Below are 57671 nucleotides of genomic sequence, written 5' to 3'. Positions count from 1 at the left end.
ATGAACTGTTAAAGTATGCGCCATACTTCGAACAGTTTCATAAATATCGTGCCAGTCTGGCTTAAAACCAGCAGAGCAGATTTTTTCTAACTGCTCAGATAAGCCAAAGTCACTGAATGTTTTCACAATTCTTTCAATAATGACTTCAACACTTCTAACTCCAGACAATTCCTCACGAACAGTACTTTTAAATTGTTCCTGCAATTCATTAAGCTGCTTTTCTCTTACTACGTTCTTAATGGCTCTGCGACTAAAATTTGCTACACCCGGCTCCCAGAACATCCCCTTAAAGCCATCAAGGATAGACAGAATAACGAAAAAAAAGCCAACTACTTCACCTTCAACCTCATGGTCAGATAAAGCCGTCGTATGGTTACCCGCAGTTGAAGTACCGTTTGAAATCAGCCCTCTATCTGTTGTTAGATCCGTTACTGTGGAAGGAGTGGTCATCATACCTTCAGCAGTTTGTGAAGTACCTGCTCCAGGGGTTGCTGGTTTAACGGTAGATTTTCCAACCACTGGGTTTACTGGTTTATAGGGGTCAGCCATAGAAAACAGAGCGGTAAATACTGTAACCACATACCTGAAAGCCAGATACCCCTTAAAAGACTGTAACTCCTTTTTTACTTTGGAAGACTCACAACGATCAATATCAATAAACATTTTAATCGTCATCATTAGAGAGGCAGAAATAGAAGACAAAACTGCAACACGATTAACCTCTTTATTCATATCACCAGAAGCAATTAGCAGATTGCTAAAGGTTGATCTCAAAGTGTGCATTAAAAAACCTGAACCGCCATGATATCTTAAATATTTCTCACATATATCTGAACAAAAATAGGGAAACCCAATACCAAGGACAGCAATGGTCAACCCTGGAAGCACAACAAGGGGGGAAAGACGCTTAAGTTTGCTGGTATCAAATTGAACACCATTTGTCTCTTTAGCCCTGTATACAAGTAAAAGAGGAAAAATAGTGCTACAAAGCAGGTTAGCTGATTGTAACAAGGGGATCGGTGTCGTCAATCCAGAAAGAGCAAGAACGCTACCACCAAGAGATGTTGCATCTTTAAGTGTATTAAATATTATACGTAACTATTCAGCACCCTTCATATAAATCTGGAATTTTCTGATTTTTCGACCATCATCTTATACTCAATTTTTCTAACAAATCTCCAGTATGGAACCAGACTTCCCAGCTACTCCGTTTACCGAAGCTCTCCTTAAAGAGAATGAAGAGCTTCGGACCGAGAATGCGCTTTTACGGGAACGTTGCAGCGAACTGGAAGAAAGGGTTAATAAAAACAGTCAAAACAGTAGTAAGCCACCATCGTCAGATGGTTATCAAAAGCCCAGTAAAAAAGGGAGTGATAAAGGTGATACATCTTCCAAAGAAGCCCCCTGCTCCTCACAGGAAACACCGAACCCCAAAAGCCTTAGACCATCTTCAGGCAATAAACCAGGTGGCCAGAAAGGTCATCAAGGCTCTTGTTTGAGACGTGTCGCCTTACCCGATTATGTCAGGCATCTGAAGGTTGAAAAATGTTGCTGTTGCCAGTCTTCGCTTATCGATATTAAACCCACCAAATACATTGAGCGACAGGTTTTTGATCCAGGTAGACCCGGAGAATTTGAAGTTACCGCGTACTGGGCAGACGTTAAAGTATGTCCTTGTGGTAAACGGAACACCGCTGAGTTTCCCCAAGGAGTGAAAGCCGCTGCTCAATACGGAGAAGTGACTCAGGCAATGGCTGTTCATTTAAACCAGTATCACTTCATCCCATATCACCGGGTGTCTGAGTATTTCAATACTATTTATTGCATGAGTGTCAGCGCAGGCTCTGTTGCCAATTTTGTTGCCTATACCCATGAGAACCTGGCCTCTACTGAGCAGAGTATCCGCGATGCTTTACAAGAAAGTCCGGTTGCAGGAGCGGATGAAACTGGCATGCGGGTTGACGGTTCACTGTGGTGGTTACACATTATGCGAGATGACCAATGGACGCTTTACTACCTCTCAGAAAGGCGAGGTTGTGAAGCAATGGATGCAATGGGCATCCTGCTGACTTTTGCAGGCATTCTGGTTCACGATCATTGGAAGTCCTACTTTGCCTATGCGGCAGTGCATGTGCTTTGTAATGCCCATCATCTGAGAGAGCTTCAGGGAGTTGTCGATAGGGATGCGAATAAGCTGGCTCTGCGGCTGATGAAATTGCTTACGCTCTCCTGGCACTTCTGCAAGAAATACAAAGCAGCCGGTCTGACTCAAATGCCTGGTGCAATACAGCTTCGCATTGAGACGATATACGACCAAATCCTTCAAAGGGCTCTCACGAAGGAAACCGCTTATATGGAAAAACAACGACAGGTGCTTGGACGTAAGAAGGTCAGGAATACCAAGGCCTACAACCTGTTCAAAAGGCTTATTGAGTTTAAGGTTGAAACGTTGCGCTTCATGTCGGACTTTTCAATTCCCTTCGATAACAATGGCAGTGAACGTGATGCCAGGATGGCCAAACTTAAGCAGAAGATCTCAGGCTGCTTCAGAAGCGAAGACGGAGGTACCATGTTTACCCGAATCCGAAGCTATTTATCATCTGCTAAAAAGCAGGGGTTGAACATATTTCAGGCGCTTCTTAAAGCGGTTCGAAATTACAACAATACGCCTTTGCTGGGTGCTGAATAGTTACTATTATACTAAGCCACATCAAAGGTTTGGAACTTGTAGGGTCAGACTGTCCAGTACGAAATATCTCCACCGAGTTCTTCACGGACCCGTAAGGTATAGAAACTCCAAAATATACAGCCATCGTTATGGCAATGATAGATTGCAATTGAAAATTATCAGAAATATAACCAGAACTGATGGAGTGCACAATTGTAGCAACTACATAAAGCATAGCCACTACTATCTGTGCTGGCTTATCCAGAGCAGTATTTACAAATCGAGAACATTTTGTTCGCCAAACAGGGTTATCTTTTTTCATTTGACTGATTAGACGGGGATCAAAATCCCCGCATAAATCAACAGTTAGCTGCCCTATTGTAAGAAAGTAGATCAGAATAAGTTTTTCAATTTGATTAAACTCTTCTGTAGAAATACCAATATTGGTATTTCTCGAAGCTTGTCGAATATTACTTTGAATTACTGGATATAATAAATCCAACGTAACTATTCAGCACCCTTCATATAAATCTGGAATTTTCTGATTTTTCGACCATCATCTTATACTCAATTTTTCTAGGGTGCTCTCTCTGAATGATTGAAACAATAGTGCTCTATTTTCACAGCTACTATGGGAACACCACTCATAATAGTTAACTGTCATGCCCGCTTCTGTTATTTCCAGCTCTACCAAAAGCATCGTTTTGCAAATTGAAGTTTCTATAGATTCAGGCAACATGCTGAATCTTGAAGATAGTTTACAGCGTGCACTCAATGAAGCCGGGCAGCTTGGAACAAAAGAGTTATTGGGGCTATTTGAATCACCCAATAAAGAACCTATCGTCGTTAATCAGCAGAAGTGGAACTACAAAGGAAAGGTTCTTAAGCACTATGAAACCTTATACGGTCGTATACCTTTGGAGCGCTCCGTATATCAGGGTGTCAGAGGTGGCAGTACTCTGGCAGCACTTGATCTTCGTGCCGGTATTATTGGTTCAGCTACCCCCAAATTTGCCAAGTCTATCGCCTGGAAATACAGCCAGATGCCAGCGCCTGCGGTAAAAGAAGATTTTGAGACCAACCATCAAAGGACGCTTTCAAATTCTTATATCAAGCATTTATCGGACAGAGTAGGTGCATTAATTGAAGACCAGCAAGACACTCACTACCACCTTCCTCCACTAAAAGAGCCTGTTGAAACAATAGCCATTGGTCTGGATGGAACCTGCATGCTGCTTTGTGAAGAAGGCTGGAGGGAAGCCATGTGTGGGACATTGAGCCTATATTCTGCAGATGGAGACAGGCTCCACACGATATATACAGCCAGTTCGCCAGAGTATGGTAAACAAAGCTTTATGAGCAAGCTCGACGAGGAGATTGCAGATCTAAAACGACTCTACCCAAATGCCACATACATCGGGGTAGCTGACGGGGCTAGAGAAAACTGGAGTTATTTGAAACAACATACCTCTGGGCAGATACTCGATTTTTATCATGCATCTGAATATTTAGCTGGAGCAGCGGAAGCACTGTTTCCAACCAGTAAGGCGAAGCGACACCAGTGGCTTGAAGACAGGCTACATAGTTTGAAAAACAAGCGTGGAGCAGCCAAAAAAATCCTTCAGGAAATTGAATCAGCCGAGCTCCCGAAAAAGACAATCGCACTGACAGAGAAGCGCTACAAAGCTGTGAGCTATTTTACAAACAATCACCAGTTAATGAATTATCATCAGGCGCTTAAACGCCATTGGCCAATAGGTTCAGGAGTTACTGAAGCGGCTTGTAAGACTCTGGTAAAGCAACGATTATGTGGTTCTGGAATGAGGTGGAAAGCAACAGGAGCGGAAGTGCTTTTGACAACAAGAGCACTGATCCAGAGTAAGGGGCGCTGGGAACAACTTTGGTCTGAGTTCATGACTGGAAAGGTTGAAGCTAACCTATGAGTCAGTTATCAAATTGAGAGAGCACCCTTTTTCTAACAAATCTCCAGTATGGAACCAGACTTCCCAGCTACTCCGTTTACCGAAGCTCTCCTTAAAGAGAATGAAGAGCTTCGGACCGAGAATGCGCTTTTACGGGAACGTTGCAGCGAACTGGAAGAAAGGGTTAATAAAAACAGTCAAAACAGTAGTAAGCCACCATCGTCAGATGGTTATCAAAAGCCCAGTAAAAAAGGGAGTGATAAAGGTGATACATCTTCCAAAGAAGCCCCCTGCTCCTCACAGGAAACACCGAACCCCAAAAGCCTTAGACCATCTTCAGGCAATAAACCAGGTGGCCAGAAAGGTCATCAAGGCTCTTGTTTGAGACGTGTCGCCTTACCCGATTATGTCAGGCATCTGAAGGTTGAAAAATGTTGCTGTTGCCAGTCTTCGCTTATCGATATTAAACCCACCAAATACATTGAGCGACAGGTTTTTGATCCAGGTAGACCCGGAGAATTTGAAGTTACCGCGTACTGGGCAGACGTTAAAGTATGTCCTTGTGGTAAACGGAACACCGCTGAGTTTCCCCAAGGAGTGAAAGCCGCTGCTCAATACGGAGAAGTGACTCAGGCAATGGCTGTTCATTTAAACCAGTATCACTTCATCCCATATCACCGGGTGTCTGAGTATTTCAATACTATTTATTGCATGAGTGTCAGCGCAGGCTCTGTTGCCAATTTTGTTGCCTATACCCATGAGAACCTGGCCTCTACTGAGCAGAGTATCCGCGATGCTTTACAAGAAAGTCCGGTTGCAGGAGCGGATGAAACTGGCATGCGGGTTGACGGTTCACTGTGGTGGTTACACATTATGCGAGATGACCAATGGACGCTTTACTACCTCTCAGAAAGGCGAGGTTGTGAAGCAATGGATGCAATGGGCATCCTGCTGACTTTTGCAGGCATTCTGGTTCACGATCATTGGAAGTCCTACTTTGCCTATGCGGCAGTGCATGTGCTTTGTAATGCCCATCATCTGAGAGAGCTTCAGGGAGTTGTCGATAGGGATGCGAATAAGCTGGCTCTGCGGCTGATGAAATTGCTTACGCTCTCCTGGCACTTCTGCAAGAAATACAAAGCAGCCGGTCTGACTCAAATGCCTGGTGCAATACAGCTTCGCATTGAGACGATATACGACCAAATCCTTCAAAGGGCTCTCACGAAGGAAACCGCTTATATGGAAAAACAACGACAGGTGCTTGGACGTAAGAAGGTCAGGAATACCAAGGCCTACAACCTGTTCAAAAGGCTTATTGAGTTTAAGGTTGAAACGTTGCGCTTCATGTCGGACTTTTCAATTCCCTTCGATAACAATGGCAGTGAACGTGATGCCAGGATGGCCAAACTTAAGCAGAAGATCTCAGGCTGCTTCAGAAGCGAAGACGGAGGTACCATGTTTACCCGAATCCGAAGCTATTTATCATCTGCTAAAAAGCAGGGGTTGAACATATTTCAGGCGCTTCTTAAAGCGGTTCGAAATTACAACAATACGCCTTTGCTGGGTGCTGAATAGTTACAATCCAACAATCCATTTTTAATATTAATGTCATCACTTTCATTATAACTTTTATCCCAAGCAGTAACCACATGCAGAAATTTCAGATTTTTACTTTTACTAACCTTCTTTTCAAATTCACTAAAATCGCCCTTACACTTCAACAAGCTCACCAATTTAGAAATAGAATCAGGGGTGTTTTCTTCATCCATAAATTGCAAAAAACCACTCAACTCATCTGCAATCCTTATACGTAAGACGTCAATGGGTGATGCCTTAATACCTGACAATCTATTCTCTAATGAGTTGGTAATAAGCTCATATACAGTCCCCAATTCAGCTTGTTTTTCACACGGGTGATTGAACCCAGGAACCCCTCTCTGAACAAGGTCATTTATGATATGATTGAGTTTATTCCATAAAAGCATTCTTTGTGCCTGAGAGTCTATTTCAAGTAACTCATCAGGTGATGCTACAGACTCAATACTCTCGTCAACCTCACCAGTCTCATCAAGCAACCCAGACAAGTCTTGCTGACTTGTCTGGGTTAATGAACTAGCTAATAGCTTTTCAGGAAAAGGCAGCTGATAATCAACAGCTCTACCAACCAGACAAGTCACATCTTGCTGACCTGTCTGAGTAAATGAAGTTATTAGGGGTGCTCTCTCAATTTGATAACTGACTCATAGGTTAGCTTCAACCTTTCCAGTCATGAACTCAGACCAAAGTTGTTCCCAGCGCCCCTTACTCTGGATCAGTGCTCTTGTTGTCAAAAGCACTTCCGCTCCTGTTGCTTTCCACCTCATTCCAGAACCACATAATCGTTGCTTTACCAGAGTCTTACAAGCCGCTTCAGTAACTCCTGAACCTATTGGCCAATGGCGTTTAAGCGCCTGATGATAATTCATTAACTGGTGATTGTTTGTAAAATAGCTCACAGCTTTGTAGCGCTTCTCTGTCAGTGCGATTGTCTTTTTCGGGAGCTCGGCTGATTCAATTTCCTGAAGGATTTTTTTGGCTGCTCCACGCTTGTTTTTCAAACTATGTAGCCTGTCTTCAAGCCACTGGTGTCGCTTCGCCTTACTGGTTGGAAACAGTGCTTCCGCTGCTCCAGCTAAATATTCAGATGCATGATAAAAATCGAGTATCTGCCCAGAGGTATGTTGTTTCAAATAACTCCAGTTTTCTCTAGCCCCGTCAGCTACCCCGATGTATGTGGCATTTGGGTAGAGTCGTTTTAGATCTGCAATCTCCTCGTCGAGCTTGCTCATAAAGCTTTGTTTACCATACTCTGGCGAACTGGCTGTATATATCGTGTGGAGCCTGTCTCCATCTGCAGAATATAGGCTCAATGTCCCACACATGGCTTCCCTCCAGCCTTCTTCACAAAGCAGCATGCAGGTTCCATCCAGACCAATGGCTATTGTTTCAACAGGCTCTTTTAGTGGAGGAAGGTGGTAGTGAGTGTCTTGCTGGTCTTCAATTAATGCACCTACTCTGTCCGATAAATGCTTGATATAAGAATTTGAAAGCGTCCTTTGATGGTTGGTCTCAAAATCTTCTTTTACCGCAGGCGCTGGCATCTGGCTGTATTTCCAGGCGATAGACTTGGCAAATTTGGGGGTAGCTGAACCAATAATACCGGCACGAAGATCAAGTGCTGCCAGAGTACTGCCACCTCTGACACCCTGATATACGGAGCGCTCCAAAGGTATACGACCGTATAAGGTTTCATAGTGCTTAAGAACCTTTCCTTTGTAGTTCCACTTCTGCTGATTAACGACGATAGGTTCTTTATTGGGTGATTCAAATAGCCCCAATAACTCTTTTGTTCCAAGCTGCCCGGCTTCATTGAGTGCACGCTGTAAACTATCTTCAAGATTCAGCATGTTGCCTGAATCTATAGAAACTTCAATTTGCAAAACGATGCTTTTGGTAGAGCTGGAAATAACAGAAGCGGGCATGACAGTTAACTATTATGAGTGGTGTTCCCATAGTAGCTGTGAAAATAGAGCACTATTGTTTCAATCATTCAGAGAGAGCACCCGTTATTAGTTGTTTTTCAGGTAACAGAAGGTGACAGTCAACAGCTTTCTCCATTTCTTTTGGAGGCTGTTTTTCTTCAAAATATTCACCACAGAAAGATTCGTCATCATTAAAGTCATTCCAAAAATTTTCATTGAATAATTCTTGTTCATTAACCATTAGGTCTGCTGCCATTTCATCAAAAGCTACTACTCCTTCAGGCCCAGATAGTTTTTGAGACATATCATCTTTCAAGGTCGTACTTGATGAGGCATCATCTTTCACAGCAGCGGTACCAGAAACGCCATCAGAAACTTGCATCAGAGAAGCACGACCATCTGGCGCTATAGAAGTACGGCATTCATCATTATTAGACACAGAGACCTTGCTCGAAGTACCTGAAGTCGAATGCTCTGCTAGACTTTTTTTGGTATCACCGGAAGCATGATCTGGCACTTTCATATTTAGTTCAGGCTCTCGCGGACTAACCTCTCTGGCCCGCACAGAAGAAGGTTCATCTGCAGTAGCAATTCCAGCCCCACCCTTGAGGCTTAATTTAGGCTGATGAGTAAGACCTGAAAGCTGACTGCGTGTAGCAGTGTGAGGGGATAAATTAGGAAAAGAACGGCACCTCTCTGGTGTTGCGGAGCTGGGAGAGAGAGTCGAAACATCATATCGCCCCAAGCTTCGGGCAGACTCGCTTTTTGTAAGCTTCCTACGATGCCCTAAGTCATTATTAGGCAATTGTGGTACGGCATTTTGTGAAGAGGTAACCACTATTGATTGATGCATCATCAATCCTTCTTATATTATTACACTGTTTTTATAAATCTGGCAGGAACTCGCGATGCTTAGTCATAAAGCTCAAGAATTTTTAATGGTGAAAAATAGAACCAGAAGCATTTAAGCAAACGCCACCACCAATCGAAAAGCAAAATTTCGAAGCAACACATTTAAATAAGCCATGCGGATTAATAGTAGGCATTGTAAAGAATCAGTTTTTTTTAATATGCAAAGATAAAGTAAAAACAAGCAACATTATAAAATGAAAAGCACGTACCAATAATATCTCAAAGACTCTCCCACCTTAATCAACATAGAAAACCAGCCACAAAGAATATGCAGCTGGAATACAATCCACAAATTAAAAGCCGAATACTCACTAATCCCCCTCAAATTTACCAGCCATTCTTAAATCCAGCTTAATGGCGCAATTCTGTCCTCTATGACCTCTCCTGTTACTGCATTGACCACCATCTTATGCCTGATTCGGTTGTCATCCAGGAAAACAATTTCTCTAACTTTAATGTTGTCTTTCATGCTGCTCCGAGTTCTCAGCACCACCATTCCCCGGTATTTTTCCCGGGCATTTTTAATAATCTGCTCAAGGGATATCTGCTTTCCATCCGGCTTCATATCATAGGTCTCATCCTTGATCACACGACCAGTATAAGCATCCATGGTTAACTGACGGCGCTTTACCTTGAACTGCTTATCAGCCAGTTCGATAACATAGACCATGCCCCCATTCTGCCTTTCCAGCCAGGTTCTGATTCGATTCGATCCTGGATACTTGCTGTCGACCTTTGCGAGTATCTCTTCCATTGGCATAGGCGTCTGCATCGGTGCATGATCGACCTGCTTGCCACTAAAAGCGTCATAAACAACACGTTCCAGCTTGTTATTGGCATCAATAAAGTCGATAACAAACACCTTCTGCCGCTCCTCTTCCAGAAGACGCGCTGAGTGAACAACCACATCAGATGCTTTATTTCCAAACTTATTACGGGTTGTCACAATCAACTGGTCAAGAGGTACCATTGATCTCAATTTACCAGGCTGTTCAAGATGTGCTGGCGTTGCTGGAGCACTACTGCCAGCAGAAAAAGCTGTAGATGACGATAGCGCCACACCCGCCAATACCCCTAACACTATAGGAATACGAAAACAGAACACTTTCATTAGAAAACTCCTCTTCTTATGCAACAAGCGCTGAGGAAATAACGTTAACTACCACCGAACACGGGTATAAAAATCTTCAAAAGGACGTGGGGAAAGCGCAAAGATGGCAGGCGTCATTGATGGTAGTCTTTATGCTCGTTAATGCTGAGCTGATACAGTTAATCTAGAATTGATTTTCTATATTGCAAGCAGCATTACCCAATAGGAAAGCTGAAAGTTAAAGGTTGAAGAAGGTGTAGAATCTTTTTAACTTCTTCCCGGCAGTCTCAAAAAGTATAGGCTGGAAACGTACTAAGGTGCCTGGCATTGCCTGTGCCAGCTTATTTAAGTCCATCTGTGCAACACAGCCAATCTTTGGGTAACCACCCAGTGTCTGGTGATCACGCATAAGAATAATTGGCTGGCCATTTTCAGGTATCTGAACAGCCCCCAGGGCTATACCTTCAGAAATCACACCACTGAAGGGGGGAGTAATATCAGCCCCGTCTAATCGATACCCCATTCGGTCACTGTTTGATGATAGCGTAAAGTTTGACTCATAGAACCGTTTACGACTTTCTTCTGAGAATGCCGACGCCTGATATGACTCTATTAGATTCAGCCTGAGCTCCTGCTCATATTCCGGAATATAGCGAACTGGAATCATCCGGTTGATTTCTGGCTTGAAAACTTGATCAGTGATCGACTCAAGACAATCCCCCTGTCTTATCTGGCAGCCAGCTCTATTGTTTGCCCCAAACCCACCAATACCATCCCTGGCAACGGTCGCGACACTGCCAAAAACCGCTGGTGCAGAAAAACCGCCAGGAATAGCCAGATAAGCTCTTAGACCTTTCCGGGGAAACAGAAACGAAAGTATATCTCCCTTATTGAGGTGAATAGTTCTCCAACCACCTACAGGCTGGTTGTTGATTCTGGCGCCCAGGTCTGCCCCTGTTAAAACCAGCGTTACGGCTCGATGTGCTAGAAACTTGGCCTGTCCACCCGTTATCTCCAACTGGGGACAAGACATGCTGTTCTCCAGAAGGTAATTTGCCCAGCAATAGGCATGAAGATCCATCGGCCCTCCCTGGGCCAAGCCCTGATACCCCATTCCCTCTCGACCAGTGTCCTGAAGTTGCACCAGCATTCCAGGGTCAATCACTTCCAGTGCGACCACACAGTGCCTCCAAGCTCAAAAAACTCATCCCGTGATATGGGTTGGAATTTAACAGAAAGACCCACAGAAAAAGACGACATAGGCGTCTTATCAAAATCAACCAGAGAAATTGGGCAGTTACCAATAATCTGCCATCCCCCGGGTGTATTGGAAGGGTATACGGCTGTCTGCCGGTCAGCTATCCCCACACTCCCAGCAGGCAACATCTTTCTTGGTTCCGTTTTTCTTGGCATTGCAATGGAGGGATCAACAGCACCAAGGAAGGCAAAACCAGGACTGAAACCGATAGCACAGACAACATAGGTCGATTGACTGTGTATATGAACAACCTCATCAACTGTACAGTTATGAAATCGGGCTATTTCAGGCAAGTCTGGACCCGTTTCCAGGCTGTAATAGACGGGTAAGGTAATCACCTTACTTAACTTTTGACTGTGAACACCAGTCAGAGAAAAGGAATCACCCAACACCTGCAATCTTTTTTTTAACTCATAATAATCAGCTTTCAGAGGGTGGTACTGAATATAAATCGTCGTATAAGAAGGAATAACTTCAATCAGCTCTGACGAAAGACTATTTCTGATATAGTCAGCCAAGTCGCCTATTTTTACCGCAAGCCGGGTATCAATATGATCACCCAGCTTTATGATCAACGCCGTTTCTGAGACAGGCTGGATGTCCATCATGGAGTCGAGTCTGCCGATTTTAACATTTGTCGAATCTGTTGAATCAGTGCGATGGCGTCAAGATTATCACCATGAACACACAGACTGTCAGCTTTCAATTCCAGCCGGTTTCCACTGATGGTATTAACCTCTCCTGAGAGTAAGTCTTTAACCTGCTGAAGTATCGCGGCTGATTCCTGGTAAACAGCCCCCGGTACAGACCTTGATACCAACAAGCCATTATCATCATAAGCCCTGTCAGCATAGGCTTCATAAATCAATGATACCGCATACCTGTCCGCTATCTTTTTTTGTGATTCATTATCAGCCATGGCCTGAATCATGAGTGCTGGCTTGTAATCCATGTTTGAAGCCGCAATCACAATGGCCTCAAATACGTCTGGATTGTTCATCATCTCATGATAGAGCGCACCATGGGGCTTAATATACTTTACACGAACACCATGTTGCTGGCAGATAGCATCCAGCGCGCCAACCTGGTAAGCCACCAGATGCGTGACACTTTCAGGACTGTGAGGAATAAATCGACGACCAAACCCTGTCTTGTCGTTGTACCCGGGATGGGCCCCAATCGTGACCCCACAGTCTATCGCCTGTTTCACGGTGCCACTCATGATATCGGGGTCAGAAGCGTGAAAGCCGCAGGCAATATTGGCCATATCAATCCATGGCATCACCGCTTCATCATTTCCCATTTGCCAGGGGCCAAAACTCTCACCCATATCACAATTCAGCTTCACTGATTTACCTGTAAAGTTTGAGTACTTCTTCTGCCAGAATAGAAAGTCCCTTTTCAACATCCTGATGATCACGGGTATAGGTCAACCTGAGGCATTCATGCTTATGGGGCCAGTCATCGTCTATCCCCGGGAAGAAATAGTGTCCGGAAACCACCAGCACATTTCTTGCCTTCAGTCGTTCATAGAGCTCAAGACTGGAAACAGGCAAACCTTCAAACCATAACCAGAGGAACATTGCGCCTTCCGGTTTATGAACATGCCAGGGAATATCAGCCAGTTTTTCTTTGAGGCAATTTACCGCAAACTGAGCCTTCTCCTGATAATAAGGACGGATAACATTCTCACAAAGAGGATTAATGCTGTCATCCCGGATCATATCCAGAGCAAGTAAACTGCCCGTACTGTTGGGAGCAAGGTTCATAATGGCATTAATACCCGACAGAGCCCTGATAACCTGTTCATTGGCAATAACAATACCGGTTCTGACCGCAGGCAGTCCGAGCTTAGAGAGACTTAGACAGAGAATGGTGTGTTCATTCCAGCGTGGTGTCGCTTCCGTAAAAATCAACTTTGGAAATGGCGTACCGTAGGCACCATCAACAATCATGGGAATATCATGCTGTAGAGCCAGGTTATCCAGCCGCTCAATTTCATGATCCGTCAGAACATTACCTGTCGGGTTGGTAGGGCGCGACACACAAATTGCACCAATACTGTCATCAATCACCAGCTCCTGAAAATCAACCCGATATTTAAAAATATGCTGATCAAGATGCTCAATTTCCGGTTTATTGGCCGCAAAAAAGTTATCACTCAGCCCTGCATCGGCATAGCCAATATATTCTGGTGCCAGTGGTAACTGAATACGCTTGTGGCTGCCATCACCATAACTTCCGGCAAACATATTGAACAGCATAAAAAAGGCGGCCTGACTGCCATTGGACAAGGCTATATTTCTTTCAGTCAGCTTCCAGCCAAACTGTCGGTTAAGAAAAGCAGCCATCTCACGAACAAAGTCTTTTTCTCCCTGGGGTGGATCATAGGTACCCACCAGCCGGGTAAACTCCGCCTGACTCTCGATGATTTTACGCAGTCGCTGCCTGAACACTTCTTCTACTTCGGGGATATGGGCCGGATTACCACCGCCCATCATGATCATATCTTTACCATCGGCGAGGGCGTTGCCCAGATCATCCATTAATGAAAGGATGCCGGAATGGCTGGTGAATTTTTCGCCAAAGGCAGAAAGCTTCATGCTTACCCCTGATTATTCTGGTCGCAGGATAATAAAAGTGCTGTTATATAATGATGAAAAGAGGCTGTCTACCGCACAAGACATGATGAGCCAAATATAGAGGCAGGTTCACCAGCAGAAATGCATGCTCAGGAAATTCATTTTACTTATTGCTGTATATCGTGGATTGCCGGCAAACCACCTGCAGACGAAGCTTTATAGACGGCTCGATGAACGGCCTTTTCAACAGCTTCTGCCCCCAACACCCCTAATATATTAACATCAGCGTCAACCTCACCCGTTGCTGCACAAAAAAGGGTATCACCATCGTACATAGTATGGGCAGGCCGAATGGCTCGAGATACACCATCATGCCCCATTTGAGCGACCTTTAAGGCCTGAGCTTTTGTTAATTTTGCGTTGGTAACGACTACGCCAATCGTTGTATTTGCCCCGGGCAATGCTTGAACTGACTGTTCATCCATCAATAAGTCCATACCAGAAACAAACTGTTTACCATCTTCACTCCTTGTACCTGCAAGGAGCTTTTCACCAACCACAACATCTCCCCAGGCGTTGACAGCAACAACAGCTCCAACAATGACACCACATCTCAATCTCATCGCATAACAACCAATTCCGCTTTTTGTCGCGCGATCAAACCCTGCAACTTTACCGATTGACGCACCGGTACCGGCACCTACATTGCCTTCTTCAATGATTTGATGACAGGCTAACCTCGTGGCTTCATACCCCATCTGTTCACTGGGTCGGGCAGAGGCATCACCCACTGACTGATCAAAAAGTATCGCGCCGGTGACTATCGGGATCGTAACAAAGTCAGTTTGAAAGCCAATGCCATGCTCCTCCAGGCAACGGCTAACCCCATTCATACTTTCAAGGCCTAATGCACTTCCACCGGAAAGCACAATGGCGTGTACAGAGTTAACCAGGTTTTCTGGCCTTAGTAATTCCGTCTCCCTGGTTCCGGGAGCCGCACCGCGCACATCCACACCGGCAGTTACTCCCTGATCAAAGCGCAGTACAGTAACTCCGGTCAACCCCTCAGGGTCTGAAGCATGGCCTACAGCCAAGCCTCGAATTTCAGAAAGGTCACAACATTGATCACTCACATGCATTGCCTATGACACTGATATCAAATCAAGCAGAAGAACATAATCTATAGAGACAACAGCTTACTTTCAGGGTAACTATTCAGCACCCTTCATATAAATCTGGAATTTTCTGATTTTTCGACCATCATCTTATACTCAATTTTTCTAACAAATCTCCAGTATGGAACCAGACTTCCCAGCTACTCCGTTTACCGAAGCTCTCCTTAAAGAGAATGAAGAGCTTCGGACCGAGAATGCGCTTTTACGGGAACGTTGCAGCGAACTGGAAGAAAGGGTTAATAAAAACAGTCAAAACAGTAGTAAGCCACCATCGTCAGATGGTTATCAAAAGCCCAGTAAAAAAGGGAGTGATAAAGGTGATACATCTTCCAAAGAAGCCCCCTGCTCCTCACAGGAAACACCGAACCCCAAAAGCCTTAGACCATCTTCAGGCAATAAACCAGGTGGCCAGAAAGGTCATCAAGGCTCTTGTTTGAGACGTGTCGCCTTACCCGATTATGTCAGGCATCTGAAGGTTGAAAAATGTTGCTGTTGCCAGTCTTCGCTTATCGATATTAAACCCACCAAATACATTGAGCGACAGGTTTTTGATCCAGGTAGACCCGGAGAATTTGAAGTTACCGCGTACTGGGCAGACGTTAAAGTATGTCCTTGTGGTAAACGGAACACCGCTGAGTTTCCCCAAGGAGTGAAAGCCGCTGCTCAATACGGAGAAGTGACTCAGGCAATGGCTGTTCATTTAAACCAGTATCACTTCATCCCATATCACCGGGTGTCTGAGTATTTCAATACTATTTATTGCATGAGTGTCAGCGCAGGCTCTGTTGCCAATTTTGTTGCCTATACCCATGAGAACCTGGCCTCTACTGAGCAGAGTATCCGCGATGCTTTACAAGAAAGTCCGGTTGCAGGAGCGGATGAAACTGGCATGCGGGTTGACGGTTCACTGTGGTGGTTACACATTATGCGAGATGACCAATGGACGCTTTACTACCTCTCAGAAAGGCGAGGTTGTGAAGCAATGGATGCAATGGGCATCCTGCTGACTTTTGCAGGCATTCTGGTTCACGATCATTGGAAGTCCTACTTTGCCTATGCGGCAGTGAATGTGCTTTGTAATGCCCATCATCTGAGAGAGCTTCAGGGAGTTGTCGATAGGGATGCGAATAAGCTGGCTCTGCGGCTGATGAAATTGCTTACGCTCTCCTGGCACTTCTGCAAGAAATACAAAGCAGCCGGTCTGACTCAAATGCCTGGTGCAATACAGCTTCGCATTGAGACGATATACGACCAAATCCTTCAAAGGGCTCTCACGAAGGAAACCGCTTATATGGAAAAACAACGACAGGTGCTTGGACGTAAGAAGGTCAGGAATACCAAGGCCTACAACCTGTTCAAAAGGCTTATTGAGTTTAAGGTTGAAACGTTGCGCTTCATGTCGGACTTTTCAATTCCCTTCGATAACAATGGCAGTGAACGTGATGCCAGGATGGCCAAACTTAAGCAGAAGATCTCAGGCTGCTTCAGAAGCGAAGACGGAGGTACCATGTTTACCCGAATCCGAAGCTATTTATCATCTGCTAAAAAGCAGGGGTTGAACATATTTCAGGCGCTTCTTAAAGCGGTTCGAAATTACAACAATACGCCTTTGCTGGGTGCTGAATAGTTACAAAGAAAGAAAAGAATCCTAGTGGTTGAAGATAACACCATCAACCAGCTTGTAACCGAAGGCATGCTTGAACAACTCGGGCATGAAGTAAGCCTTGCAAACAACGGTCAGGACTGCATCACAGCATGCAACACTGAAAACTTTGACCTGATCCTGATGGATTGCAATATGCCAGTAATGGATGGTTACACGGCAACGAAACAGCTGAGAGCCATGACATCAACAAAAGAAACGCCCATCATCGCCCTAACGGCTAACACGCTTGAAGAGCACAAAAAAAGATGCATGGATGTGGGTATGAATAGCTATCTTGCAAAGCCATTTAATAAAAAAGAGCTGAACAAAGTAATTGAAGAATCTTTTGGCTAGTCGTCTCTTCCAAAGTGTCTTTGATCTTCACTAGAATTAGATGATGATAGAGTTCCTGCTACTTTTAAAGAGGCTAACGGCGGTACAATAGAAACAGCTGCATGACTACTTAAATGAGAACCAGACAGTCCATTCTCAGGAGCACTCTCAAAGCAGCCATCAAACGTACGAGTTTGAGCAGTTTCTTTCTTTTCCTGAATGAGAGATTGAAGCACCGGTAATCTTGGTGGGAGTATTTGCACAGGCAATAACGGTTTACGTTCTCCTCTCTGATTGCCGACCATCCCCCCCCCCAGGCAGTCAGGAACGCTCCTCAAAGAGTTAAACCCTCCACTCATTGTTTCTATCGGCTGTGATTCAGAAGAAAGCCTCATACCCACTTCTATTGGCTTCGACTGGTGTATTGCACTTGATAATCCATTTATAACTAAATGATTGGAAACGAAGCTTCTCTCAGGTTGTTCCCTTAAAACAGGAGCGCCATGAGTAACAGTAGCAACATTATTTTGGTACCACCTCATTCCCCTTAAGATTGGGACACAAGCCTTTCGATGAAGGGAAACTGAATCAAAAAAACGATCTAACTTATCTTTGCTCTTACTTTCTTTCAGTGTACATTTAAGCTTACTGTATTGATCACCGGTTAGTTCTGGCTTTAGAGATTTTAGAAGCCGCTTCGGAGACAGCCCCAATGTTCTTGCCAAGGCCCTCATCTCGTTAATTTCACACGACAAACCTAAATCAAAATTAATTCTAGTTTGTCTACCATGTTCCGCTTCCAGCACTTTTATTTTATTCGCTAGAGATCTATTTTCATCTATCGCCCGCATAGCAAGTGCCTTGTAGTCAACTTGCTGCCTTTCTAAAAGGCTAAATCGTTTCTTCTCATTCTCAAGAGCCAGATACAGCTTGTCTATTTTTGTCGAGCACAAAGAATGGCCAAAAGTTAAAGGAGGGTGCCTGCTCGTTAAAGAGGGTAAGAAATTATTTCTATTGCCTGTTGGAACATTAGCTGGACGATCCAATATAGAGACTTCCATATAGCCACTCCAAAAACAAAAACTTTTAAAAAATATAAAGTACTTCAGCCCATCCAAATAAACATCAATAAAAACAGAAAAAACAATAGACTAACCAAACATCATAGATCAATTAAAAAACCATTAATTAACAAACATTTTTTTACACACCTCTACTATCGCCAAAAAAATTCAACCACTTTCCAATATTCATAACAAAAACCTCATTCACCAATAGCAATCAATAATAAGATCAATAATATGGTGGCCAATATATGGCCACCATATTATATAAAACAGATAAAGTAGGCTGAACGATACCTCTTAGCAGGGAGCCTTATCAGCGATCTTTAAATTTCATAGCAACCGAGTTAATGCAATATCGAAGCCCAGTAGGCTCTGGACCATCCGGAAACACATGCCCCAGGTGAGCACCACAATTAGAACAAAGTACCTCAGTACGCTCCATCCCCAGACTATTATCTTCCTGCATGGTTATCGCATCACTGTCGATGGCTTGATAGAAACTAGGCCAGCCACAGCCCGCATCAAATTTTACTGATGAATCAAACAGCTTTTGCTTACAGCAGACACAGTGAAAGACACCATCTTTCTCAAAGAAGTTATATTCGCCGGTAAACGGTCGCTCAGTTCCCTTTTCACGGCACACATAGTATTGTTCATCAGTCAGCTCTTCCCGCCACTGTTCATCTGACTTTTTTTCTTTCATTTCGTACAGCCCTCTTATTTCACTTTCATCAGTAAACAGAGACTTTCTGGAATGGTCTCGCGGCAATCAGGATAACCGCCCGAATAAAAACTATCTACACTAGTGCAACTCTTGGCAGATCAATTCATAATGCCATGCTGCAAGTCTCACAGAACCTGAAACCATCGGTAAGCCATCCATGAAGGATATTGAAAAATCCACCAAACTCGACAATGTCTGTTACGACATTCGCGGCCCCGTTCTTCGAGAAGCCAAGCGGCTGGAAGAAGAAGGACATCGTGTCATTAAATTGAACACGGGCAATCCCGCGGCGTTTGGCTTTGATGCGCCCGATGAGATCACCCAGGACGTCATCCGCAATTTGCCACTGTCTCAGGGCTACTGTGATTCTAAAGGCCTGTTTTCAGCCCGCAAGGCCATCATGCAGTATTGCCAGCAGAAGAGCTTTCCCCCCATTACCGTTGAAGACATCATTATCGGTAACGGCGTCAGTGAGCTGGTGGTAATGACCATGCAGGCACTGCTCAACAATGGCGATGAGATGCTAATCCCTGCTCCGGACTATCCTCTGTGGACTGCAGCGGTTCATCTATCAGGTGGCCGTGCTGTTCACTACCGCAAGGATGAACAGTCGGACTGGTGTCCGGATATTGAAGATATCCGCAGCAAAATCACCGCCAAAACCCGGGGTATTGTGGTTATCAACCCAAATAACCCAACCGGTGCGGTTTATCCAGACGAAATTCTGAAAGAGATCGTTCAGCTGGCAAGAGAGCATGACCTGATCATATTTGCTGACGAAATATACGATAAAATACTCTACGACGGGGTTGAGCACACGGCCCTGGCCTCTCTGGCAGATGACGTGCTTTGTATCAGTTTTAACGGCCTGTCAAAATCCTATCGTGTTGCCGGGTTCCGGGCTGGCTGGCTGGTGGTTTCCGGTCCAAAGCACAATGCCAGAAGCTATCTGGAAGGTCTGGAAATGCTGGCCTCGATGAGGCTCTGTGCAAATGTACCCTCTCAACACGCCATCCAGACAGCATTAGGCGGTTACCAGAGCATTAATGATCTGGTACTGCCTGGCGGCAGACTGCTTGAGCAGCGTAACCGGGCATGGGAAATGCTGGATCAGATACCGGGGGTCAGCTGTACAAAACCCAAAGGCGCTCTCTATCTGTTCCCCAAACTCGACCCTAAACATCATAAGATCCATGATGATGAGAGGCTGGTACTGGACTTCCTCCTTCAGGAAAAAGTACTGCTTGTCCAGGGCACTGCATTTAACTGGCCTGAGCCAGACCACCTTCGAATCATTACCCTCCCCTGGATAGAAGACCTGGAAACCGTGATGACCAAACTTGAGCGATTCCTCAGCCGATATAAACAATAAATGGGATACTTGGAGGGAGGTTTAGCCTTCCTCCTCTATTCTTTACGGAAGAACAGCTATGGACAACCTATGGCCGACATACACATTGATGAATTTTATCAGGACTGCCTGAAAATACTGACCCAGCTCTACAACACATTCCCTCGCCTGACGACACTCTACATTGACGACCTGATCACCAATGCCGGCACCGATGAATTTGGTATACCTAACAGACGTCATAAGGCCTGCTTTGATGCCATGCTCTGGCTCGCCTCAGAAGGTTATATACGATACCAGGACAACATTCGACATGATGCCCTGGATCAGGTTGTACTCACCGAAAAAAGCTTTCTTCGCTTAAGTATTCCTACTATTAATGTTGATGACCAGAGCGATCTTCCACCATCCGTTGCCCGTAAACAGGCAACAATGGCCTGGCATTGCAGACAGGCACTTAAAAATAAAGGGAGTGAAGCAATTGCGCAGGCTGCCCTGCAGTTTTTCTCCCAGAGCTGACCAGTAAAAGGTCAGCTTCTCCCCTGCTTCCAACCGCTTTTCTGTCAGCGCCGTGTAAAAATAAAGCTCATTTTTTAGACTCTCTTGAAAGAATAAGTATCCGCCTTTATATAGCTCCTTAATAATATTGATGACGATGAGGTCACCTTTACTAATGAAGAGAATCCTGTTGTTTCTGGCCACGAACATGGCAGTCCTTTTGCTGGCCAGTATCACACTGAATATTCTCGGCGTCGGCAGTTACCTGAGCCACCAGGGACTGAACATGGGTTCCCTGCTGGCTTTCTGTGCAGTCTTCGGTTTTGTCGGCTCTTTTGTTTCTCTGCTGCTCTCCAAAACCATGGCCAAGATGAGCACAGGAACGCAGATTATTGAACAACCACAGACAGCCCAGGAACAATGGCTGGTAGAGACAGTTAGAGAGCTCTCTGAAAAAGCAGGCATTGGAATGCCCGAAGTGGGCATTTTTCATTCTCCAGAAGCCAATGCATTTGCCACCGGATGGAACAAAAATGCCGCGCTGGTTGCCGTCAGTCAGGGACTGCTGGATCGATTTAGCCCTAACGAGGCCCGTGCAGTTATTGGTCACGAAATTGGCCACGTAGCCAACGGCGATATGGTCACCCTGAGCTTGATCCAGGGTGTGGTGAACACCTTTGTGATGTTCTTTGCCCGGATTATCGGTTATGCCGTCGACTCCTTCCTGCGTCGTGATGACGAAGGCGAAGGTGGTGTTGGTATTGGCTTTTACGTAACCAGCTTTATTGCTGAAATTATTCTTGGTTTTCTGGCCAGTGCCATCGTTATGTGGTTCTCCCGTCAGCGCGAATTCAGGGCCGACGAAGCCGGTGCTGAACTGGCAGGCCGCAGGGATATGATTGCAGCACTGGAACGCCTGCGTTCCGAATATGAAGCTCCCAGCGCGATGCCAGCCACCATGACGGCCTTTGGTATCCGCAGCGGTGTTCGCAGTGGACTGGCAGCCCTGTTTACCAGCCATCCCCCGCTGGATCAGCGTATCGAAACGCTACGCGCCCACAGTTAAGTTCCCCCTTCAGGCCGGTAATTACCGGCCTTTTTTTTATTTCGAAGATCACAAAACATACGAAGGAAATCCTTTATTTTTCTTTGTGTGCTGCGTGATCCTTGTGGCTTAGCCAGCCCCAGTTAGATGAATAGAGAGGATTGTAAAAACGACGCTGCTCTATCAAGAGCTGCTATTGACTGTTTATAATGGAGTTTTTCATTAGAACCATTCGATATGCAACTTTTGTCGCCAGAGCCAATCTGGATCAACAACAATCAGTCACTTGAAGACTATTGCCAACGATGGTCCAGCCTTGATGCCATCGCTCTGGATACTGAGTTCATCCGTACTGACACTTTCTACCCCCAGCCTGGGCTGATTCAGGTGGGTACAGGCACTGATATTTTCCTGATCGATCCACTTGCCATTGATCAATGGGAACCTCTGGCCAGGCTGTTTGAAAACAGCTCGGTTGTCAAAGTGCTTCATGCCTGCAGTGAAGACCTGGAAGTGTTCAAACTGCTAACCGAGACCGTTCCTAGACCACTGTTTGATACTCAGCTGGCCGCTGCGTTTGCCAACCTCGGCTTCTCCCTTGGCTATCAGGCTCTGCTCAAGCATGTACTGAATATCGACCTGCCCAAGGATGAGACGCGGTCCAACTGGCGCCAACGACCTCTGACAGATGCACAGGTTCGCTACGCCAGCCTGGATGTCGCTCATTTGCTGGAAATTTATGAGCACCTGGATCAGCTGCTGGCTCCGACCCCCAAAAAAGCATGGCTGGAAGATGAATGCCTTGCGCTGACGTTAAATGTTCTGCCTTTCGATCCCGAGAATGCCTGGAAAGACGTAAAAAGAGGCTGGCAACTGCGCCCCCAGCAACTGGCAGTCCTTAAAGCACTTTGCCACTTTCGGGAAGTGGCCTCCCGCAGTCAGGATGTTCCTCGAAACCGGGTTATCCCCAAAGGCAGCCTATGGCCCCTGGCAAGGTTTCAGCCTAAAGCCATGAATGCTCTGCGGGAAATACCGGAAATGCGCTCCAGCATCATTCGCAATCATGGCGAACAAATCCTGGACATCATTTGTTCTTCCAGCCAGGTTCCAGAAGCGCAAAGGCCAGAGAAACTGCCTCCTCCCCTACCAAAAAATGCCAAGGACTGGGGAAAACGAATAAAGACGCTCATGTCCCAACTGGCTGATGAACTGCAGCTGCCACTGGAGCTGCTGATGCCGGGGAAACTGACCTCGCCACTGCTGCGCAGCTGGCTGGAGAATGGTCAATTTATCCTCCCGGATACCCTCACTGGGTGGCGTCGTGATACCATCGGTATCCCGCTGATTCAGCAACTAAACCAACAGGAAAAAGGCCATTGAATGAAGTCTCTGGTTTCCATTTATAAAAGCCCTAAACGGGAAGAGATGTACCTTTACCTGAATAGGGGAGCGATTCTGGAAAAAACGCTGCCAGAAGCCTTACTGAACGTTTTTGGTAAACCGGTGCATGTTTTCGATCTGCTGCTGACTCCGGAGAAAAAACTGGCTCGTGTAGAAACCGCCAGTGTTCTTCAGGGGATTTCTGACAATGGCTTCTATCTGCAAATGCCCCCTAAAGAGCAGGATGATTATCTGATCAAACTGCCGGATGAGTTTCTTTCGTTTAACGACCCGACATGACAGCAAAACCTTTCTGGGAAACCAAAGCCCTGTCAGAAATGACAACCGCTGAGTGGGAAAGCCTTTGTGACCGCTGTGGTCGCTGCTGCCTGCACAAACTGGAAGATGAAGATACGGATGACGTTTATTACACGTCAGTAGCCTGTAAACTGCTGGACACCAGCAGCTGCCAGTGCAAGGACTATCCGAACCGTAAAGACATCGTTCCTGAATGTACGGTACTGACATTGAAAGATGTTGAGCTATTCCACTGGCTGCCCGAGACCTGCGCCTATCGGCTTATCAGTGAAAGGAAACCGCTGTTTAGCTGGCACCCCCTGGTGTCCGGCTCAGATGAATCTGTCCATCAAGCCAACATCTCAGTCAAGGGGTGGGTACACTCAGAAAATGATATAGCGGAAGACGACTTTGAAGACTATATCATCCCCCATACTATGATTCGCTAACAGCGGCACTTCCTGACCAGTCAGCAACAAAATCATGGGTATCAAGCACTGGTAACTTCTTTTTAGCACCAGCCGGCTTACCAAGGTAGACAAAACCCATTAACTGCTCATTGTCAGCAAGACCCAGGCTTTTTGCCAGCACGGGGTGATAACAAAGATCTCCGGTTCGCCAGATCGCCCCTACCCCCTGGGCATGGGCAGCCAGCAACAGAGATTGTACTGCAGCCGCCAGCGACATCTTCTGCTCAATTTCCGGTACCTTTGGATGCTTCTTAACCGGGCAGATGGCCAGTACCAGCATAGGCGCCCGGAGCGGCATCCCTCTGAAACGAGCCAGTGCATCTTCTGAGAGGTCCGGCTGATCTTCCAGGGCCGCTTGTGCCATCAACTCCCCCAGAGCCTCCCGCGCTTCTCCACTGACTTTCAAAAATCGCCAGGGGCGAATACGACCATGATCAGGGGCTCTCAGGGCAGCCCGAAACATGACATCCAGTTGCTGATCGCTGGGTGCCGGTTCATCCAGCATCGGTGTGGACACCCTTTCCAACAAAAGCTCTATAGCATTCATCAATCACTCCCATTACTTACGGTTTTGATGTATTCAAGGCCATCGACAAAATCATCTCTGCCAGGGCTTCCAGGGACAAATCACCATCAGGCTTAAACCAGTTGATACTCCAACTGATGGAGCCGGTTAAAAGCCGTCGTAACATGGCCGGTGGAATGACAATCAAATTCTGCTCCCTGGCCTCTTCCAGAACATCAATCCACAGTCGCTCATATTCATCTCTCAACTTCAGAATTTCACTCTGGTTTTCATCATTCAGCCCACGCCACTCGTAAACCAGCACTGCCATCTCCGCACCATTATCCACAAGAATGGACTGCAGCTCGCAGAGAATAAGACCATAAAGTCGATCCCTGACATCCTGATTCAGGCTCAGTGACAATTTCATGGTTTCAATATTCAGTAAGATGGTCTCTTCCACCACACTGCGCAGGATCTCCTGCTTGCTGGGGTAATGGTGAAACAGGCTACCGGATTGTATCCCGATATCTTTTGCCAGATCCCTGACCGTCGTCCTCTCGTAGCCATTGGTTCTGAATAATCGGGCAGCAGATTTCAGCAGGCGCCCCTTAGCACTCTCCGGGGCAACAATTAATCCCTGATCAATCAACTGCCGGGAAAGCTCTGCGGTTTGCTGGGCACTGAGTGCAATAAATGACATAAGACGTCTGTTTGAGTTCTAAAATTATAATTTGAGTCAGTTTAGGCTCTGTTAACATAAGGTTTGAGCCCGAAGGGTGGCTCGTATAGCCACCTTCCAGCTTCGTTGGACCGGTTTGATGTAGAACCACTACACCTGCACCAGCCCGCCTCGTGGAAGATGGCTATACGAGCCACTGAGTCTACAACCTTATATCAACAGAGCCTAACACAGCTGGAAAAGCAGCAGCATCCCACAAAGCAAACGCTTGTTTTTTTAGTTCAACCACTTCCCAACCAATCACTTGCTTGGTAATCTCCATCAAACAATAACAATATTTGTCATCAAACTCACCTATGACACCTCAAAAGACGCCTGAAAAAAAAGTTCGAATCGGTTGTGCCTCCGCCTTCTGGGGTGATACTGCCACTGCTGCCCTCCAGCTGGTTAACGGTGGTCAACTCGATTACCTGGTTTTTGATTACCTTGCAGAAATGACGCTGTCCATCATGGCCGGCGCGCAAATGAAAAATCCATCCGCTGGGTTTGCTCCCGATTTCATTGCCACATTGAAGCCGCTGCTTGGTCAGATCAAAAACCAGAGTATTAAGGTGTGCAGCAATGCTGGTGGCATCAATGCCATGGGTTGCGCTGAAGCACTGGCAAAAGTCGTTGCAGACTCAGGGATTGACCTGACGATCGCCGTCGTTGAGGGAGACAACCTGACACAAGCTTTTCAGGCCAACCAGCAATCACACCCCCATATCGTGGATATGTTCAGTGGCCAACCGATACCCGACCACTTAACCAGCGTGAACGCTTACCTGGGTGCTCCTTCTATTACGGCAGCACTGGCTGCGGGTGCAGATATTGTGATTACTGGCCGGGTGGTGGACAGTGCGGTCGTACTTGGCCCGCTGATTCATGAGTTTGGCTGGTCCTGGCAGGATTATGACAAACTGGCGCAGGGCTCCCTGGCGGGCCATGTTATCGAATGTGGAACCCAGGCAACCGGCGGTAATTTTACCGACTGGCGTCTGGTGAAAAATGATTATGCCAATATGGGTTTTCCCATTATTGAGTGCCAGGAGGATGGGGCATTTATTGTGAGCAAATGTTCTGGTACCGGTGGACTGGTGAGCTGCAACACCGTTGCTGAGCAGATTCTCTATGAAATTGGTAATCCCGAAGCGTATTTACTGCCTGACGTCACCTGCGATTTCAGTCAGGTAACGGTGGAGCAAACTGACACCAACCAAGTGCGGGTAACTGGAGCCAGAGGTCGCCCTTGTCCGACCCAATATAAAGTCAGCGCGACGTATATGGATGGCTTTCATTCAACAGCCACTTTTATGATCGGAGGCATTGATGCTGGCGAAAAGGGGCAGGCAGTTGCTGATGCAATTATTCAAAGAGTCCGTGGGTTGTTAAAACTGAAAGGCCTGGATGACTTCAACGATGTTAATATTGAAGTACTGGGTACCGAATCAACCTATGGTGCTCAAGCACTGACAGGCCAGGCTCAACCTCGTGAAGTCGTGGTAAAAATTGCCACTTCCCATCAGGATAAAAAAGCCCTGCAGATCTTTGGCTCTGAGATTGCCCAGGCGGCAACAGCCATGGCTCCAGGCATTACGGGTCTAGTGGGAGGTCGCCCAAAGCCAAGCCCTCGCCTTTGCCTCTTCTCTTTCTTAATCAACAAACGTGATATTTCGCCCACTTACCGGCTGATCAATACCCGAGAGAGTGAATCTGAAGTGGTATCCGTTATTTCAGGACAGGCTGCAGATTCCTTAGAAAACACCTGGAAGGATAAGCCACTGCCCGAACCACTGAATAACAGTCCTGAATTTACCGTGCCTCTGATCAAGCTCGCTCTCGGACGCAGTGGTGACAAAGGTAACCACTGCAATATTGGTATTATTGCCCGAGATAAAAGTTATTTGCCGTATATTGAAAAGGCATTAACTCCTCACCGAATTGCAGAATACTTTGCTCATCTAATGAGTGATCGGAGTGAGGTTATTCGCTATCAGCTACCCGCATTAAACAGTATCAATATTGTCATGACCCACTGTCTCGGTGGTGGTGGCATGGCCAGCCTGCGTATCGATCCACAGGGAAAGGCCCTTGCTCAGCAATTACTTTCGATACCCATTCCTATCAATAAAAGCCTGTATGAACAGGTTGCGGGGGAGACAGAGTGAGGATCATTGACTCTCAAATAGACATTTATGGGCAGGCATTCAGCGAGAATCGAAACGCCATGCTATCGGCCATTGAACAGTTTCGAAGCATTGAGCAGGCAACGCTCGATAAAGCCCACAGTGCCAGGGATAAATTCCACAACAAAGGCAAACTCCTGCCCCGCGAACGTTTAGCACTACTCCTCGACCCCGGTTCCAGTTTTATTGAGCTAAGCTCTCTGGCCGGTTACAAAATGCACGATGACAAGGATGGCTCAACAGCGGGTGGCGGGATTATCGCAGGCATCGGGTTTGTCAGTGGTGTTCGATGCATGCTGCAAGTCAATAACAGTGCCATAAAAGGCGGCACCATCTCTCCTACCGGCCTTGAGAAAACGCTGCGCTTGCAGGAGATTGCCCACGAGAACAAGCTACCTCTGATCACGCTTGCGGAAAGTGGGGGTGCAAACCTGACTTACGCCACGGATGTCTTTGTTCCTGGTGCCCGTGCGTTTGCCAATCAGGCTCGTTTGTCAAAAGCCGGCATACCCCAGGTCACTGTCGTACATGGTAATGCCACTGCTGGTGGCGCCTATCAGCCGGGTTTGTCCGACTACGTTGTGGCTGTTAAGAATCAAACAAAAATGTTTCTGGCAGGACCTCCTCTGCTTAAGGCCGCGACCGGTGAGATTGCCACCGATGAAGAACTGGGTGGCAGTGATATTCATGTTTATCAAGCCGGTACAGCCGACTATCTGGCTCAGGATGATGTCGAGGGAATAGCCCTTGCCCGGGATATCACCCAGAGCCTTGGCTGGAATGAACGGCTGGCATTGCCTGAGAAACGCGAAAGTAAACCGCCACGATATCACAGTGATGAACTGCTGGGCATTATCCCCTGTGACAGCAAAAAGCCCTACGATGTGAGAGAAGTCATTGCACGACTGGTTGATGGCTCGGCCTTCAGCGATTTCAAAAGCGATTTCGATCTTCAGACCGTTTGCGGCTTTGCGCATATTGACGGTCACAGCGTTGGTATTATTGGCAACAATGGACCAATAACCGCAAAAGGTGCTAACAAGTCAGCGCAGTTTATTCAGCTCTGTGAACAGAGTCACCGCTCACTGCTTTTCCTTCATAACACCACTGGATTTATGGTGGGCACTGACGCAGAGCAAAGTGGCATTATCAAGCATGGTTCAAAGATGATTCAGGCGGTGACCAATGCCAGCATCCCCAAAATATCCATTTTAATTGGCGGTTCCTACGGCGCTGGCAACTACGCCATGTGTGGTCGAGGCCTGGACCCACGTTTTATTTTCTCATGGCCCAACGCCCGAACGGCAGTAATGGGAGGCGAACAGGCTGGCAAAGTATTGCGGATCGTCAGTGAAGAGAAAATGCGCAAAATGGGACAGGAACCCGATCCATCACAACTCGAACAAATGGAGGCTGCCACTGCGGCAAAACTCAATGCGGGGTCAACCGCACTATTTGGCACAGCCCGCCTCTGGGATGATGGCTTAATTGATCCCCGTGATACGCGGGAATTGCTGGCTAATTTGCTGGATATTTGCAGGCAGGCAGACAACAGACACCTCAAAAATAATACATTTGGTGTCGCACGTTTTTAATCCTATTTTCCAATAACAACAATAAACCAGGAAATATCATGATACTCACCCAGGAACATCTGGAGCTTAAACGCACCATTGCAAACTTTGTAGAAAATGAAGTTAATCCCCATGTCGACAGCTGGGAGGAGGCTGGCCTATTTCCCGCTAAAGCCCTCTTCAAAAAGATGGGTGACCTGGGGCTGCTCGGTATCAGCAAACCGGTAGAAAATGGTGGTATGGGGCTCGACTACACCTTTGAAATGCTGGCGGCAGAAGAGTTCGGCGCCATTCGCTGCGGTGGTATACCGATGGCCATTGGCGTACAGACCAACATGGCCACCCCGGCACTGGCACGGTTCGGCAGTGATTATGTCCGTGAGACATACCTGACACCGGCCATTGCTGGCGATAGGGTAGCCTGTATAGGTGTCAGCGAGCCCGGAGCCGGCAGTGATGTTGCCGCCATCAAGACAACGGCCATGAAAGACGGTGACGACTACATTATCAATGGCAGCAAAATGTGGATCACCAATGCCACTCAGGCTGACTTTATCTGCCTGCTGGCCAATACCTCTGACGAACCGGCCCACAAGAACAAATCACTGATTATCGTTCCTACCGATACACCTGGAATTTCATTCTCGGAAAAACTCAACAAACTGGGCATGCGCAGTTCTGATACCGCACAGATTTTCTTTGATAACGTACGGGTTCCGCAAAAAAACCGGATTGGCCCGGAAGGTGGCGGCTTCGTCATGCAGATGCAGCAGTTTCAGGAGGAGCGGCTATACGTTGCGGCCATGTCACTGAAAGGGATGGAAATCTGTATAAACGACACGCTTACCTACACTCGGGAGCGCAACGCCTTTGGCAAACCTCTGATTGCCAACCAGTCCATCCTGTTTCGACTGGCAGAGCTGCAAACAGAAGTTGAGGCGCTTCGGGCCCTGACTTATCAGGCTTGTGAACGATACAGCCAGGGTGAAGATGTCACGCAGCTTGCCTCCATGGCCAAATTAAAATCCGGTCGCCTTTCACGAGAAGTCAGTGATGCCTGCCTGCAGTACTGGGGAGGGATGGGCTTTATGTGGGATAACGTCGTAAGCCGCTTCTACCGGGATAACCGTCTTGGCTCCATTGGCGGCGGTGCTGATGAAATTATGCTCGGGATTATTGGCAAAAATATGGCTAAAGCTCTGGGGTAATCACAATGGGCACTCCAGAAATCTACAAAACTCTGCTCGTTGAGCAACAGGCGGATGTTCTAACCGTTACCCTGAACCGGCCAAAGCAGGCCAATGCTATGAATCTGACCATGGTCAACGAACTGACTCAGGTCATGAATCGAGCAGTTGAGCAACAGGTAAGGGTATTCATCATCCGTGGAGCGGACGGAAATTTCTGCGCGGGCGGGGATATCAAAGAAATGCAGGCCATCGCCAGTGACCGGAACGAACTGGCCCAATTCAACCGCTCCTTTGGCCTGATGCTGGAACAGGCGAATACCCTGCCCTGCGTGGTCATTACTGTTTTACAGGGGGCCGTGCTGGGTGGTGGTTTTGGCCTTGCCTGTATCAGTGATGTCGCGATCAGCGATACCACCTCGGCATTTGCCATGCCTGAGACCTCTCTAGGAATCATACCGGCACAGATCGCCCCTTTCGTGGTTGACCGTATTGGCCTGACCCAGGCAAGACGACTGGCGTTGCTTGGACAGCGAATTCCTGCAGCACAGGCTCTGATGCTTGGCCTTATTCATCATGTTTCCCAGACTCAGGACGAACTGGACAGCCAGCTGACATTGGCCGTATCAGCGGCGATGAACTGCGCGCCTCAGGCCACAGCCACAACCAAGGCTCTGATGCACAAAGTAGGCAAGCTGCCCATGGCATCATTACTGGATGAAGCCGCTATTCACTTTGCTGACAGCGTCCAGGGAGAAGGCCGTGAAGGTGCCAGGGCTTTTGCGAATAAAAGTAAACCGAATTGGCGATAGGGGAAGAGCATGTTTCATAAAGTATTAGTAGCCAATCGCGGTGAAATTGCTCGGCGTGTCATTGCCTCTGCCAAATCGCTTGGGTATCGGACCGTTGCTGTTTATTCAGAACCCGACTGTGATGCCCCTCATGTCCGGCTGGCCGATGAAGCCGTCTGTATAGGCAAGGGCCAGGCCAGTGACAGCTACTTAAACATCAACAAGCTCCTTCATGCTGCCCGAGTCACAGGGAGTGATGCCATACACCCCGGCTATGGGTTCTTATCCGAAAACCCTGAATTTGCAGAGGCATGCAATGAACAAGGCCTGGTCTTTATTGGACCCGACTCTAAATCCATTGAGTTGATGGGCAGTAAGCGAGCCGCGAAAGAGGTTATGCTTGCTTCAAACGTCCCCTGTATTCCCGGCTATGAAGGCAAGGAGCAAAGTGATAAAGCGCTCACCAGCGCCGCAGAAAGTATTGGCTATCCAATTATGGTGAAAGCCTCTGCGGGGGGAGGTGGCCGGGGAATGCGTGTCGTAAACCACGCTTCCGAACTGGAAGGTGCGCTTAAATCAGCACGCTCTGAAGCAGCCAGCGCCTTTAGCTGTGATGAGCTGATTCTGGAAAAAGCACTGACCTCTGTCCGTCATATCGAAATACAGGTTTTTGCTGACATCTATGGCAACACCATCCATTTAGGCGAGCGTGATTGCAGCATGCAGCGACGCCATCAGAAGGTCATTGAAGAAGCACCTTCACCGGCACTGACACCAGAACTGAGGGAGTTAATGGGTCAGGCCGCGATCTCTGCAGCCAAGGCCTGTAATTATGTTGGTGCTGGCACGGTTGAATTTCTGCTAACCAGTGAAAATGAGTTCTACTTTCTGGAAATGAATACACGGCTCCAGGTCGAGCACCCGGTTACTGAGCTGGTGACCAATCTGGATCTTGTGGAGTGGCAATTAAGAGTGGCTGCTGGTGAGAAATTACCACTCACTCAGGAGCAAATCCAATTAAATGGTCACGCTATTGAAGTCCGCCTCTATGCAGAAGACCCTGCAAATGGCTTTATGCCCCAGACAGGCACCCTATCGCTATGGCAACCAGCCTTGACGGACAGTGTATCCGGTGACGCTTTCCACGGGATCAGAGTGGATTCGGGCATTCAGCAAGGCAACCAGATCAGTGCTCACTATGACCCGATGCTGGCAAAGTTCATTGCTTATGGGGATAACCGGGAGCAGGCTCGGCGTCGTTTATTGAGATTAGTACAAGACTCTCACTTATTAGGATTACGGGATAATCGCTGTTTTCTTAGTGAGCTACTCCAGAGCGAAGCTTTTGTCAGCGGCCAGGCAACCACCGATTTTATCCGGGATCAATTCACCAGTAACGCCAGCCTGACCTCTCAGGTCGTCAGCCATGAAGAGTGGTTACTTGCCGCTTTGCTACTGAGTGAAGGGCCTCAGGTAGAAAGCAGTAACCTCCAGACTACCCTATCCTTTGAAAGGCCAATCAAGCTTGGCTGTGGCGATCATCTACGAACCGTAAAAATTTCCAAAGAATGTCAAAGTAGCTACCGCATATCTTTTGAGAGCAAAGGACTCGACCAGACTCCCATAGAATTTCAGCTGATTGAATGCAGTGGCCACCAGCTGCGTTATATTGCTGACGGCGTCATGAAAACAGCGACCTTCTCCATCAATCGTAATGGGGAAGTGCCAGAACTGTGGCTCGCCAGCCACCGGGGAAACCTGCGATTCACCGATAAGACGTTTATGGTGACAAAAGACAGCAAGGCTGGCTCCAGCCAGATTCTTGCCTCGATGGATGGTGTAGTGGTCGATCTTCTGGTTGAGCAGGGACAAACCATAAAATGCGGCGATGTACTCATCGTGGTCGAAGCCATGAAAATGGAACATCCGCTCAGGGCAGGCATGGATGGCATTGTTGGTAATATCAATGCGCAGCCAGGCGACCAGGTGAAAGGCCGCCAACTTTTGATTGAATTAGAAAAATGTAACTATTCAGCACCCTTCATATAAATCTGGAATTTTCTGATTTTTCAACCATCATCTTATACTCAATTTTTCTAACAAATCTCCAGTATGGAACCAGACTTCCCAGCTACTCCGTTTACCGAAGCTCTCCTTAAAGAGAATGAAGAGCTTCGGACCGAGAATGCGCTTTTACGGGAACGTTGCAGCGAACTGGAAGAAAGGGTTAATAAAAACAGTCAAAACAGTAGTAAGCCACCATCGTCAGATGGTTATCAAAAGCCCAGTAAAAAAGGGAGTGATAAAGGTGATACATCTTCCAAAGAAGCCCCCTGCTCCTCACAGGAAACACCGAACCCCAAAAGCCTTAGACCATCTTCAGGCAATAAACCAGGTGGCCAGAAAGGTCATCAAGGCTCTTGTTTGAGACGTGTCGCCTTACCCGATTATGTCAGGCATCTGAAGGTTGAAAAATGTTGCTGTTGCCAGTCTTCGCTTATCGATATTAAACCCACCAAATACATTGAGCGACAGGTTTTTGATCCAGGTAGACCCGGAGAATTTGAAGTTACCGCGTACTGGGCAGACGTTAAAGTATGTCCTTGTGGTAAACGGAACACCGCTGAGTTTCCCCAAGGAGTGAAAGCCGCTGCTCAATACGGAGAAGTGACTCAGGCAATGGCTGTTCATTTAAACCAGTATCACTTCATCCCATATCACCGGGTGTCTGAGTATTTCAATACTATTTATTGCATGAGTGTCAGCGCAGGCTCTGTTGCCAATTTTGTTGCCTATACCCATGAGAACCTGGCCTCTACTGAGCAGAGTATCCGCGATGCTTTACAAGAAAGTCCGGTTGCAGGAGCGGATGAAACTGGCATGCGGGTTGACGGTTCACTGTGGTGGTTACACATTATGCGAGATGACCAATGGACGCTTTACTACCTCTCAGAAAGGCGAGGTTGTGAAGCAATGGATGCAATGGGCATCCTGCTGACTTTTGCAGGCATTCTGGTTCACGATCATTGGAAGTCCTACTTTGCCTATGCGGCAGTGCATGTGCTTTGTAATGCCCATCATCTGAGAGAGCTTCAGGGAGTTGTCGATAGGGATGCGAATAAGCTGGCTCTGCGGCTGATGAAATTGCTTACGCTCTCCTGGCACTTCTGCAAGAAATACAAAGCAGCCGGTCTGACTCAAATGCCTGGTGCAATACAGCTTCGCATTGAGACGATATACGACCAAATCCTTCAAAGGGCTCTCACGAAGGAAACCGCTTATATGGAAAAACAACGACAGGTGCTTGGACGTAAGAAGGTCAGGAATACCAAGGCCTACAACCTGTTCAAAAGGCTTATTGAGTTTAAGGTTGAAACGTTGCGCTTCATGTCGGACTTTTCAATTCCCTTCGATAACAATGGCAGTGAACGTGATGCCAGGATGGCCAAACTTAAGCAGAAGATCTCAGGCTGCTTCAGAAGCGAAGACGGAGGTACCATGTTTACCCGAATCCGAAGCTATTTATCATCTGCTAAAAAGCAGGGGTTGAACATATTTCAGGCGCTTCTTAAAGCGGTTCGAAATTACAACAATACGCCTTTGCTGGGTGCTGAATAGTTACTATTGCATGAGTGTCAGCGCAGGCTCTGTTGCCAATTTTGTTGCCTATACCCATGAGAACCTGGCCTCTACTGAGCAGAGTATCCGCGATGCTTTACAAGAAAGTCCGGTTGCAGGAGCGGATGAAACTGGCATGCGGGTTGACGGTTCACTGTGGTGGTTACACATTATGCGAGATGACCAATGGACGCTTTACTACCTCTCAGAAAGGCGAGGTTGTGAAGCAATGGATGCAATGGGCATCCTGCTGACTTTTGCAGGCATTCTGGTTCACGATCATTGGAAGTCCTACTTTGCCTATGCGGCAGTGCATGTGCTTTGTAATGCCCATCATCTGAGAGAGCTTCAGGGAGTTGTCGATAGGGATGCGAATAAGCTGGCTCTGCGGCTGATGAAATTGCTTACGCTCTCCTGGCACTTCTGCAAGAAATACAAAGCAGCCGGTCTGACTCAAATGCCTGGTGCAATACAGCTTCGCATTGAGACGATATACGACCAAATCCTTCAAAGGGCTCTCACGAAGGAAACCGCTTATATGGAAAAACAACGACAGGTGCTTGGACGTAAGAAGGTCAGGAATACCAAGGCCTACAACCTGTTCAAAAGGCTTATTGAGTTTAAGGTTGAAACGTTGCGCTTCATGTCGGACTTTTCAATTCCCTTCGATAACAATGGCAGTGAACGTGATGCCAGGATGGCCAAACTTAAGCAGAAGATCTCAGGCTGCTTCAGAAGCGAAGACGGAGGTACCATGTTTACCCGAATCCGAAGCTATTTATCATCTGCTAAAAAGCAGGGGTTGAACATATTTCAGGCGCTTCTTAAAGCGGTTCGAAATTACAACAATACGCCTTTGCTGGGTGCTGAATAGTTACAGAAAAATAATAGTTTCAGGAGTATCACGGGTGTTTTCAAAAGAGTCTTCAACACGATGTGCAAACCAGACTCTGCCTGATCAATGGCAGAACCGACTGACCATTCCAGTCGTCATGGCCCCCATGTTTCTGGTGTCCGGCCCTGACCTCGTTATCGCTGGCTGCAAGAAAGGTATTGTTGGTACGTTTCCAGCGTTGAATCAGCGAACCAGTGAAGGGTTGGAAGAGTGGCTGGTTCAAATAACTGCCGAGCTGTCAGATTTTGAACAACAGACTGGAAAACAACCAGCGCCCTTTGGCGTGAATTTAATTGTTCACGAATCGAATCCCAGGCTGGAAGCTGACCTGACACTCTGCATTAAATACCAAGTGCCGCTGGTAATCACGGCACTGGGAGCCATGCGTGATGTGGTTAACCGGGTCCATGATTATGGCGGCATTGTTTTTCACGATGCCGCCAGTGTCCGACACGCTAAAAAAGCAGCGGCTGCCAATGTTGACGGTATTATTGCCGTCAGTGGGGGAGCGGGAGGCCATGCGGGAACCCTAAACCCCTTTGCACTGGTTGAAGAAATCCGGACATTCTGGAATAAGACCCTGCTGCTGGGCGGTTGTATTAACCATGGACACCAGGTTCATGCCGCTCAACTGATGGGTGCCGACCTGGCCTATGTCGGCACTCGCTTTATCAATACCCTTGAAAGTCGAGCACCTTCAGGACACAAAGCCATGGTCATTGACTCCAGTGCTGAAGATATTGTTCATACACCTGCTGTGACGGGTGTGCCTTCAAACTTTATGAAACAGAGCTTGATCAACTCAGGCTATGACATGGACGCCCTGCTCAACCCGGGCAATGTTAACTTTGGCGAAAAGCTCACCCCCAAGGGAACAGACAGCTCAAAAGCCTGGCAGGATGTCTGGTCTGCTGGCCAGGGTGTTGGGGGCATAACGGATACTATCAGTTGTGAACGACTGGTTGATCAGATGATCAATGAGTACAACGAAAGTATTCGTTAATTTGGTAAAGGGCTACATGAGATACAGATTTGAGCACTTTTGCATGTTAGACTTGCCAGCTCACAGCATACCGATGACGGTACTATCAGGCTTGGCTATGAATCGATTCTAATGCAATTCAAAAAAAAACCTGTATCTCCCTCCCTGAATCGAGGCCTCCGGCTCTCTCCAAGAGTTCTGGCCTATTGGCTTACAGCCTCAGTGATTGTTTACGGGCTGGCCAACCAGTACTTTCCTACCGTCTTCCTGGGTGCCGTCGCTTATTTATCAGTTTTTCCCTGGCTTTCAAAAATAGTTATCAATGCGCTATTTCGCACCAAGAATCAGGAGACAGTTGACAACAAAAGGCCGCTGGCCACTCTTTTCGTAGACTCTCTGAATGTTGGGGCCTTAATCACTCTTGTCAATTTCCCAATGGTCAGTAGCATGCTACTGGTTATTTTACTGGCAGGCTGGGCCATATACCTTCAGGGCCCCAGAGGGCTGCTGATAACCATTCCCTCTGCTGCAGCTGCTTTGTTTATTCACCACTTCACTGAGCTCAACATCACCATTTCGACCGGGAAAGATGCGACGTTTATAAGCCTTCTAGGAATGCTTATTTTCGTATCCTATCTTGCCTATACACTGAGACATAGAGAGCAGCATTTTCAGGCTATCCAGCTCAGTGCCCAACAGCAGAGGCAGCGTTACAGCAGGCTTGCCAGCAGCCTGGCCAAATACCTTTCTCCCCAGGTCTGGGAGTCCATTTTTTCCGGTAAGCGCAACACCAAACTGGAGAGCCAGCGAAAAAAACTGACGGTCTTCTTTTCCGATATCAAAGGCTTTACTGACCTGGCCGAAGAGCTGGAACCAGAGGTACTGACAGAACTGCTGAACACCTATCTGAACGACATGTCCCGTATTGCGCTGAAATACGGTGGCACGATCGATAAATTTATCGGTGACAGTATTATGATCTTTTTTGGTGACCCTAAAACCCGGGGCTACCGAAAAGATGCGCTGGCAGCAGTCTCCATGGCCATTGAAATGCAGAAGCACATGCAGGTACTGCGTAAGCAGTGGATTGCCAAAGGGATCGAGAATCCGCTTCGCATCAGAATTGGTATTAATACCGGCTACTGCACAGTTGGCAATTTCGGTGCAGAATCCCGTATGGATTACACCTTGCTTGGCCGGGAAGTTAATCTGGCCAGCCGTCTGGAAAGCGCCGCGGAACCTAACCAGATTCTGCTATCCAACGAAACCTGGTCACTGGTTAAGGACGTTGTGCTTTGCCAGTCCAAGGGGGAAATTCAGGTAAAAGGATTCAGTCGCTCAGTGCCTATTTATAAGGTTATAGACCTGCGCCGTAACCTGGGCCTGCAAAAAAGCTATTTTGAGCACGATAGCAAAGGGTTTTCATTCAGTCTGGATACCAACAGTATTGATCAGTTTGAGCGCAGAAAGATAATTCAAACCTTGGATGAAGCAACTCAGAAGCTCTTAAAGGACGACCTGTCAGAACCCATGAACTCACGTCAGAACAATACATTCAAAGAAAGTCAGAGCGCTCCTGCATCAAAAAACCTGAAGCACTCTGATAGAAAACATATTACTGTCGAATAAATCTCAACGCTTCGGGTTTTATGTCCAATGTACTGCGCCATGGATTAATATCCAGCCCGCCACGACGAAGATACTGAGCATAGACTGTCAGTTCTTCAAACTTGTAGTGTTTTTGCAGATCCACAAACGCACGCTCAACACACTGTTCATGGAATTCCTGATGATCCCTGAATGAGCAGACATATTTCAGTAGCGATGCATGATCAACCGGCTCTCCACGATAACTGACCACCAGCGTTCCCCAGTCAGGCTGGCCGGTAACCGGACAGTTGGATTTCAGCAGGTGTGTATGCAACGTTTCACTGACTATTCCATCAGACTCTGGATCATCACCAATAGAATGCCTGGCCAGTAGATTTGGGTCATATCGATAACAATCCACAGCCACATCCAGCTCATCAATATTGATTCCCGGCGTATCATCAAAAGCCCGCCCCTCAAACTCACCGATGGTATATAGCCACACAGCTACCGGCGCTTTTGCTACCGCAGAAAGGTCCTGAGTCATGCGCTCTGCAACCTGTTCAGCACTTTCAAAGCGGGACTGATTAAATGAGTTGAGATAAAGCTTGAAAGACTTGGACTCAACCAAGCAAGGTGAATCACAAGGTAACTCGAATTGAGCCACGCGTACTACTGGTTTCCCAGACATGTTTAACCAGGAAAGCTCATAGCCATACCAGAGGTCACGACCATAAAATGGCAAATTATCCGGATCAATACCCAGCTCTTCACGCTTGCCTTTCCGCTCAATAGGAAACAGCAACGAAGGATCGTATTCCGATTTGTACTCGCTGTTTTTACCCAGCGGTGAAGCATGCAGGACATCACTCATTATTCAATACAACCATTAACTTCTCAGGCCATGACCAGTTTTCAGCAGGTGTAAGCTGTATGCACCCAGTGACAATATAGCCAGAAGCATTACAGCAAAGGAAAAACCAGTATCAATACCACCCGCCTCACCCAGAAGCCCATAGCGAAAGGTATTCACCTGATAGAGAATCGGATTCAGCATGGAGACTTTCTGCCAGAACTCAGGCAGTATTTCGATGGAGTAAAACACACCGCCAAGGTAGGTCATGGGTGTCAAAACGAAGGTTGGAATGATAGAGACATCATCAAACTTTCTGGCGAAGATACCGTTAATAAAACCGCCAAGCGCAAACAAAGTCGCGGTCATCACCACAGCCAGCAGCGTAGCAAAAACATCATAGACTTCCAGCTCAACAAAGAATAATCCCAGCCCCATAACGATGGCTCCGGTAATCACACCCCGGGCAACACCACCCAGCACATAGCCTGCCAGAATGATCCAGTTAGGAACGGGTGATATCAGGACCTCTTCAATACTTCGCTGAAATTTATTGCTGAAAAAACTTGAGGCCACATTACTGAAGCTGTTGGTGATAACCGACATCATTACCAGTCCTGGCAGAACGTATGTCATATAGCTAAAGCCACTCATCGTGCCAATACGGGAACCAATAACAGCACCAAAAATGACAAAATAAAGCACCATTGAGATAGCTGGCGGCAATAGGGTCTGTGGCCAGATTCTCATAAAACGCCGTACTTCCTTGGCAAAGATCGTCACAAAGGCAACCCAGTGATAGCTGTATTCGCTGCGCTGCGGCCTTTCCGGCAAATCTTGCCGCCCCGTATTTTCCAGACCTGACATCACGCCCTTTCTCCCTTTGCGTCAACGCCCTTCAAGACCCCCTTCGTCATATTGACGAACAGCTCTTCCAGTCGGTTGTTTTTATTTCTCATACTGGCAACTTCAATCTTAAGCTCGCTCAACTGCCTGAACAGGTCATTAACCCCGGTATTTTTATCCACTTCAACTTCCAGCGAGTTGCTGTCAATTTTGCTCACCTTATAGCCCGAGAACACAGGTGTTTGCTCAATTGGCTGTCGCAAATCCAGTACAAAGCTTTCCTTCTGCAACAGGCTTAACAGTTGCTTCATACTGGTATTTTCAACAATTTCGCCCTGATCAATAATGGCGATATTTCGACAGAGCTGCTCAGCCTCTTCCAGATAGTGGGTCGTTAGAATGATGGTGGTGCCCTGGTCATTAATCTCTTTAATAAACTCCCAGAGACTTCTGCGAAGCTCAATATCCACACCTGCGGTAGGTTCATCAAGAATCAGCAGTTCCGGCTCATGAATCAGAGCCCTGGCAATCATCAAGCGTCGCTTCATACCTCCTGACAGCATTCGGGACTGGGTAAATCGTTTATCCCATAGGCCAAGTTTTTTAAGGTAATGCTCAATACGGGGTCTGGCCTGCCGGACAGAGAGCCCATAATAGCCAGCCTGACTGACCAGAATATCTTCTACTTTTTCAAACTGATTAAAATTAAATTCCTGGGGAACTACCCCCAGTGAGCGCTTGGCTCTAACCAGGTCCTGTTCAATATCATGGCCGAAGACAGACACACTCCCTTCTGACTTCCGAACCAGTGATGAAATAACGCCGATGGTGGTTGATTTCCCGGCCCCATTGGGACCTAGCAATGCAAAAAAATCACCTTTGGCAACCTCCAGATCAACCCCTTTCAGAGCGATAAATCCGTCGTCGTATACTTTTTTTAAATTCTTGATGGCCAATGCCTGAGTCATGGTTCTCAGCCTTGAGATTTCTATAATCAGTTTTGAAATTTTATAATAAAAGGGTATTTAAAATCGTAATTTTATTTACAACTTCCTGAGGTGGTCATAATGTGAAACGCCCCGGTGAATGAGACGGTTCTATCGCAGATAAGAAAGCAGTGATGCCAAGGCCTTTCTGGCATTAGGGTAGGCAAAGGTAAAGCCTATCTCCTGAAGCCGCCTGGGAGTCACAGCCTGCCCCTCGGTTAACAACTGCGCAGACTCCCCAAGCATCAATGTAAGAACACATTCAGGGGTCGTAAAGATAGCTGGTCTGTGAACTGCACGGCCCAGCTCTTTGGCAAACGCTCTATTGCTCAGAATCTCTGGGGACACAGCATTGAAAACTCCTTTTGTTTCCGGGTGATTTACCAGATAGACCAATGCATTGAGCATATCATCCATATGAATCCAGGACATGACCTGCCGGCCATTACCAATTGGCCCTCCCAGCCCCAAGCGAAAGACAGGCAACATCTTCTGCAACGCTCCACCACTTGGATGCAACACCACCCCCACTCTGACGATGCAGGTGCGCACCCCCAGAGCCTCAACTCGCCTGGCAGCCTGCTCCCAGCGATCACAAAGGGTTGCCGCGAAGTTACTACCCACTTCGGCTGACTCATCCAACTGCTCTCCCGGGCGAGAGAAACCATAATACCCAACAGCAGATGCACTGATGAAACAGCCGGGTTTATTCTCCATCCGTTCAATCAGGTCAACAAGCTCTGACGTGACCCCTATACGGCTATCCAACAAGACCTTCTTCCTGGCCTGACTCCATCTCTTATCCAGAATACCTTCACCAGCGAGATTAATCACCGCATCGAAATACGTTGATGGATTAACAGCAGATAGCGATGAAATGGGCTTCACCCGGGTAGAAAGCTGCAAACGAACGTCTTTAGCCGGCTGACGACTCAAAACGACAACCTGATGCCCTTCATTAAGCAGACGGTGAACCAGTCGGCGCCCGATAAACCCCGTACCACCTGTAATCAGATATTGCATGAATCCATCAGCTCCAGTGTTCACCCCAATTGCGCCTTGTCTCATTGCCAACTGGGACAGGGAAACTACGATTTATTAATAATACTCACATCAGTTAATAATCGTAACATTTTCTAAAAAGATAAAAAAAAAGCTCAGGTCCCCTCAAACCCGAGCTTTATTGACTGTCACGCTGATGCTCCCGCTTCTTTTTATATCTCCATAAAATGGAATCTGCTCCTCAGCCCGCGGTAAGAAAATCCCCGGACATACTATTCCGGGGCTTACAGGCTGGATCGAATGAAGGCTCCCGCTTCTCTTCTAATATCCATGCTGAGGTTTACTCTGCCAAGACCCGGAACAGGCTATTTCTTGTTTTTTGGAACCTGCCCTCATTGATCTAATGCACGCTCGAAATAATACGTAAAAACCACATAGACTTAATTGATCTGAATCAATTTATTTCGGCATATACCTACCAGCCTGTTTGTAACTCTATTTACTAGCCTACTGATTCTGACAATAGCTCCATAGCAAAGCGTACAGTTGGTCTATTCTTGTGAATTATTGTTTTTCTCTTCCAACGCACTGACCGAGATTGACTCAAGCTGATAGCAGCAGGTTACCAGTGATCCCAACGCTTCATAGCAAACAGGAGCGACCGTTTAACCCGCTGTTACCGAGCTGCTTTTTGACCTGTTATTCCCTTTCCGGAGCCACCCTCATGATCAAAAGTACTTTCGGTACGCTGCAAAAAATTGGCAGAGCGTTAATGCTGCCAGTTGCCGTACTGCCTGTAGCCGGGATTCTCCTGGGCGTCGGCAGCGCGGGGTTTTCATTTATACCGGATCTGATTTCCAGCATTATGGCTCAGGCCGGTGGTGCCGTATTCAGCAATCTTCCCCTAATTTTTGCCATTGGTACGGCTATCGGGCTTACTGAGAACGACGGCGTCTCTTCCGTGGCTGCCGTCGTTGGCTTTGTCATTATGCTCGGCACCATGGGTATCATGGCCAACCACCTTGGCTTTGAGCCTGCCTCCGTGATGGGCATCGACACCATTGATACCGGAGTTTTTGGCGGCATCATTGTCGGTATTCTGGCTTCGATGATGTTTAACCGGTACTACAAGATTCAGTTACCGGACTACTTGGGCTTCTTTGCTGGCAAGCGTTTTGTCCCTATAGCCACAGGCATTGGTGCCATTTTCCTGGGTATTCTGCTCAGCTTTATCTGGCCTCCGATTCAGTTGGTGATCAATGATTTTTCCCAATGGTCAGTGACTGAGAATCCGGAAGCTGCGGGGTTTGTGTATGGCTTTGTCGAGAGACTGCTCATCCCCTTTGGCCTGCACCATATCTGGAATGTCCCTTTCCAGATGGAGATGGGTGAATTTATTGATGAATCCGGCACGGTATTTAATGGCGATATTGCCCGCTTCTTTGCCGGAGACCCAACAGCAGGCTTTCTCGCCGGTGGCTATCTGTTCAAAATGTTCGGCCTGCCAGCTGCAGCCATTGCCATGTGGCATTGTGCAAAACCCGAAAACAGAGCAAAGGCTGGCGGCATCATGCTCTCAGCAGCTCTCACCTCGGTGTTGACTGGTATCACAGAGCCTATTGAGTTTTCTTTCCTGTTTGTCGCCCCGCTGCTCTACGGTATTCATGCGCTGCTGGCGGGTATGGCTTACGCTATCACCAACTATCTCGACATCAAGATGGCCATGTCCTTTTCCAATGGCCTGATCGACTATGTGCTCTATTTTGGGATTGCCACCAAACCTGTATGGATCATTATTCTCGGGACACTCTATGCAGTACTTTACTATGTCATTTTCCGGGTACTGATCCTGGCACTTAACCTGAAAACACCCGGACGTGAAGATGAAAGCGAAACTGAAACTGGCGTTGAATCATCCAGTGAGCTGGCCGTTAACCTGGTTAAAGCGTTTGGAGGCAAAGGCAATATCAAAAATCTTGACGCCTGTATTACCCGGCTTAGAGTCACTGTCAACAATACAGAAGATGTGGATGTTGATCGAATCAAACAGCTGGGAGCAACGGCAGTTGTCGTGGTAGGTCAAAATATGCAGGCGATCTTCGGACCACGCTCAGACAATATTCGCACGGAGATGCAGGAAGCGATGAAGAATATGTAGGAAACAGCGGAAAGGCCCCCCATCCATGGGGGCCTCCATTTCCAGTTACTTCATATACACAGTCAACAGAGTATCAGTCCCAGCCTGCACATTCCCACTGGACTTTTCCAGATGACTGACATCATCCATATTGGAAATCACTATGGGGGTTACAATACTTCTCGCCTTTTCTTTCAGAAGAGTGAGATCGACTTCAACGACAGGGTCGCCCGCTTTAATCTGCTGCCCTTCTTTCGCTATTCGTTTAAAGCCCTCTCCTTTCAGCTCCACGGTATCAATGCCAAAATGGACAAACAGCTCAACACCTGAAGGGGTTTCCATACTGAACGCATGATTGGTTTCAAAGATCTTGCCAATGACACCGTCACAGGGCGCTACCATTACATTTCCGGTTGGGTCAATTGCCAGACCATCTCCCACTACCTTATCGGCAAACACTGGATCTGGAACGTCCTCTATGGGAACAATCTTTCCCGTCAAAGGTGCCTTCAGGACCGTTCCCTCATTTGAGTTAAAACCCAGACTTTTTTTGAGAGAGTCAAAGATACCCATAACTGTTACCTGCGGCTGTTACAACAATCTTCTATGAAGCTTGCTCAAACCTGAAATGAGGCAACTTCACAGATGCGGGACCGGTCAAAAAGAAATACCGGCAGGGAGGAAAGAAAAAAGCCTCATTTTCAGAGGCTTTTCCGTCTTAAAGAACTTTAGTCATCTGCTGGTCAGCATTCAACATCGAATCAGACTGAAACGATTTGAGCCACTTTCATCAGATGGTTATCAATCTGGTTGTGTTTGCTGATTGCTCTTTCCAGTGGAGTTTTAACAACCTGCTGGTCACGAACACCCACCATAATACCACTATCGCCATTACGGAGGGCTTCTACAGAGGCAACACCAAGGCGGCTGGCCAGAACACGGTCAAAACAGGTAGGCTTACCACCGCGCTGGATATGCCCCAGAACCGTAACCTTCACTTCGTACTCAGGGAACTTCTCTTCCACTGCACGGGAGAGCTCAAAAACACCACCGCTGCGATCGCCTTCAGCGACCACGATAATACTGGAAGTTTTGCCAGCACGACCGCTCTTCTGCAGAGATTCCATAAACAGTTCAACCGTCTTTTCCTGCTCAGGAATCAGGATATCCTCCGCACCGGAAGCAATCCCCGTGTTTAGAGCAATAAAGCCGGCATCACGGCCCATTACTTCAATGAAGAACAGCCGGTTATGAGAAGTCGCTGTATCGCGAATCTTATCAATGGCTTCTACAACGGTATTCAGCGCCGTGTCATAACCAATGGTGAAATCGGTACCGTAGATATCATTATCGATGGTACCGGGCACACCAATACAGGGCAGACCATGCTCTTCTTCCAGCAGCATGGCACCAGTAAATGAACCATCACCACCGATAACCACCAGACCATCAAGCTCAGCTGCCCGGGCATTTTCGTAGGCCTTAATACGGCCTTCTTTGGTCCGGAATTCCTGACAGCGCGCTGACTTCAGGAAAGTACCACCCAGGTTGATGATATTGGCAACCGTACGGGCATCGGCTACTTCCATACGGTTTTCAATCAGCCCTTTATAACCTTCCTGAATGACAACTGGCACAATACCGTAGTAAATACAGGCACGAACAGTCGCACGGATGGCCGCATTCATACCGGGAGCATCTCCCCCGGAGGTCAAAACACCGACTCGCTTTAATTCGGTCATGCCAGGCTATTCTCCTTCCAAGTGCCTAAATGCTTGTAAAGCAATTAGAAATAATTAGTTAGGTTCTGTTGACTCAAACCAGACGCCGCTCACATTCACTGTCAACAGCGTCTGAAGCAGGGATCAGCTTACGCTGATAATCTGCATGGTATTGGTTCCACCTTCGATTTCCTGACTTTCGCCTTTGGTCAAAATGATCTTGTCGCCTACTTCCAGAAGACCACGCTGCTTAAGGACATTAATTGCACGTCCATTAACTTCCGAGCCATACTCGGTACCGCTGTCAAAAGCCACCGCTTCAACGCCACGGTACAAAGCCACACGACGCTCAGTCGTCTCATATCGGGTCATGGCAAAAATCGGCAGGCTAGTATTAATTCTGGACATCCACAGTGGCGTAGAACCGGTTTTGGTCAGACAGACAATCGCCTTGATATCATCTTGATGGTTAGCTGCAAACATCGTTGCCTGAGCGATGGCTTCATCAACATGCTCAAACTTACCAATGCGACGCTCCGTCATGTATTCAACAGACTGTTTCTCTGCACCAAGACAAATACTGCTCATGGCTTTAACGACTTCATCCGGGCGCTTACCAGTTGCCGTTTCACCGGACAACATCACTGCGTCAGTACCGTCAAGTACCGCATTGGCCACGTCAAAAACTTCTGCACGGGTTGGCTGAGTGTTGTGAATCATGGACTCCATCATCTGAGTCGCTGTAATGACCGGCTTATTCAAACGACGAGCTTCATTAATCATGTGCTTCTGGGCACCAATCAGCTCAGGGTCACCAATTTCAACACCCAGATCGCCCCGGGCAACCATCACGGCGTCCGATGCGGAAATAACTTCAGCCAGCAGTTCGTGGTCATTAACCACCTCAGCCCGCTCAATCTTGGACAGTATAGCGGCAGTTCCACCAGCTTCCCGGAGCAGGCGACGCGCCTCTTCAACATCACTGGCATGACGGACAAAAGATACCGCCAGATAATCCACTTCCAGCTCTGCAGCCAGAAGGATATCCTGCTTATCTTTCTCAGTTAACGCTGCAGCAGAAAGACCACCACCCTGAAGGTTAATGCCCTTGTTGTTAGACAGCTCACCTCCATTGATCGCTTTGGTTTTGATGCATGGGCCATCAATAGACACTACCTCGAGACTGATTCTTCCATCATCAAGAAGCAGCACATCACCAACTTTACAGTCATTTGGCAGGTCTTTATAACCGAGCCCCACCTGGGTTTCATCACCATCATCAATGGGAAGGCTAGCATCCAGGTTAAAGGTAGCACCATCAGGAAGGTGGATTTTGCCATTCTGGAAACGGCCAATACGGATCTTAGGCCCCTGCAAGTCACCCAGAATAGCAACCGGACGGTTCAGCCTGGCAGCAATTTCGCGAATGGTTTTGGCACGGGCTTTGTGATCTTCCAGATCACCGTGGGAGAAGTTAAGGCGAACAACGTTGACTCCAGCTTCGATCAGCTTTTGCAGTTGTTCTTCAGATTCAGTTGCGGGCCCCAGGGTTGCCACAATTTTTGTGCGTCTGAGCATGATAATCCTCTCGCTTGTGAACCCGCCGCTCTCGTGAGAGCTTTATGCCATCCCACAGGAGTCATTACAGCAAGCGACAGGCCTTAATGGATTAATGATGTGCACGGCAGCCGTTCACAACCTGTACACCTCTGCTCTGCAGGACAAATGTAATGTATTGAACGGAGTGCAAACAAAAGAAGAAAGTACCGTCAAAGTATAGGAGCCATCTTGCCCCGTAACACTGTCTTCTCTTTGTTTACCAACAGCCTGACATCCAGATATTAAATTACTTATCTCATTTATCGTAACCAACACAGGCCCGTTAACCGAGCCTGTGTTGAGATCACCTTTCAGAATGCCTTAAGCGTTCATAAGGGCCTTGGCAGTATCCAGCATACGGTTGGAGAAACCCCACTCGTTATCGTACCAGGACATAACCTTAACCAGGTTGCCCAGAACACGAGTCTGAGTAGCATCAAAGTTAGAAGAGTAAGGGCTGTGGTTAAAGTCCATGGAAACCAGTTCTTCATGGTTAACATGCAGAACAGCAGACATCGCAGGATTGGACTTGGCTGCAGCAATAATAATTTCGTTTACTTCTTCAACAGTCGTCTCACGAGCAGCAACGAAGCTCAGGTCAACCAGAGAAACGTTGATGGTCGGTACACGAACAGCCATGCCATCGAACTTGCCTTTCAGCTCAGGAACGACTTCACCTACTGCAGCAGCAGCGCCGGTAGCGGTTGGAATCATGTTCATGGCAGCTGCACGGGCACGGTACAGGTCAGAGTGGTATACATCGCTCAGACGCTGGTCGTTAGTGTATGCATGGATAGTAGTCATCAGACCCTTATCGATGCCCAGCGCATCATTCAGAGGCTTGGCAATAGGGGCCAGACAGTTAGTGGTGCAGGAAGCGTTAGAAATAACGGTCATGTCTGCAGTCAGAGTGTCGTGGTTCACACCGTAAACGATGGTAGCGTCAACGTTTGAGCCTGGAGCAGAAATGATAACTTTCTTGGCACCAGCATCCAGGTGTGGTTTGCAGGAATCCTTGGAACGGAAAACACCAGTACATTCAAAGACAACGTCAACGCCCAGCTCGCCCCATGGCAGCTTGGAAGGGTCACGCTCAGAGAACGTCTTGATTTCGTCACCGTTTACGAACAAAGCGCCTTCGCCTTCTTCAACCTGCGCGTTGAAACGGCCATGAACAGTGTCGTACTTGGTCAGGTGAGTATTGATTTTGGTGTCACCCAGATCATTAATGGCAACAATCTGGTATTCATCGCGACGGCCAGCTTCGTAGAGTGCGCGCAGTACGTTGCGACCGATACGGCCGTAGCCATTAATAGCAATCTTGATCATGATGTCTCCAATACCGTTAATCAAAGCGGAATTACCGCCCTGTCTCTAGTAAAAAGGATTTCATTAGCGAATGCAGCACAGTAAAAACACCTACAGCGGGTGCTCTCTCTGAATGATTGAAACAATAGTGCTCTATTTTCACAGCTACTATGGGAACACCACTCATAATAGTTAACTGTCATGCCCGCTTCTGTTATTTCCAGCTCTACCAAAAGCATCGTTTTGCAAATTGAAGTTTCTATAGATTCAGGCAACATGCTGAATCTTGAAGATAGTTTACAGCGTGCACTCAATGAAGCCGGGCAGCTTGGAACAAAAGAGTTATTGGGGCTATTTGAATCACCCAATAAAGAACCTATCGTCGTTAATCAGCAGAAGTGGAACTACAAAGGAAAGGTTCTTAAGCACTATGAAACCTTATACGGTCGTATACCTTTGGAGCGCTCCGTATATCAGGGTGTCAGAGGTGGCAGTACTCTGGCAGCACTTGATCTTCGTGCCGGTATTATTGGTTCAGCTACCCCCAAATTTGCCAAGTCTATCGCCTGGAAATACAGCCAGATGCCAGCGCCTGCGGTAAAAGAAGATTTTGAGACCAACCATCAAAGGACGCTTTCAAATTCTTATATCAAGCATTTATCGGACAGAGTAGGTGCATTAATTGAAGACCAGCAAGACACTCACTACCACCTTCCTCCACTAAAAGAGCCTGTTGAAACAATAGCCATTGGTCTGGATGGAACCTGCATGCTGCTTTGTGAAGAAGGCTGGAGGGAAGCCATGTGTGGGACATTGAGCCTATATTCTGCAGATGGAGACAGGCTCCACACGATATATACAGCCAGTTCGCCAGAGTATGGTAAACAAAGCTTTATGAGCAAGCTCGACGAGGAGATTGCAGATCTAAAACGACTCTACCCAAATGCCACATACATCGGGGTAGCTGACGGGGCTAGAGAAAACTGGAGTTATTTGAAACAACATACCTCTGGGCAGATACTCGATTTTTATCATGCATCTGAATATTTAGCTGGAGCAGCGGAAGCACTGTTTCCAACCAGTAAGGCGAAGCGACACCAGTGGCTTGAAGACAGGCTACATAGTTTGAAAAACAAGCGTGGAGCAGCCAAAAAAATCCTTCAGGAAATTGAATCAGCCGAGCTCCCGAAAAAGACAATCGCACTGACAGAGAAGCGCTACAAAGCTGTGAGCTATTTTACAAACAATCACCAGTTAATGAATTATCATCAGGCGCTTAAACGCCATTGGCCAATAGGTTCAGGAGTTACTGAAGCGGCTTGTAAGACTCTGGTAAAGCAACGATTATGTGGTTCTGGAATGAGGTGGAAAGCAACAGGAGCGGAAGTGCTTTTGACAACAAGAGCACTGATCCAGAGTAAGGGGCGCTGGGAACAACTTTGGTCTGAGTTCATGACTGGAAAGGTTGAAGCTAACCTATGAGTCAGTTATCAAATTGAGAGAGCACCCGTTGGGTTTCGTTTTGTCAATAATGATAGAACACAGCCCCCGATTCGGATGGTAACTGGCTACCATAGCGATCAAAAAGAATGGTTTATTAGCAGGGCATCAACGTTTGGCGTATTTTCTCTCTTGTCTTTAGGTCTGGTGGTGAATGCGCGCTATAGAAATTACTCTGCAATATTCTTTGGCTTGCTGCTTCTTGGGGTTGAAATTCGGACTGGAGAGCTTCAATCATTAATAAGGGAGGTATTTCCAAACGAGCTTCAGTTTAATCCGCTTTTTCAGGGGAGTCATTTATTAAATACTTTGAGGTCTTCTGAGGAGGTGGAGTGACATGTTGTTCCATGGTACCAATTATTGATTTACCGTTAAGCCCTGTATCTCAATAAACCGGTTCTGGCTGGTGTGGCTTTGTGCTGTTCGGTTTTTAGGCGCGACCTTTGGCCACTTTCTTTCCTTTTTGAACGATGCTTTTGCTTGGCATGTGTTGCTCTGGCGATGGTGGTGGGCTGTTATGGGGAGATAAGCCATTAGTTTTCGAAGAGGCGGCATGTCTGATTTGGTAAGGTTCTTGAGTAAAGGGCTTTATTTCCTCTTGCCAAACGGTATAATACCGCTCCCGTTTCCCGATTGAGCGCCCAATGTTTTGAACAGGCCGGTATTGCTGATCTGGGGCTATTAGCCTGGCTCTTGCCCAGCAGGGAACGGCCATGTAGGAACAGGTATCGCGTCAGCGGTATCATAGAGGCGAATTTAATGAAAACTTTTAGTGCTAAGCCAGAAACCGTAAAACGTGACTGGTTCGTAGTTGATGCCGAAGGCAAAACGCTGGGTCGTCTGGCAACAGAAATCGCTCTGCGTCTGCGCGGCAAGCATAAGCCGGAGTTCACTCCTCATGTGGATACTGGCGATTACATCGTTGTAGTAAACGCCGAGAAAGTACGTGTTACCGGACGTAAGTCTACTGACAAGATGTACCACCGCCACACCGGTTACATCGGCGGCCTGAAGTCCATGAGCTTTGATAAGCTGATCGGACACAAGCCTGAGCTGGTAATCGAACTGGCTGTTAAGGGGATGCTGCCCAAGAATGCTCTGGGTCGTGCCATGTACAGCAAGCTGAAGGTTTATGCTGGAAGCGAGCACCCACATGCTGCTCAGCAGCCTCAGCAACTGGAAATCTAATCAGGGGTGGTTATGTCTGTAACTCAATACTACGGAACTGGACGTCGTAAGTCCTCAACCGCACGTGTTTTTCTGAGAGCTGGTTCTGGCAGTATTACTGTCAATGGCCGTACTCTTGATGAATACTTCGGTCGTGAAACTGCTCGAATGGTAGTTCGTCAGCCACTGGAACTGACTGAGCTGACTGAAAAGTTCGACATCAAGATCACTGTATCTGGTGGCGGCGGTTCTGGTCAGGCTGGTGCTATCCGTCACGGTATCACCCGCGCGCTGATGCAGTACGATGAGACTCTGCGCTCTCCTCTGCGTAAGGCTGGCTACGTTACCCGTGACGCTCGTGAAGTTGAGCGTAAGAAAGTGGGTCTGCGTAAAGCTCGTAAGCGTCCACAGTTCTCCAAGCGCTGATATTGTGCTCAAACAGTCTGCCGGTTTTTCCAGCAGGCTGTTGGACTACTGGAAAACTTCCCTTTATGCCTCTTTCGGGAGAGCGTATCGGGAAGTTTTTTTATGTCTGAAGAATTTGTTAAAAAACGTATGCCCTGTTTTCTCTATGGGCATTTTTTTTATGCGCTAAAACCAGTATCATTACGCACTGCCGCTTATGTGGGTAAGTATAATGCGATGCGGCTTTATTGTTGGGGGTTGATTGCAGCTGTCAGTGTTGCCCTTTTAGGGTGCAGGTGGTTCTGCGAGAGAGCTTTTGAGTCTATCTTTTTGTGAGACGGCTTAACAAAAGCCCTGTTTCAGAAGTAAATCTGTTATCATGTCTGATGTCTTTTGTTTGGTTTTGTGATGAACGGACTGTGATAGACGGCATCCTGCCAATAATAAAGTTTGGGGTTCAAAAACGGAAAGCCGGTTTAATAATCGATTGGAAGTTTACTGAGTTCCTGGCTGGGGGTCTGAGGAGACCTCAGTTATCACACCCATGAACAAAAAGAAGTCATTGGGCATTCAGCCCGGATGGGGAGAGTAGGTTAATGAGTGACAACGGCGTAAACAAAGGCCGGCGCCGCTTTCTCGTGGCAGCGACTTCGGTGGTGGGGGCTGCCGGGGCTGTAGGGGTTGCTACGCCTTTTCTGAAGTCGTGGAACCCGAGTGCAAAAGCAAAAGCTGCCGGTGCACCTGTCAAAGTCAATTTAAGTAAGCTGGAACCTGGTCAGCAGGTTGTCTATGAATGGCGGGGTAAACCAGTCTTTGTACTGCGCCGTACCAAAGACATGCTTAATGAACTGCCATCACAGGATGGTCGTTTGCGCGACCCTAAATCCGAAAACTCGGATCAGCCTGAGTATGCCACCAATCCTTACCGTTCACGCACGGAAGACGTTTTAGTACTGGTCGGTTTGTGTACCCACCTTGGGTGTTCTCCAAAATATCTGCCGGAAGTCAAACCCATGGAGTTTGATGCCAACTGGAAGGGTGGGTATTTCTGCCCCTGTCATGGTTCGCGATTCGATCTGGCTGGTCGTGTGTATAAAGGAGTGCCCGCCCCAACGAATCTGGTCGTGCCACCTTACTCCTTTGAAGGCGATGATATTCTGATTATCGGTAAAGATGAGGAGAATGCGTGATGGGAAATAAAATAATGGATTGGGTTGATGCCCGACTTCCCGTCACCCAGGCGTGGGAGAAGCATCTCAGCAAATATTATGCGTCCAAAAATTTCAACTTCTGGTATTTTTTTGGTTCTTTGGCCCTGCTGGTCCTGGTTAACCAGATCCTGACCGGTATCTGGCTGACCATGAGTTATGTGCCCAGTGCTGAAGCGGCTTTTGCTTCTGTTGAGTACATCATGCGGGATGTGGAATATGGCTGGTTGATCCGCTATATGCATTCTACCGGCGCATCCATGTTCTTTGTGGTTATTTACTTCCACATGTTTCGTGGTCTTCTCTATGGATCCTACAAAGCTCCACGGGAGTTGATCTGGATCTTTGGTATGGCAATCTACCTGGCGCTGATGGGGGAGGCCTTTATGGGTTACCTGTTGCCCTGGGGGCAGATGTCCTACTGGGGTGCCCAGGTTATTATTTCCCTGTTTGGAGCTATTCCGGTTATTGGTCCGGATCTTCAACAGTGGATTCGTGGTGACTTCCTGATCTCCGGTATTACCCTTAACCGCTTCTTTGCGCTGCATGTCATAGCGCTACCGATCGTTATTCTCGGCCTGGTTGTTCTGCATATCCTGGCGCTGCATGAAGTCGGCTCAAACAATCCGGATGGTATTGAAATCAAGAAAAATAAAGGGCCTGACGGTGTGCCTCTCGATGGTATCGCTTTCCACCCCTACTACACCGTTAAAGATATTGTGGGTGTTGTGGTCTTCCTGTTCGTCTTCTGTGGAATTATTTTCTTCTTCCCTGAGATGGGCGGGTTTTTCCTTGAGCATGCCAACTTTGAACCGGCTAACGGCCTGAAGACGCCAGAGCATATTGCACCAGTATGGTATTTTGGGGCGTTCTACTCCATCCTCCGGGCGATTACCTTTGATATTGGGCCAATCGACTCCAAGCTGGGTGGTGTGATAGCCATGGGTGGTGCAATTGCTATTCTCTTTGTTCTGCCATGGCTGGATCGCAGCCCGGTTAGATCATGGCGCTATAAGGGTATTATCAGCAGAACCAGCATTGTGGTGTTTGCCTTTGTCTTTATTCTACTGACTTGGCTTGGAACGCAGCCGGCTACTGAGACTTACACGCTCATTGCCCAGATTTGTACGCTGATTTACTTTGCGTTCTTCCTGTTGATGCCTTTCTACACTCGATGGGAGAAGACCAAACCTGTACCGGAGAGGGTGACCGGCTAATGAAAAGAATAATACTGACCATTAAGTTGTTTCTGGTTTCGGTGCTGTTTTCATCGTTGGCAGCAGCAGCAGCAGCCGGTGGGGGCTACCCTCTTGATGAGGCCAATGTGGATCCTTCTGACAAGGCTTCACTGCAACGGGGGGCGAAATATTACCAGAACTTTTGTGCAGGCTGCCATGCCACCCAGTACCAGCGCTATGAGCGTGTAGCGGACGATCTGGGTATTCCTCATGATCTGATGATGGAAAATCTGGTATTTGATAAGTCGGCCAAGATTGGTGACTTGATGCACAACAGTATGGATCCAAAGGAGGCAAAAGTCTGGTTTGGTGCGGCGCCTCCAGACCTGACGCTGGTGTCCCGTGTTAAAGGTGGGCCTGACTGGTTGTATACCTACCTCAGAACTTTTTATGAAGACCCAAGCCGCCCTTATGGGGTGAATAATAAGGTCTTCCCGGATGTTGGTATGCCTCATGTGCTTCTGGAGCTTCAGGGGGTGCAAATCGACAATTGTGGTGATACAGACCCAACGGCTCGTGACCCGCTGACCGGAGACAAAATCTGTGGCCTGACGATTGATCCTGAGCGCAAGGGGAGTATGACGCCAGCTGAATACGATCAAATGGCCTATGATCTGACCAACTTCCTTGCATATTCTGCGGAGCCAATGCAAGAGCAACGTAAGCAGCTGGGTATTTATGTATTCCTGTTCCTGGCGGTATTCCTTGTGTTTGCCTATCTGCTCAAGCGCGAATTCTGGAAGGATGTTCATTAATTAATAGTCGCCGTCATCGGCTGTCTAAATTATAAAGCCCACAAGAAGCTTCTTCTTTGTGGGCTTTATGCGTTTTGTGGTTGTAAAAAAATCCTTTGCTTAGTTTCATCTCTGGCTGTCAGTAGAAGGGATTGCTAAGATTCCAGTTTTCTGTATCTCCCTCTGGTATTTAAGACTATGAGTAAATCACTTCGTGATCAGCTGATAAAGGCTGGTCTCGCGACCAAGCAGCAGGCATTACAGGCGAAAACCAGTAATAAGAAAAAGAAAAAGCAGGCCGCCAAGTCCGGTGAAATGACCGATCAGGAAAAGCGCCGTATTGAACTTGAGAAAGAAAGGCAGGCTCAGGCTGAGAAAGATCGTGAGCGGAATCGACAGCTTGAGGATGAGCGTCAGCGTAAGGCGCTGGATGCTCAGGTTCGTCAGCTGATTGAAACAAATCGGTTGTCCCGTGATGGGGGTGAAGCAGAATATAAGTTTGTTTATGAAAATAAAATTAAGAAACTGTATGTTACTGATGAGCAGCTGACCAAGTTGGAAAGAGGGTTGCTGGCTCTGGCTGTTCTGGGTGAGGATTTCCTGGTTATTCCTGCCCCGGTGGCCAGTAAGATTGCAGAGCGTAAGCCTGAAGCGATTGTCATGCAGAATGATAAGTCTGGCGATTTGACTGAGGAAGAAGAAGATTGGTACGCGGATTATCAGATTCCGGATGACCTGATGTGGTAACGGGGGCTAACCCCCCGTTCAATAATGCGTTCTCATGATGTCAATTAATGCAGGAGAACCATTGCAGGAAGCGTTGTCTAACGAATTAGTCAACAGTAGCCAGGGCTTCAATTTCTACTTTCACATCTTTTGGCAGGCGGGCGACTTCAACCAGGCTACGGGCAGGGAAGGGTACTTTGAAGTACTGTTTGTAGACTTCGTTGATATTGCTGAACTCATCCATATCACGAACGAATACGGTGACTTTTTTCACCCGGTTCATGCCGCTGCCTGCAGCTTCCAATACCGCTTTCAGGTTTTTCAGACACTGATGAGCCTGCTCTTTGGTGTCTTCGGAGACTTCTCCGGTTTCCGGATCGATAGGCAGCTGGCCTGATGTGAATACCAGGTTGCCAAAGCGCATGCCCTGAGAGTATGGGCCGATCGCTGGAGGAGCGTCAGGGGTTTCGATCACTTTTTCCATGATAATTAAGCCAGTTTGTTTAGGGAAAGGGGCGAAATTCTAGAGATGTGGAGTGTGTTTGTCATCGGATCAAAGTCAATGAATGGGTATGTTTGGGTATAAATACTTAAATTGATCGAATCAGTATTATAGATAGATAAGAGAAGAAGGTTGTGCGAAGTGGGCAATATGTTGGTAGCACAACGGCCAAAGTGAATGTGGGAGGCAGTTGTGCCGCTAATGGGTTCTATTTCTGGCCCCATTTTGAAAAATATTTAATCGCTAGCTGCTTCTTTTGAGGCTGGTTTTGTAATTCCAGTGGTAATTGTGTCTTTTCTCAGGTCAAAACACCCTTGTACATCAGGGCTGCTAAGTGGGCCGGAGCAGAGTGAAAATATGTTGGCTTTGTTGGCATCAATTGCCTGGCCAGCACCAATGTTGGTGATGAAAACCTGATTTTTTAAGTCGGCTCCGTACTCTGATTGCAGTTGGGATATCTCATCTTCAATCACTTGAAGGGGGTTTTCAATGTCAGGATGCTCGGATGCACTGGTTTTAAACGTACCTGGCGGTTGTATAATGTAGATTGCTCCGACTTCGTCTGGCCTTAGCTCTTGTATCTGCTTCATTGGTGCATTGATAAAATGGGTCTTATCTTGCATTACAAATGCGTTATATTTTTCCCGGTTTAGGGGTGGGCGCTTTAGAAAGCCTGATTCAGGATAAAATGAATAAACCTTAACATTGGATCCAAGCTGTATTAGTTGAGGGACAGTAGTACAACGACCTAATACGGTGTGAAGCCTAACGGGATCATTTTGCACTTCTTCAGAAATTGCTCCGTGCCATGTTGCTCTATTATTGGGGTCTATTGATAGCGGTGTTATTGTTTTTGGGGTGATAAAGACGACTGTGATTTTCCAGTTGTCCAGGCTTTTGTCATGGTATTGTTTAATTAATGCTTCTTCGTATTTCAGCTGATAGCCAACCACTGCCGGTCGAGCCGTCTCATCGTTTTTAGGATATTCCTTCTTTCTTTGTTGTGAAAGTGCTGTGACTTCTTTTTTGAAACTGGCTTTCTGTTCGTGATTTAAATGATCCTCTTTATCTAAGTCAATCAAATGCAGTATTTTTTGTTGTATAGAGTCTGATATCAGCACGGAATTAGTTGAGTTTATTTTATGGGAACGTTGAGTGGTACAGCTTGATAGAAGAAAAAAAACCGAGATTAAAGATAAAGCTGGAAGCTTAAGGTTCATGGTAAAAATTTCTCATTTCATAGACTTATAGGCAAGGCTAGCTCTATTTTTGAGATCTTTAATCTGTATTCGTTATGAAAGAATAATATTTAAATTCTATTCTGTAATTGATAATTTTAAGCTACCTAGGCTTTAAATATTAACTGAATGCATCTAGCTACTGCCATTGTGGCTTGTTCATGATGAGCCAGTATTTAAAGAATTGGAAGATGGTTATGGGGTTGTCTTGCTGACTGCCACCACAGGTTTGATATGCACGCTTGACTTCGTTTAATACTTCAGCAAATGCTACAGCTGCGCTGAGCTCTATAAGGCTGGCAGGATCATTTTGTGTTAATGCTCTATCTATAACACCACGATCGGCAAGATGCTTATTTTGAATTGTCTGAGACAATCTCTCCACATCGGCTTGCCGCTGCTCAGGCGTTTTCTTCAAGAAGTTGTGAGCAGCAAAAGTTGTTCTGTCGATTAGCTCGCAAAGTAATGGAGTAATGTCAAGATAACGTGTTCTATCTTGATTATCTGTTACGGT

General features: G+C 47.1%; 56 protein-coding genes and 1 pseudogene (2 of these 57 cut by a window edge). 30 read left to right on the top strand and 27 right to left on the bottom strand.

The genetic code is table 11. From position 1 onward, the window contains the following. Positions 1 to 1011, bottom strand: the 5' portion of a protein-coding gene (locus ACOCLE_RS01415) for a hypothetical protein (RefSeq protein ID WP_419535203.1). The gene continues 300 nt to the left of window position 1, outside the view; only the first 1011 of its 1311 coding nucleotides appear in the window; the start codon lies at positions 1009 to 1011; its stop codon lies off the left edge, out of view. Between the two features lie 172 nt (positions 1012 to 1183). On the opposite strand from ACOCLE_RS01415, the gene tnpC (ACOCLE_RS01410) reads away from it, so the two are divergent. Further along, on the top strand, positions 1184 to 2689 hold the full coding sequence (gene tnpC / locus ACOCLE_RS01410) for an IS66 family transposase (protein WP_419532963.1): 1506 nt from the start codon (positions 1184 to 1186) through the stop codon (positions 2687 to 2689). Here the strand turns inward: tnpC (ACOCLE_RS01410) and ACOCLE_RS01405 are convergent. Then, positions 2640 to 3170, bottom strand: coding sequence for a hypothetical protein (locus tag ACOCLE_RS01405; RefSeq protein WP_419535202.1), 531 nt, complete (start codon positions 3168 to 3170; stop codon positions 2640 to 2642). The genes tnpC (ACOCLE_RS01410) and ACOCLE_RS01405 overlap by 50 nt on opposite strands. Before the next feature lie 160 nt (positions 3171 to 3330). On the opposite strand from ACOCLE_RS01405, the gene ACOCLE_RS01400 reads away from it, so the two are divergent. Together ACOCLE_RS01400 and tnpC (ACOCLE_RS01395) are read left to right on the top strand one after the other, a co-directional pair. Further along, positions 3331 to 4611 carry an ISKra4 family transposase gene (locus ACOCLE_RS01400; protein ID WP_419532972.1) on the top strand — a complete coding sequence of 427 codons (1281 nt, stop codon included), beginning with the start codon at positions 3331 to 3333 and terminating at the stop codon, positions 4609 to 4611. Between the two features lie 48 nt (positions 4612 to 4659). Continuing rightward, on the top strand, positions 4660 to 6165 hold the full coding sequence (gene tnpC / locus ACOCLE_RS01395) for an IS66 family transposase (protein ID WP_419532963.1): 1506 nt from the start codon (positions 4660 to 4662) through the stop codon (positions 6163 to 6165). On the opposite strand, the gene ACOCLE_RS01390 is transcribed toward tnpC (ACOCLE_RS01395), so the two are convergent. The 9 genes from ACOCLE_RS01390 to ACOCLE_RS01350 form a co-directional block, all read right to left on the bottom strand. Further along, positions 6132 to 6767, bottom strand: coding sequence for a hypothetical protein (locus ACOCLE_RS01390; protein WP_419535201.1), 636 nt, complete (start codon positions 6765 to 6767; stop codon positions 6132 to 6134). The two genes, tnpC (ACOCLE_RS01395) and ACOCLE_RS01390, sit on opposite strands and share 34 nt — an antisense overlap. Before the next feature lie 63 nt (positions 6768 to 6830). Further along, on the bottom strand, positions 6831 to 8111 hold the full coding sequence (locus ACOCLE_RS01385; protein WP_419532972.1) for an ISKra4 family transposase: 1281 nt from the start codon (positions 8109 to 8111) through the stop codon (positions 6831 to 6833). Between the two features lie 64 nt (positions 8112 to 8175). After that, positions 8176 to 8967, bottom strand: coding sequence for a hypothetical protein (locus tag ACOCLE_RS01380; RefSeq protein ID WP_419535200.1), 792 nt, complete (start codon positions 8965 to 8967; stop codon positions 8176 to 8178). A gap of 396 nt (positions 8968 to 9363) precedes the next feature. Next, the gene (locus ACOCLE_RS01375) at positions 9364 to 10134 is read right to left on the bottom strand and encodes a PepSY domain-containing protein (protein ID WP_419535199.1); all 771 of its coding nucleotides are present in this window, start codon (positions 10132 to 10134) and stop codon (positions 9364 to 9366) included. Positions 10135 to 10351: 217 nt separating this feature from the next. Continuing rightward, entirely contained in the window at positions 10352 to 11293 is a 942-nt protein-coding gene (locus ACOCLE_RS01370; protein WP_419535198.1) for a biotin-dependent carboxyltransferase family protein, read from the bottom strand. Continuing rightward, positions 11275 to 11979, bottom strand: a complete 705-nt coding sequence (pxpB, locus tag ACOCLE_RS01365) for a 5-oxoprolinase subunit PxpB (RefSeq protein ID WP_419535197.1) — start codon at positions 11977 to 11979, stop codon at positions 11275 to 11277. Before pxpB ends, ACOCLE_RS01370 begins: the two co-directional genes overlap by 19 nt. Further along, the gene (locus tag ACOCLE_RS01360) at positions 11976 to 12701 is read right to left on the bottom strand and encodes a 5-oxoprolinase subunit PxpA (RefSeq protein ID WP_419535196.1); all 726 of its coding nucleotides are present in this window, start codon (positions 12699 to 12701) and stop codon (positions 11976 to 11978) included. The genes pxpB and ACOCLE_RS01360 overlap by 4 nt, the downstream gene beginning before the upstream one ends. A 22-nt stretch (positions 12702 to 12723) precedes the next feature. Continuing rightward, complete coding sequence (locus tag ACOCLE_RS01355) at positions 12724 to 13974, bottom strand: valine--pyruvate transaminase (protein ID WP_419535195.1); 1251 nt, start codon at positions 13972 to 13974, stop codon at positions 12724 to 12726. A gap of 146 nt (positions 13975 to 14120) precedes the next feature. Continuing rightward, a complete protein-coding gene (locus ACOCLE_RS01350; protein ID WP_419535194.1) occupies positions 14121 to 15086 on the bottom strand; it encodes a P1 family peptidase in 966 nt (321 codons plus the stop codon). A gap of 163 nt (positions 15087 to 15249) precedes the next feature. Here ACOCLE_RS01350 and tnpC (ACOCLE_RS01345) point away from each other — a divergent pair, with 163 nt between their 5' ends. Both tnpC (ACOCLE_RS01345) and ACOCLE_RS01340 read left to right on the top strand, forming a co-directional pair. Continuing rightward, on the top strand, positions 15250 to 16755 hold the full coding sequence (tnpC, locus tag ACOCLE_RS01345) for an IS66 family transposase (protein ID WP_419535193.1): 1506 nt from the start codon (positions 15250 to 15252) through the stop codon (positions 16753 to 16755). A gap of 24 nt (positions 16756 to 16779) precedes the next feature. Beyond that, positions 16780 to 17127, top strand: a complete 348-nt coding sequence (locus tag ACOCLE_RS01340; RefSeq protein ID WP_419535192.1) for a response regulator — start codon at positions 16780 to 16782, stop codon at positions 17125 to 17127. On the opposite strand, the gene ACOCLE_RS01335 is transcribed toward ACOCLE_RS01340, so the two are convergent. Continuing rightward, positions 17124 to 18167 (bottom strand): hypothetical protein, encoded by a 1044-nt coding sequence (locus ACOCLE_RS01335; protein WP_419535191.1) that lies wholly within the window; start codon positions 18165 to 18167, stop codon positions 17124 to 17126. The genes ACOCLE_RS01340 and ACOCLE_RS01335 overlap by 4 nt on opposite strands. A 319-nt stretch (positions 18168 to 18486) precedes the next feature. Beyond that, entirely contained in the window at positions 18487 to 18876 is a 390-nt protein-coding gene (gene msrB / locus ACOCLE_RS01330) for a peptide-methionine (R)-S-oxide reductase MsrB (RefSeq protein ID WP_419535190.1), read from the bottom strand. A 178-nt stretch (positions 18877 to 19054) separates the two neighbouring features. Here msrB and ACOCLE_RS01325 point away from each other — a divergent pair, with 178 nt between their 5' ends. The 6 genes from ACOCLE_RS01325 (at position 19055) to ACOCLE_RS01300 (ending at position 23917) form a co-directional block, all read left to right on the top strand. Then, a complete protein-coding gene (locus ACOCLE_RS01325) occupies positions 19055 to 20269 on the top strand; it encodes a pyridoxal phosphate-dependent aminotransferase (RefSeq protein ID WP_419535189.1) in 1215 nt (404 codons plus the stop codon). A 69-nt stretch (positions 20270 to 20338) separates the two neighbouring features. Further along, entirely contained in the window at positions 20339 to 20767 is a 429-nt protein-coding gene (locus ACOCLE_RS01320) for a hypothetical protein (protein WP_419535188.1), read from the top strand. A gap of 154 nt (positions 20768 to 20921) precedes the next feature. Beyond that, positions 20922 to 21812, top strand: a complete 891-nt coding sequence (gene htpX / locus ACOCLE_RS01315) for a protease HtpX (RefSeq protein WP_419535187.1) — start codon at positions 20922 to 20924, stop codon at positions 21810 to 21812. A 216-nt stretch (positions 21813 to 22028) separates the two neighbouring features. Further along, a complete protein-coding gene (gene rnd / locus ACOCLE_RS01310; RefSeq protein ID WP_419535186.1) occupies positions 22029 to 23171 on the top strand; it encodes a ribonuclease D in 1143 nt (380 codons plus the stop codon). Next, positions 23172 to 23471, top strand: a complete 300-nt coding sequence (locus ACOCLE_RS01305) for a YcgL domain-containing protein (RefSeq protein ID WP_419535185.1) — start codon at positions 23172 to 23174, stop codon at positions 23469 to 23471. Beyond that, a complete protein-coding gene (locus ACOCLE_RS01300; RefSeq protein ID WP_419535184.1) occupies positions 23468 to 23917 on the top strand; it encodes a YcgN family cysteine cluster protein in 450 nt (149 codons plus the stop codon). The genes ACOCLE_RS01305 and ACOCLE_RS01300 overlap by 4 nt, the downstream gene beginning before the upstream one ends. Here the strand turns inward: ACOCLE_RS01300 and ACOCLE_RS01295 are convergent. From ACOCLE_RS01295 to ACOCLE_RS01285, 3 genes are all read right to left on the bottom strand, one after another. Beyond that, positions 23904 to 24485 (bottom strand): nitroreductase family protein, encoded by a 582-nt coding sequence (locus ACOCLE_RS01295; protein WP_419535183.1) that lies wholly within the window; start codon positions 24483 to 24485, stop codon positions 23904 to 23906. The two genes, ACOCLE_RS01300 and ACOCLE_RS01295, sit on opposite strands and share 14 nt — an antisense overlap. 16 nt (positions 24486 to 24501) lie before the next feature. After that, positions 24502 to 25146 carry a TetR/AcrR family transcriptional regulator gene (locus ACOCLE_RS01290; RefSeq protein WP_419535182.1) on the bottom strand — a complete coding sequence of 215 codons (645 nt, stop codon included), beginning with the start codon at positions 25144 to 25146 and terminating at the stop codon, positions 24502 to 24504. Between the two features lie 181 nt (positions 25147 to 25327). Beyond that, positions 25328 to 25450 carry a hypothetical protein gene (locus ACOCLE_RS01285; protein ID WP_419535181.1) on the bottom strand — a complete coding sequence of 41 codons (123 nt, stop codon included), beginning with the start codon at positions 25448 to 25450 and terminating at the stop codon, positions 25328 to 25330. 31 nt (positions 25451 to 25481) lie between these two features. On the opposite strand from ACOCLE_RS01285, the gene ACOCLE_RS01280 reads away from it, so the two are divergent. The 10 genes and pseudogenes from ACOCLE_RS01280 to ACOCLE_RS01235 all read left to right on the top strand — a co-directional run bounded on the left by ACOCLE_RS01280 (position 25482) and on the right by ACOCLE_RS01235 (position 38026). After that, positions 25482 to 27332, top strand: coding sequence for an acyclic terpene utilization AtuA family protein (locus ACOCLE_RS01280; protein WP_419535180.1), 1851 nt, complete (start codon positions 25482 to 25484; stop codon positions 27330 to 27332). Beyond that, on the top strand, positions 27329 to 28945 hold the full coding sequence (locus tag ACOCLE_RS01275) for an acyl-CoA carboxylase subunit beta (RefSeq protein ID WP_419535179.1): 1617 nt from the start codon (positions 27329 to 27331) through the stop codon (positions 28943 to 28945). Before ACOCLE_RS01280 ends, ACOCLE_RS01275 begins: the two co-directional genes overlap by 4 nt. A gap of 38 nt (positions 28946 to 28983) precedes the next feature. Beyond that, positions 28984 to 30132, top strand: a complete 1149-nt coding sequence (locus ACOCLE_RS01270; RefSeq protein ID WP_419535178.1) for an acyl-CoA dehydrogenase family protein — start codon at positions 28984 to 28986, stop codon at positions 30130 to 30132. 5 nt (positions 30133 to 30137) lie between these two features. After that, positions 30138 to 30923, top strand: a complete 786-nt coding sequence (locus tag ACOCLE_RS01265; protein WP_419535177.1) for an enoyl-CoA hydratase/isomerase family protein — start codon at positions 30138 to 30140, stop codon at positions 30921 to 30923. Positions 30924 to 30932: 9 nt separating this feature from the next. Continuing rightward, the gene (locus tag ACOCLE_RS01260; RefSeq protein ID WP_419535176.1) at positions 30933 to 32951 is read left to right on the top strand and encodes an acetyl/propionyl/methylcrotonyl-CoA carboxylase subunit alpha; all 2019 of its coding nucleotides are present in this window, start codon (positions 30933 to 30935) and stop codon (positions 32949 to 32951) included. Positions 32952 to 33014: 63 nt separating this feature from the next. Further along, positions 33015 to 34520 (top strand): IS66 family transposase, encoded by a 1506-nt coding sequence (gene tnpC / locus ACOCLE_RS01255; protein WP_419532963.1) that lies wholly within the window; start codon positions 33015 to 33017, stop codon positions 34518 to 34520. Beyond that, positions 34510 to 35394, top strand: coding sequence for an IS66 family transposase (gene tnpC, locus ACOCLE_RS01250; RefSeq protein WP_419535175.1), 885 nt, complete (start codon positions 34510 to 34512; stop codon positions 35392 to 35394). Before tnpC (ACOCLE_RS01255) ends, tnpC (ACOCLE_RS01250) begins: the two co-directional genes overlap by 11 nt. Positions 35395 to 35428: 34 nt before the next feature. After that, positions 35429 to 36418 carry an NAD(P)H-dependent flavin oxidoreductase gene (locus ACOCLE_RS01245; RefSeq protein WP_419535174.1) on the top strand — a complete coding sequence of 330 codons (990 nt, stop codon included), beginning with the start codon at positions 35429 to 35431 and terminating at the stop codon, positions 36416 to 36418. 111 nt (positions 36419 to 36529) lie between these two features. Beyond that, a pseudogene (locus ACOCLE_RS01240) lies at positions 36530 to 36796 on the top strand (hypothetical protein); the annotation flags it as partial. A 48-nt stretch (positions 36797 to 36844) separates the two neighbouring features. After that, entirely contained in the window at positions 36845 to 38026 is a 1182-nt protein-coding gene (locus ACOCLE_RS01235; RefSeq protein WP_419537277.1) for an adenylate/guanylate cyclase domain-containing protein, read from the top strand. Here the strand turns inward: ACOCLE_RS01235 and queF are convergent. The 4 genes from queF to ACOCLE_RS01215 all read right to left on the bottom strand — a co-directional run bounded on the left by queF (position 38013) and on the right by ACOCLE_RS01215 (position 41695). Beyond that, a complete protein-coding gene (queF, locus tag ACOCLE_RS01230) occupies positions 38013 to 38861 on the bottom strand; it encodes an NADPH-dependent 7-cyano-7-deazaguanine reductase QueF (protein ID WP_419535173.1) in 849 nt (282 codons plus the stop codon). The genes ACOCLE_RS01235 and queF overlap by 14 nt on opposite strands. 15 nt (positions 38862 to 38876) lie before the next feature. Continuing rightward, positions 38877 to 39707, bottom strand: coding sequence for an ABC transporter permease (locus ACOCLE_RS01225; protein WP_419535172.1), 831 nt, complete (start codon positions 39705 to 39707; stop codon positions 38877 to 38879). After that, positions 39707 to 40654, bottom strand: a complete 948-nt coding sequence (locus tag ACOCLE_RS01220) for an ABC transporter ATP-binding protein (RefSeq protein WP_419535171.1) — start codon at positions 40652 to 40654, stop codon at positions 39707 to 39709. The genes ACOCLE_RS01225 and ACOCLE_RS01220 overlap by 1 nt, the downstream gene beginning before the upstream one ends. A gap of 129 nt (positions 40655 to 40783) precedes the next feature. Then, a complete protein-coding gene (locus ACOCLE_RS01215; RefSeq protein WP_419535170.1) occupies positions 40784 to 41695 on the bottom strand; it encodes a TIGR01777 family oxidoreductase in 912 nt (303 codons plus the stop codon). Positions 41696 to 42398: 703 nt separating this feature from the next. On the opposite strand from ACOCLE_RS01215, the gene ptsG reads away from it, so the two are divergent. Beyond that, the gene (ptsG, locus tag ACOCLE_RS01210) at positions 42399 to 43832 is read left to right on the top strand and encodes a PTS glucose transporter subunit IIBC (RefSeq protein WP_419535169.1); all 1434 of its coding nucleotides are present in this window, start codon (positions 42399 to 42401) and stop codon (positions 43830 to 43832) included. Between the two features lie 45 nt (positions 43833 to 43877). On the opposite strand, the gene crr is transcribed toward ptsG, so the two are convergent. From crr to gap, 4 genes are all read right to left on the bottom strand, one after another. Further along, on the bottom strand, positions 43878 to 44384 hold the full coding sequence (gene crr / locus ACOCLE_RS01205) for a PTS glucose transporter subunit IIA (protein ID WP_419535168.1): 507 nt from the start codon (positions 44382 to 44384) through the stop codon (positions 43878 to 43880). A 188-nt stretch (positions 44385 to 44572) separates the two neighbouring features. Then, positions 44573 to 45553, bottom strand: coding sequence for a 6-phosphofructokinase (gene pfkA, locus ACOCLE_RS01200; RefSeq protein ID WP_419535167.1), 981 nt, complete (start codon positions 45551 to 45553; stop codon positions 44573 to 44575). Positions 45554 to 45676: 123 nt separating this feature from the next. Beyond that, on the bottom strand, positions 45677 to 47110 hold the full coding sequence (gene pyk, locus ACOCLE_RS01195; protein WP_419535166.1) for a pyruvate kinase: 1434 nt from the start codon (positions 47108 to 47110) through the stop codon (positions 45677 to 45679). A gap of 342 nt (positions 47111 to 47452) precedes the next feature. Continuing rightward, positions 47453 to 48463 (bottom strand): type I glyceraldehyde-3-phosphate dehydrogenase, encoded by a 1011-nt coding sequence (gene gap / locus ACOCLE_RS01190; protein ID WP_419537276.1) that lies wholly within the window; start codon positions 48461 to 48463, stop codon positions 47453 to 47455. Positions 48464 to 48640: 177 nt separating this feature from the next. Between gap and ACOCLE_RS01185 the strand changes: the two genes are divergently transcribed. The 8 genes from ACOCLE_RS01185 to ACOCLE_RS01150 all read left to right on the top strand — a co-directional run bounded on the left by ACOCLE_RS01185 (position 48641) and on the right by ACOCLE_RS01150 (position 55438). After that, positions 48641 to 49921: an ISKra4 family transposase gene (locus ACOCLE_RS01185; protein WP_419532972.1), complete on the top strand. Its 1281-nt coding sequence runs from the start codon at positions 48641 to 48643 to the stop codon at positions 49919 to 49921. Between the two features lie 75 nt (positions 49922 to 49996). Continuing rightward, positions 49997 to 50275, top strand: coding sequence for a hypothetical protein (locus ACOCLE_RS01180; RefSeq protein WP_419535165.1), 279 nt, complete (start codon positions 49997 to 49999; stop codon positions 50273 to 50275). A 423-nt stretch (positions 50276 to 50698) separates the two neighbouring features. Further along, complete coding sequence (rplM, locus tag ACOCLE_RS01175) at positions 50699 to 51127, top strand: 50S ribosomal protein L13 (protein ID WP_020581462.1); 429 nt, start codon at positions 50699 to 50701, stop codon at positions 51125 to 51127. A 12-nt stretch (positions 51128 to 51139) separates the two neighbouring features. Beyond that, the gene (gene rpsI, locus ACOCLE_RS01170; protein ID WP_066015250.1) at positions 51140 to 51532 is read left to right on the top strand and encodes a 30S ribosomal protein S9; all 393 of its coding nucleotides are present in this window, start codon (positions 51140 to 51142) and stop codon (positions 51530 to 51532) included. A 575-nt stretch (positions 51533 to 52107) separates the two neighbouring features. Then, positions 52108 to 52701 (top strand): ubiquinol-cytochrome c reductase iron-sulfur subunit, encoded by a 594-nt coding sequence (gene petA, locus ACOCLE_RS01165; protein WP_419535164.1) that lies wholly within the window; start codon positions 52108 to 52110, stop codon positions 52699 to 52701. Further along, positions 52701 to 53936, top strand: coding sequence for a cytochrome b (locus ACOCLE_RS01160; RefSeq protein WP_419535163.1), 1236 nt, complete (start codon positions 52701 to 52703; stop codon positions 53934 to 53936). The genes petA and ACOCLE_RS01160 overlap by 1 nt, the downstream gene beginning before the upstream one ends. Further along, entirely contained in the window at positions 53936 to 54712 is a 777-nt protein-coding gene (locus tag ACOCLE_RS01155) for a cytochrome c1 (protein WP_419535162.1), read from the top strand. The genes ACOCLE_RS01160 and ACOCLE_RS01155 overlap by 1 nt, the downstream gene beginning before the upstream one ends. Positions 54713 to 54889: 177 nt before the next feature. After that, complete coding sequence (locus ACOCLE_RS01150; protein ID WP_419535161.1) at positions 54890 to 55438, top strand: DUF2058 domain-containing protein; 549 nt, start codon at positions 54890 to 54892, stop codon at positions 55436 to 55438. A gap of 85 nt (positions 55439 to 55523) precedes the next feature. Here the strand turns inward: ACOCLE_RS01150 and ACOCLE_RS01145 are convergent, their stop codons facing one another. The 3 genes from ACOCLE_RS01145 to ACOCLE_RS01135 all read right to left on the bottom strand — a co-directional run. Then, complete coding sequence (locus tag ACOCLE_RS01145; RefSeq protein WP_419535160.1) at positions 55524 to 55901, bottom strand: RidA family protein; 378 nt, start codon at positions 55899 to 55901, stop codon at positions 55524 to 55526. Positions 55902 to 56155: 254 nt separating this feature from the next. Continuing rightward, on the bottom strand, positions 56156 to 57139 hold the full coding sequence (locus ACOCLE_RS01140) for a hypothetical protein (RefSeq protein WP_419535159.1): 984 nt from the start codon (positions 57137 to 57139) through the stop codon (positions 56156 to 56158). A 157-nt stretch (positions 57140 to 57296) separates the two neighbouring features. Then, on the bottom strand, positions 57297 to 57671 hold the end of the coding sequence (locus tag ACOCLE_RS01135; RefSeq protein WP_419535158.1) for a hypothetical protein. It continues 612 nt past the right edge of the window; 375 of the gene's 987 nt are visible here — the last part of the coding sequence; the start codon falls outside the window, past its right edge — the gene reads right to left on this strand; it ends in the stop codon at positions 57297 to 57299.

This window comes from Endozoicomonas sp. (genome assembly GCF_965196975.1).
GTDB lineage: Bacteria > Pseudomonadota > Gammaproteobacteria > Pseudomonadales > Endozoicomonadaceae > Endozoicomonas.
Note: the sequence above shows the minus strand (reverse complement) of the source record. Positions and strands in the feature narration are given on the sequence as shown.

Excerpts from the sequence above, each read along its gene's own strand:
- tnpC (WP_419532963.1), top strand. The coding sequence starts at position 1,184 with ATGGAACCAGACTTCCCAGCTACTCCGTTTACCGAAGCTCTCCTTAAA.
- ACOCLE_RS01400 (WP_419532972.1), top strand. The coding sequence starts at position 3,331 with ATGCCCGCTTCTGTTATTTCCAGCTCTACCAAAAGCATCGTTTTGCAA.
- tnpC (WP_419532963.1), top strand. The coding sequence starts at position 4,660 with ATGGAACCAGACTTCCCAGCTACTCCGTTTACCGAAGCTCTCCTTAAA.
- ACOCLE_RS01385 (WP_419532972.1), bottom strand. The coding sequence starts at position 8,111 with ATGCCCGCTTCTGTTATTTCCAGCTCTACCAAAAGCATCGTTTTGCAA.
- ACOCLE_RS01380 (WP_419535200.1), bottom strand. The coding sequence starts at position 8,967 with ATGATGCATCAATCAATAGTGGTTACCTCTTCACAAAATGCCGTACCA.
- ACOCLE_RS01375 (WP_419535199.1), bottom strand. The coding sequence starts at position 10,134 with ATGAAAGTGTTCTGTTTTCGTATTCCTATAGTGTTAGGGGTATTGGCG.
- pxpB (WP_419535197.1), bottom strand. The coding sequence starts at position 11,979 with ATGATGGACATCCAGCCTGTCTCAGAAACGGCGTTGATCATAAAGCTG.
- ACOCLE_RS01360 (WP_419535196.1), bottom strand. The coding sequence starts at position 12,701 with ATGGGTGAGAGTTTTGGCCCCTGGCAAATGGGAAATGATGAAGCGGTG.
- ACOCLE_RS01355 (WP_419535195.1), bottom strand. The coding sequence starts at position 13,974 with ATGAAGCTTTCTGCCTTTGGCGAAAAATTCACCAGCCATTCCGGCATC.
- tnpC (WP_419535193.1), top strand. The coding sequence starts at position 15,250 with ATGGAACCAGACTTCCCAGCTACTCCGTTTACCGAAGCTCTCCTTAAA.
- ACOCLE_RS01335 (WP_419535191.1), bottom strand. The coding sequence starts at position 18,167 with ATGGAAGTCTCTATATTGGATCGTCCAGCTAATGTTCCAACAGGCAAT.
- msrB (WP_419535190.1), bottom strand. The coding sequence starts at position 18,876 with ATGAAAGAAAAAAAGTCAGATGAACAGTGGCGGGAAGAGCTGACTGAT.
- ACOCLE_RS01325 (WP_419535189.1), top strand. The coding sequence starts at position 19,055 with ATGAAGGATATTGAAAAATCCACCAAACTCGACAATGTCTGTTACGAC.
- ACOCLE_RS01320 (WP_419535188.1), top strand. The coding sequence starts at position 20,339 with ATGGCCGACATACACATTGATGAATTTTATCAGGACTGCCTGAAAATA.
- htpX (WP_419535187.1), top strand. The coding sequence starts at position 20,922 with ATGAAGAGAATCCTGTTGTTTCTGGCCACGAACATGGCAGTCCTTTTG.
- rnd (WP_419535186.1), top strand. The coding sequence starts at position 22,029 with ATGCAACTTTTGTCGCCAGAGCCAATCTGGATCAACAACAATCAGTCA.
- ACOCLE_RS01305 (WP_419535185.1), top strand. The coding sequence starts at position 23,172 with ATGAAGTCTCTGGTTTCCATTTATAAAAGCCCTAAACGGGAAGAGATG.
- ACOCLE_RS01300 (WP_419535184.1), top strand. The coding sequence starts at position 23,468 with ATGACAGCAAAACCTTTCTGGGAAACCAAAGCCCTGTCAGAAATGACA.
- ACOCLE_RS01295 (WP_419535183.1), bottom strand. The coding sequence starts at position 24,485 with ATGAATGCTATAGAGCTTTTGTTGGAAAGGGTGTCCACACCGATGCTG.
- ACOCLE_RS01290 (WP_419535182.1), bottom strand. The coding sequence starts at position 25,146 with ATGTCATTTATTGCACTCAGTGCCCAGCAAACCGCAGAGCTTTCCCGG.
- ACOCLE_RS01280 (WP_419535180.1), top strand. The coding sequence starts at position 25,482 with ATGACACCTCAAAAGACGCCTGAAAAAAAAGTTCGAATCGGTTGTGCC.
- ACOCLE_RS01270 (WP_419535178.1), top strand. The coding sequence starts at position 28,984 with ATGATACTCACCCAGGAACATCTGGAGCTTAAACGCACCATTGCAAAC.
- ACOCLE_RS01265 (WP_419535177.1), top strand. The coding sequence starts at position 30,138 with ATGGGCACTCCAGAAATCTACAAAACTCTGCTCGTTGAGCAACAGGCG.
- ACOCLE_RS01260 (WP_419535176.1), top strand. The coding sequence starts at position 30,933 with ATGTTTCATAAAGTATTAGTAGCCAATCGCGGTGAAATTGCTCGGCGT.
- tnpC (WP_419532963.1), top strand. The coding sequence starts at position 33,015 with ATGGAACCAGACTTCCCAGCTACTCCGTTTACCGAAGCTCTCCTTAAA.
- ACOCLE_RS01235 (WP_419537277.1), top strand. The coding sequence starts at position 36,845 with ATGCTACTGGTTATTTTACTGGCAGGCTGGGCCATATACCTTCAGGGC.
- queF (WP_419535173.1), bottom strand. The coding sequence starts at position 38,861 with ATGAGTGATGTCCTGCATGCTTCACCGCTGGGTAAAAACAGCGAGTAC.
- ACOCLE_RS01225 (WP_419535172.1), bottom strand. The coding sequence starts at position 39,707 with ATGTCAGGTCTGGAAAATACGGGGCGGCAAGATTTGCCGGAAAGGCCG.
- ACOCLE_RS01220 (WP_419535171.1), bottom strand. The coding sequence starts at position 40,654 with ATGACTCAGGCATTGGCCATCAAGAATTTAAAAAAAGTATACGACGAC.
- ACOCLE_RS01215 (WP_419535170.1), bottom strand. The coding sequence starts at position 41,695 with ATGCAATATCTGATTACAGGTGGTACGGGGTTTATCGGGCGCCGACTG.
- ptsG (WP_419535169.1), top strand. The coding sequence starts at position 42,399 with ATGATCAAAAGTACTTTCGGTACGCTGCAAAAAATTGGCAGAGCGTTA.
- crr (WP_419535168.1), bottom strand. The coding sequence starts at position 44,384 with ATGGGTATCTTTGACTCTCTCAAAAAAAGTCTGGGTTTTAACTCAAAT.
- pfkA (WP_419535167.1), bottom strand. The coding sequence starts at position 45,553 with ATGACCGAATTAAAGCGAGTCGGTGTTTTGACCTCCGGGGGAGATGCT.
- pyk (WP_419535166.1), bottom strand. The coding sequence starts at position 47,110 with ATGCTCAGACGCACAAAAATTGTGGCAACCCTGGGGCCCGCAACTGAA.
- ACOCLE_RS01185 (WP_419532972.1), top strand. The coding sequence starts at position 48,641 with ATGCCCGCTTCTGTTATTTCCAGCTCTACCAAAAGCATCGTTTTGCAA.
- ACOCLE_RS01180 (WP_419535165.1), top strand. The coding sequence starts at position 49,997 with ATGGTAACTGGCTACCATAGCGATCAAAAAGAATGGTTTATTAGCAGG.
- rplM (WP_020581462.1), top strand. The coding sequence starts at position 50,699 with ATGAAAACTTTTAGTGCTAAGCCAGAAACCGTAAAACGTGACTGGTTC.
- rpsI (WP_066015250.1), top strand. The coding sequence starts at position 51,140 with ATGTCTGTAACTCAATACTACGGAACTGGACGTCGTAAGTCCTCAACC.
- petA (WP_419535164.1), top strand. The coding sequence starts at position 52,108 with ATGAGTGACAACGGCGTAAACAAAGGCCGGCGCCGCTTTCTCGTGGCA.
- ACOCLE_RS01160 (WP_419535163.1), top strand. The coding sequence starts at position 52,701 with ATGGGAAATAAAATAATGGATTGGGTTGATGCCCGACTTCCCGTCACC.
- ACOCLE_RS01155 (WP_419535162.1), top strand. The coding sequence starts at position 53,936 with ATGAAAAGAATAATACTGACCATTAAGTTGTTTCTGGTTTCGGTGCTG.
- ACOCLE_RS01150 (WP_419535161.1), top strand. The coding sequence starts at position 54,890 with ATGAGTAAATCACTTCGTGATCAGCTGATAAAGGCTGGTCTCGCGACC.
- ACOCLE_RS01145 (WP_419535160.1), bottom strand. The coding sequence starts at position 55,901 with ATGGAAAAAGTGATCGAAACCCCTGACGCTCCTCCAGCGATCGGCCCA.
- ACOCLE_RS01140 (WP_419535159.1), bottom strand. The coding sequence starts at position 57,139 with ATGAACCTTAAGCTTCCAGCTTTATCTTTAATCTCGGTTTTTTTTCTT.